General features: G+C 67.6%; 36 protein-coding genes, 1 tRNA gene and 2 pseudogenes. 23 read left to right on the top strand and 16 right to left on the bottom strand.

Annotated features, from left to right (window positions below; translation table 11 throughout):
• The first annotated feature begins 65 nt into the window (after window positions 1-65).
• The 7 genes from aceE to Q0O97_RS10575 all read left to right on the top strand — a co-directional run bounded on the left by aceE (window position 66) and on the right by Q0O97_RS10575 (window position 10499).
• Window positions 66-2720: a pyruvate dehydrogenase (acetyl-transferring), homodimeric type gene (aceE, locus tag Q0O97_RS10605; RefSeq protein ID WP_294928554.1), complete on the top strand. Its 2655-nt coding sequence runs from the start codon at window positions 66-68 to the stop codon at window positions 2718-2720.
• A 26-nt stretch (window positions 2721-2746) separates the two neighbouring features.
• Window positions 2747-3997 carry a dihydrolipoyllysine-residue acetyltransferase gene (aceF, locus tag Q0O97_RS10600; RefSeq protein ID WP_294928551.1) on the top strand — a complete coding sequence of 417 codons (1251 nt, stop codon included), beginning with the start codon at window positions 2747-2749 and terminating at the stop codon, window positions 3995-3997.
• Between the two features lie 15 nt (window positions 3998-4012).
• The gene (gene lpdA, locus Q0O97_RS10595; RefSeq protein ID WP_294928548.1) at window positions 4013-5716 is read left to right on the top strand and encodes a dihydrolipoyl dehydrogenase; all 1704 of its coding nucleotides are present in this window, start codon (window positions 4013-4015) and stop codon (window positions 5714-5716) included.
• A 191-nt stretch (window positions 5717-5907) separates the two neighbouring features.
• Window positions 5908-7674, top strand: coding sequence for an L-lactate permease (locus Q0O97_RS10590; protein WP_294928545.1), 1767 nt, complete (start codon window positions 5908-5910; stop codon window positions 7672-7674).
• Between the two features lie 7 nt (window positions 7675-7681).
• A complete protein-coding gene (locus Q0O97_RS10585; RefSeq protein ID WP_294928542.1) occupies window positions 7682-8449 on the top strand; it encodes a (Fe-S)-binding protein in 768 nt (255 codons plus the stop codon).
• A 2-nt stretch (window positions 8450-8451) separates the two neighbouring features.
• Window positions 8452-9870, top strand: coding sequence for a lactate utilization protein B (locus Q0O97_RS10580; protein ID WP_294928539.1), 1419 nt, complete (start codon window positions 8452-8454; stop codon window positions 9868-9870).
• Window positions 9867-10499, top strand: coding sequence for an LUD domain-containing protein (locus Q0O97_RS10575; protein ID WP_294928536.1), 633 nt, complete (start codon window positions 9867-9869; stop codon window positions 10497-10499). The genes Q0O97_RS10580 and Q0O97_RS10575 overlap by 4 nt, the downstream gene beginning before the upstream one ends.
• Here the strand turns inward: Q0O97_RS10575 and Q0O97_RS10570 are convergent.
• The 7 genes from Q0O97_RS10570 to Q0O97_RS10540 all read right to left on the bottom strand — a co-directional run bounded on the left by Q0O97_RS10570 (window position 10496) and on the right by Q0O97_RS10540 (window position 19352).
• Window positions 10496-12658, bottom strand: a complete 2163-nt coding sequence (locus tag Q0O97_RS10570) for a phosphotransferase (protein ID WP_294928533.1) — start codon at window positions 12656-12658, stop codon at window positions 10496-10498. The two genes, Q0O97_RS10575 and Q0O97_RS10570, sit on opposite strands and share 4 nt — an antisense overlap.
• Window positions 12645-14387, bottom strand: a complete 1743-nt coding sequence (locus Q0O97_RS10565; RefSeq protein WP_294928531.1) for an ABC transporter ATP-binding protein — start codon at window positions 14385-14387, stop codon at window positions 12645-12647. Before Q0O97_RS10565 ends, Q0O97_RS10570 begins: the two co-directional genes overlap by 14 nt.
• On the bottom strand, window positions 14387-15502 hold the full coding sequence (locus Q0O97_RS10560) for a glycosyltransferase family 4 protein (RefSeq protein ID WP_294928528.1): 1116 nt from the start codon (window positions 15500-15502) through the stop codon (window positions 14387-14389). Before Q0O97_RS10560 ends, Q0O97_RS10565 begins: the two co-directional genes overlap by 1 nt.
• A complete protein-coding gene (locus Q0O97_RS10555) occupies window positions 15502-16722 on the bottom strand; it encodes a glycosyltransferase (protein WP_294928525.1) in 1221 nt (406 codons plus the stop codon). The genes Q0O97_RS10560 and Q0O97_RS10555 overlap by 1 nt, the downstream gene beginning before the upstream one ends.
• Window positions 16719-17951 carry a glycosyltransferase gene (locus Q0O97_RS10550; RefSeq protein ID WP_294928522.1) on the bottom strand — a complete coding sequence of 411 codons (1233 nt, stop codon included), beginning with the start codon at window positions 17949-17951 and terminating at the stop codon, window positions 16719-16721. Before Q0O97_RS10550 ends, Q0O97_RS10555 begins: the two co-directional genes overlap by 4 nt.
• A gap of 169 nt (window positions 17952-18120) precedes the next feature.
• Window positions 18121-18852: a zf-HC2 domain-containing protein gene (locus Q0O97_RS10545; RefSeq protein ID WP_294928519.1), complete on the bottom strand. Its 732-nt coding sequence runs from the start codon at window positions 18850-18852 to the stop codon at window positions 18121-18123.
• Entirely contained in the window at window positions 18849-19352 is a 504-nt protein-coding gene (locus tag Q0O97_RS10540) for an RNA polymerase sigma factor (RefSeq protein WP_294928517.1), read from the bottom strand. The genes Q0O97_RS10545 and Q0O97_RS10540 overlap by 4 nt, the downstream gene beginning before the upstream one ends.
• A gap of 125 nt (window positions 19353-19477) precedes the next feature.
• Between Q0O97_RS10540 and Q0O97_RS10535 the strand changes: the two genes are divergently transcribed.
• From Q0O97_RS10535 to selD, 10 genes are all read left to right on the top strand, one after another.
• Window positions 19478-20848 (top strand): S8 family serine peptidase, encoded by a 1371-nt coding sequence (locus Q0O97_RS10535; protein WP_294928514.1) that lies wholly within the window; start codon window positions 19478-19480, stop codon window positions 20846-20848.
• Window positions 20849-20875: 27 nt separating this feature from the next.
• Window positions 20876-22099 carry an alginate export family protein gene (locus tag Q0O97_RS10530; RefSeq protein ID WP_294928511.1) on the top strand — a complete coding sequence of 408 codons (1224 nt, stop codon included), beginning with the start codon at window positions 20876-20878 and terminating at the stop codon, window positions 22097-22099.
• Between the two features lie 143 nt (window positions 22100-22242).
• Window positions 22243-22920 (top strand): RraA family protein, encoded by a 678-nt coding sequence (locus tag Q0O97_RS10525; protein WP_294928509.1) that lies wholly within the window; start codon window positions 22243-22245, stop codon window positions 22918-22920.
• Window positions 22917-24122 (top strand): aminotransferase class I/II-fold pyridoxal phosphate-dependent enzyme, encoded by a 1206-nt coding sequence (locus Q0O97_RS10520; RefSeq protein WP_294928506.1) that lies wholly within the window; start codon window positions 22917-22919, stop codon window positions 24120-24122. Before Q0O97_RS10525 ends, Q0O97_RS10520 begins: the two co-directional genes overlap by 4 nt.
• Window positions 24123-24160: 38 nt before the next feature.
• Window positions 24161-24982, top strand: a complete 822-nt coding sequence (locus Q0O97_RS10515; protein WP_294928505.1) for an ABC transporter substrate-binding protein — start codon at window positions 24161-24163, stop codon at window positions 24980-24982.
• A 94-nt stretch (window positions 24983-25076) separates the two neighbouring features.
• The gene (locus tag Q0O97_RS10510) at window positions 25077-25745 is read left to right on the top strand and encodes an amino acid ABC transporter permease (protein WP_294928501.1); all 669 of its coding nucleotides are present in this window, start codon (window positions 25077-25079) and stop codon (window positions 25743-25745) included.
• Window positions 25738-26427: an amino acid ABC transporter permease gene (locus Q0O97_RS10505; RefSeq protein ID WP_294928498.1), complete on the top strand. Its 690-nt coding sequence runs from the start codon at window positions 25738-25740 to the stop codon at window positions 26425-26427. The genes Q0O97_RS10510 and Q0O97_RS10505 overlap by 8 nt, the downstream gene beginning before the upstream one ends.
• An 11-nt stretch (window positions 26428-26438) precedes the next feature.
• Entirely contained in the window at window positions 26439-27170 is a 732-nt protein-coding gene (locus tag Q0O97_RS10500) for an amino acid ABC transporter ATP-binding protein (RefSeq protein ID WP_366125254.1), read from the top strand.
• 24 nt (window positions 27171-27194) lie between these two features.
• On the top strand, window positions 27195-28085 hold the full coding sequence (locus Q0O97_RS10495) for a LysR family transcriptional regulator (RefSeq protein WP_294928493.1): 891 nt from the start codon (window positions 27195-27197) through the stop codon (window positions 28083-28085).
• Window positions 28086-28163: 78 nt separating this feature from the next.
• The gene (gene selD, locus Q0O97_RS10490; RefSeq protein ID WP_294928490.1) at window positions 28164-29207 is read left to right on the top strand and encodes a selenide, water dikinase SelD; all 1044 of its coding nucleotides are present in this window, start codon (window positions 28164-28166) and stop codon (window positions 29205-29207) included.
• 2 nt (window positions 29208-29209) lie between these two features.
• On the opposite strand, the gene Q0O97_RS10485 is transcribed toward selD, so the two are convergent.
• The 7 genes from Q0O97_RS10485 to fdnG all read right to left on the bottom strand — a co-directional run bounded on the left by Q0O97_RS10485 (window position 29210) and on the right by fdnG (window position 38362).
• Window positions 29210-29305 (bottom strand) — tRNA-Sec (locus tag Q0O97_RS10485).
• A gap of 11 nt (window positions 29306-29316) precedes the next feature.
• Entirely contained in the window at window positions 29317-31221 is a 1905-nt protein-coding gene (gene selB / locus Q0O97_RS10480) for a selenocysteine-specific translation elongation factor (RefSeq protein ID WP_294928487.1), read from the bottom strand.
• Window positions 31218-32594 carry an L-seryl-tRNA(Sec) selenium transferase gene (gene selA, locus Q0O97_RS10475; RefSeq protein WP_294928484.1) on the bottom strand — a complete coding sequence of 459 codons (1377 nt, stop codon included), beginning with the start codon at window positions 32592-32594 and terminating at the stop codon, window positions 31218-31220. Before selA ends, selB begins: the two co-directional genes overlap by 4 nt.
• On the bottom strand, window positions 32594-33505 hold the full coding sequence (fdhE, locus tag Q0O97_RS10470) for a formate dehydrogenase accessory protein FdhE (RefSeq protein ID WP_294928481.1): 912 nt from the start codon (window positions 33503-33505) through the stop codon (window positions 32594-32596). The genes selA and fdhE overlap by 1 nt, the downstream gene beginning before the upstream one ends.
• Window positions 33506-33603: 98 nt before the next feature.
• Entirely contained in the window at window positions 33604-34296 is a 693-nt protein-coding gene (locus Q0O97_RS10465; protein ID WP_294928478.1) for a formate dehydrogenase subunit gamma, read from the bottom strand.
• Window positions 34296-35282, bottom strand: coding sequence for a formate dehydrogenase subunit beta (fdxH, locus tag Q0O97_RS10460; protein WP_294928475.1), 987 nt, complete (start codon window positions 35280-35282; stop codon window positions 34296-34298). The genes Q0O97_RS10465 and fdxH overlap by 1 nt, the downstream gene beginning before the upstream one ends.
• Window positions 35279-38362, bottom strand: coding sequence for a formate dehydrogenase-N subunit alpha (fdnG, locus tag Q0O97_RS10455; protein WP_294928472.1), 3084 nt, complete (start codon window positions 38360-38362; stop codon window positions 35279-35281). Before fdnG ends, fdxH begins: the two co-directional genes overlap by 4 nt.
• Window positions 38363-38684: 322 nt before the next feature.
• Here fdnG and Q0O97_RS10450 point away from each other — a divergent pair, with 322 nt between their 5' ends.
• Genes Q0O97_RS10450 through Q0O97_RS10425 form a run of 6 tightly spaced genes read left to right on the top strand, consistent with a single transcriptional unit; the run spans window position 38685 to window position 43523 of the window.
• Window positions 38685-39041: a c-type cytochrome gene (locus Q0O97_RS10450; RefSeq protein WP_294928468.1), complete on the top strand. Its 357-nt coding sequence runs from the start codon at window positions 38685-38687 to the stop codon at window positions 39039-39041.
• Window positions 39038-40342: an NAD(P)/FAD-dependent oxidoreductase gene (locus Q0O97_RS10445; protein ID WP_294928465.1), complete on the top strand. Its 1305-nt coding sequence runs from the start codon at window positions 39038-39040 to the stop codon at window positions 40340-40342. Before Q0O97_RS10450 ends, Q0O97_RS10445 begins: the two co-directional genes overlap by 4 nt.
• Window positions 40339-41352 (top strand): YeeE/YedE family protein, encoded by a 1014-nt coding sequence (locus Q0O97_RS10440; RefSeq protein ID WP_294928462.1) that lies wholly within the window; start codon window positions 40339-40341, stop codon window positions 41350-41352. Before Q0O97_RS10445 ends, Q0O97_RS10440 begins: the two co-directional genes overlap by 4 nt.
• 12 nt (window positions 41353-41364) lie before the next feature.
• A complete protein-coding gene (locus tag Q0O97_RS10435) occupies window positions 41365-42699 on the top strand; it encodes an FAD/NAD(P)-binding oxidoreductase (protein WP_294928459.1) in 1335 nt (444 codons plus the stop codon).
• Window positions 42683-43183 (top strand): thiosulfate oxidation carrier protein SoxY, encoded by a 501-nt coding sequence (locus Q0O97_RS10430; RefSeq protein ID WP_294928454.1) that lies wholly within the window; start codon window positions 42683-42685, stop codon window positions 43181-43183. Before Q0O97_RS10435 ends, Q0O97_RS10430 begins: the two co-directional genes overlap by 17 nt.
• A 10-nt stretch (window positions 43184-43193) precedes the next feature.
• The gene (locus Q0O97_RS10425; protein ID WP_294928451.1) at window positions 43194-43523 is read left to right on the top strand and encodes a thiosulfate oxidation carrier complex protein SoxZ; all 330 of its coding nucleotides are present in this window, start codon (window positions 43194-43196) and stop codon (window positions 43521-43523) included.
• 26 nt (window positions 43524-43549) lie between these two features.
• Here the strand turns inward: Q0O97_RS10425 and Q0O97_RS10420 are convergent.
• Window positions 43550-44315: pseudogene (locus Q0O97_RS10420) on the bottom strand (ABC transporter permease).
• Window positions 44312-44661: pseudogene (locus tag Q0O97_RS10415) on the bottom strand (ABC transporter ATP-binding protein); the annotation flags it as partial. The pseudogenes Q0O97_RS10415 and Q0O97_RS10420, both read right to left, overlap by 4 nt.

The following is a 44661-nucleotide window of genomic DNA, read 5'->3' as shown; positions in this document are numbered from 1 at the left end:
GGATTCATCACAGGTTCCACAATCTCCGCCAATGGCGGGCAGTTCTTCGCGTAAGGGAGATGGCAATGAATGATCTCGGATCGGATATCGACCCGATTGAATCGCGCGAATGGCAGGACGCCATCGCCGACGTGATCGAGCGCGACGGCGCGGGACGGGCGCATTACCTGCTGGACAGGGCCGTTCAGCAGGCCCGCGCGGCGGGGGCGAACCTGCCGTTTTCCGCCACGACGCCCTATCAGAACACCATTCCCGTGGACGACCAGCACGAATTCCCCGGCGATCTGGACATGGAATGGCGCATCCGCACCATCAACCGCTGGAACGCGATGGCGACCGTCGTGCGGCGCAACAAGGAATCCAGCGAATACGGCGGCCATATCGCGTCGTTTGCATCGTCCGCGGTGATGTATGACGTCGGGCTGAACCATTTCTGGCGCGCGCGCTCGGCGATCCACGGGGGCGACCTGGTGTTCTTCCAGGGCCATGTGATCCCCGGCATCTACGCGCGTTCCTTCATGGAAGGCCGGATCAGCGAGGACCAGTTGGTCAACTTCCGGTCCGAAGTGGCGGGCAAGGGGCTGTCGTCCTATCCGCACCCGTGGCTGATGCCGGATTACTGGCAGTTCCCGACCGTTTCGATGGGGCTTGGCCCGCTGATGGCGATCTACCAGGCGCGGTTCATGAAATACATGCACCACCGCGGCCATATCGACATGGCCGACCGCAAGGTCTGGTGCTTCCTTGGCGACGGCGAGATGGACGAGCCGGAAAGCCGCGGCGCCATCGACCTCGCCTCGCGCGAGAAGCTGGACAACCTGATCTTCGTCATCAACTGCAACCTGCAACGGCTGGACGGGCCGGTGCGCGGCAATGGCAAGATCGTGCAGGAACTGGAAGGCGACTTCCGCGGCGCGGGCTGGAACGTCATCAAGCTGCTTTGGGGCAAGGGCTGGGACGAGTTGCTGGAAAACGACGTCACCGGGCGGCTGCGCCAGTTGATGGACGAGACCGTGGACGGCGACTATCAGACCTTCAAGTCCAAGGACGGCGCCTATATCCGCAAGCATTTCTTCGGCAAATACCCGGAAACGGCGGCGTTGGTCGAGGACTGGACCGACGACCAGATCTGGGGCCTCAGCCGTGGCGGCCACGACCCCGAAAAGGTCTATACCGCCTTCCGCAAGGCCACCGAGACGAAGGGCACGCCCACCTGCCTTCTGATCAAGACGGTCAAGGGCTATGGCATGGGCACGGCGGGCGAAGGCCAGAACACCACCCACCAGCAGAAGAAACTGGCCGAGGACCAGCTTCGCGCCTTCCGCGACCGCTTCAAGATCCCGGTTTCGGACGAGGACCTGCCGAACGCGCCCTTCGTCGCGCTGAACAATGCGCAGAAGGCCTATCTGGCCGACCGGCGCAGCGCCTTGGGCGGCGATTTCCCGCAGCGCAACACGGTCGCGGCCAAGCTGGCGATCCCGCCGCTGGAAACCTTCAAGGCACAGCTTCAGACCACGGGCGAACGCGAGATCTCGACCACGATGGCCTTCGTGCGCATCCTGACGACGCTGCTGCGCGACAAGGAAATCGGCAAGAACGTCGTGCCCATCGTGCCCGACGAAAGCCGCACCTTCGGGATGGAGGGGCTGTTCAGATCCATCGGGATCTACAATCCCGAGGGGCAGAATTACACCCCCGAGGACCGCGAGCAGATGTCCTACTATCGCGAATCCACCGACGGGCAGGTGCTGCAGGAAGGCATCAACGAAGCCGGGGCGATGGCCGACTGGATCGCGGCGGCGACCGCCTATTCCAACCACGGCGTGCCGATGATCCCGTTCTTCATCTACTACTCGATGTTCGGGTTCCAGCGGATCGGCGATCTTGCCTGGGCGGCGGGCGACAGCCGGGCGCGCGGCTTCATGCTGGGCGGCACCGCCGGGCGCACGACGCTGAACGGCGAGGGCTTGCAGCACGAGGACGGCCACAGCCATATCCTGGCCGGAACCATCCCGAACTGCATCACCTACGACCCGACCTTCCAGCACGAGGTCGCCGTGATCGTCCATCACGGGCTGAAGCGGATGTATGAGGATCAGGAGGATGTCTATTTCTACATCACCCTGATGAATGAAAACTACGCCCACCCCGACATGCCCGCAGGCAGCGAGGAAGGCATCATCCGCGGTCTTTATCGCCTGAAAGAGGTCAGGAAGCCCGGCGGCAAGCATGTCAACCTGCTGGGATCGGGCACGATCCTGGTGCAGGCGATGAAGGCGGCCGAGATGCTCGAGGCCGATTTCGGCGTCAGTGCCGACATCTGGTCGGCGACAAGCCTCAATGAGTTGGCCCGCGACGGCCAGGACGCGGCGCGCTGGAACCGCCTGAACCCGCTGGCCGAGCAGCGCGTGCCTTACGTCACGCAGCAGCTTTCCAAGGCCAAGGGGCCGGTGATCGCCGCCACCGACTACATGAAGAACTATGCCGAGCAGATCCGCGCCTTCGTGCCGGGCCGCTTCACGGTGCTGGGGACGGACGGCTTCGGGCGTTCCGACAGCCGGGTGAACCTGCGCCGGTTCTTCGAGGTGGACGCAAACCACATCGCGGCGGCGGCGATGGTCGATCTGTTCCGCGAAGGGGCCGTCGACGAGGCCACGCTGAAATCCGCATTGAGCAAATACGAAATCGACGGCGAAAAGCCGAACCCCCGGCTGGTCTGAGTCGGAACGAGGGGAGAACCTGACATATGTCTATCGAAGTAAAAGTTCCCGATATCGGCGATTTCAGCGACGTGCCGGTGATCAGCATCCTTGTGTCCGTGGGCGACACGGTCGCGGCGGAAGACCCGCTGATCGAGCTGGAATCCGACAAGGCGACGATGGAGGTGCCCAGCCCCGCAGCGGGCAAGGTCGCCGCGATCTCGGTCAAGGAAGGCGACCGGGTGTCCGAAGGCTCGGTCATCCTGACGCTTGAGGCGGACGGTGCGGGCGACGCGCCCGCAAGCGCTGCCCCTGCCCCGGCGGCGGCCCCCGCCGCAGCGGCACCGGCACCTGCGGCGGCCCCCGCCCCGGTGACGGATGCGGGTTTCGGCAAGGCCCATGCCTCGCCCTCGGTCCGCGCATTCGCGCGCCAGTTGGGCATCGACCTGTCCAAGGTCAACGGCACCGGCCGCAAGGGCCGCATCCTGCGCGAGGACCTGGTCAACAGCTTCAAGTCCGGCGCGGCCCCGGCTGCCTCGGGCGGGGCGGTTCAGGGCGGCATGGGCATTCCGCCGATCCCGGTCATCGACTTTTCCAAGTTCGGCCCGGTCGAAGATGTCGAGATGGCGCGCATCAAGAAGCTGTCCGGCCCGGCGCTGCACCGTTCCTGGCTGAACGTGCCCCATGTGACCCATAACGAAGAAGCCGACATCACCGAAATCGACAAGTATCGCAAGGAGTTGGACGAGGCCGCCAAAAAGGACGGCTACCGGGTGACGCTCTTGTCCTTCGTCATCAAGGCCAGCGTCTCGGCTCTGAAATCGCATTGGGAGTTCAATTCCTCGATCCATCCCGACGGCGACAAGCTGATCCGCAAGGGCTATTACAATATCGGCTTTGCCGCCGACACGCCCAACGGGCTGGTGGTGCCGGTCATCAAGGATGCCGACCGCAAGGGGATCATCGAGATTTCCAGGGAACTGGGCGAACTGTCGGCCAAGGCCCGCGCGGGCGAGCTGAAATCGGCGGACATGCAGGGCGCCACCTTCACCATCTCGTCGCTTGGCGGCATCGGGGGGACTTCCTTCACCCCCATCGTCAACGCGCCCGAAGTGGCGATCCTGGGCCTGACGCGCTCGAAACTGGCGCCCGTGTGGGACGGCGAGCAATTCGTGCCGCGCAACATGCTGCCGATGTCGCTCAGCTACGACCACCGCGCCATCGACGGGGCGCTGGCCGCGCGCTTTGCCGCGACCCTGAAACATCTGCTCGGCGACGTGCGCCGGATCATGCTCTGAGAGGGAGGCAGGATCATGGAAGTCAAAGTCCCCGATATCGGTGATTTCAAGGACGTCCCCGTCATCAGCCTGCTGGTGGCGGTGGGCGACGAGGTGACCGAGGAACAGCCCCTGATCGAGCTGGAATCCGACAAGGCGACGATGGAGGTGCCTTCCCCGGCGGCGGGCAAGGTGGCGTCCATCGCGGTCGCGGTCGGCGACAAGGTGGCCGAGGGATCGCTGATCCTGGTGCTGGAAGGCGCTGGCGCAGGCGCGGCCCCGGCGGCCCCGGCGGCGGCCCCTGCCCCGGCGGCAGGCGGCGGCGATGTCCATGCCGAGGTGGTCGTGCTGGGTTCCGGTCCCGGCGGCTATACGGCGGCCTTCCGCGCCGCCGACCTGGGCAAGAAAGTCGTGCTGATCGAGAAGGACCCCTCGCTCGGCGGCGTCTGCCTGAACGTGGGCTGCATTCCGTCCAAGGCGCTGCTGCACGCCGCCAAGGTCATCACTGAGGCCGAGGAGATGGCGCATCACGGCGTCACCTTCGCCGCCCCGCAGGTCGATCTGGACGGCTTGCGCGGCTGGAAGGATTCGGTCATCAAGCAGTTGACCGGCGGGCTTGCGGGTCTTGCCAAGGGCCGCAAGGTGACGGTGGTGAACGGCTATGGCCGCTTCACCGGCCCGAACATGATCGAGGTGGACGATGACGGCGCGAAATCCACCGTCAGCTTCGATCAATGCATCATCGCGGCGGGGTCCGAGCCCGTCACCCTGCCCTTCATCCCGCATGACGACCCGCGCGTGATCGACTCGACCGGGGCGCTGGAACTGGCCGATGTGCCGGGCCGGCTGCTGGTTCTGGGCGGCGGCATCATCGGGCTGGAAATGGCCTGCGTCTATGATGCGCTGGGATCGAAGGTGACGGTGGTCGAACTGATGGACCAGATCATCCCCGGCGCCGACAAGGACATCGTGAAGCCCCTGCACAAACGCATCGAGGGCCGCTACGAAAAGATCCTGCTGAAAACCAAGGTAACGGCGGTATCCGCGGACGAAAGCGGCCTGACCGTGACCTTCGAGGACGACAAGGGCGCGACCAGCACCGACACCTTCGACCGCCTTCTGGTCGCCGTGGGCCGCAAGCCCAACGGCAAGCTGATCGGCGCCGAGGCGGCGGGTGTCGCGGTGGATGAACGCGGCTTCATCGCGGTGGACAACCAGCAGCGCACCAACGTCGCCCATATCTTCGCCATCGGCGACGTGGTGGGCCAGCCGATGCTGGCGCACAAGGCCGTCCACGAAGGCAAGGTCGCCGCCGAGGTCTGCGCGGGCCACAAGCGTTTCTTCGACGCCCGCGTGATCCCCTCGGTCGCCTATACCGACCCGGAAGTGGCATGGGTCGGCCTGACCGAGACGCAGGCCAAGGCCGAGGGGCGCAAGGTGGGCAAGGGGGTCTTCCCCTGGGCGGCCTCGGGCCGGTCGCTGTCGTTGGGGCGGTCCGAAGGCATCACCAAGCTGGTCTTCGACGAGGCCGACGACCGCGTGATCGGCGCGGCCATCGTCGGCCCCAATGCGGGCGACCTGATCGCCGAGGTGGCGCTGGCCATCGAGATGGGGGCCGATGCCGTCGACCTGGGCCACACCATCCACCCGCACCCGACCCTGAGCGAAACCGTGAACTTCGCCGCCGAGATGTTCGAGGGCACCATCACCGACCTGATCCCGCCGAAAAAGCGGAACTGACGACAAGATCCGCCCTGCCCGCTTGCGGTGGGGCGGATCATCCGGCACCCTCACAAATGCGAGAGGCCGTCCCGCCCGCCACCCAGCCGGCGCAAGGCGCCTGCGCCCGGACAAGGCGGCCCCTGCCATGCCGGCGGCTCGCCCGGACGGAAAACTGAAGCGGGCGTTCCCCGCATCCTCGGAGGAAAAAGATGGGATTCATCACTTTCATTCTGGCCTTGCTGCCCATCGCCACGGTGTTCCTGCTGCTGGTGGTGCTGGCGAAGTCGGCCAAGTTCTCGATGTTCATAGCCTATGTCGTGACGGTCGTGACCGCGCTCGTGGTCTGGGGGACCGAGTTGAACAAGATCATGGGTGCGACCGTCCACGGCGCCGTGACCGCGCTTGGCCTGCTCTACATCGTCTTCGGCGCGATCCTGATGCTTTACACGCTTGAGGAAAGCGGCGGCATCCGGTCGATCCGCAACGGTTTCACCTCGATCTCGCCCGACCGGCGGGTGCAGGCGATCATCATCGCATGGCTGTTCGGTTCGCTGATCGAGGGGGCCTCGGGTTTCGGCACACCTGCCGCCGTTGCCGCGCCGCTGCTGGTCGCGGTGGGTTTTCCCGCGATGGCCGCCGTCATGGTGACGCTGATCATCCAATCCACGCCCGTATCCTTCGGCGCGGTCGGCACGCCGATGCTGGTGGGCGTCAACACCGGCCTTTCGGGGCAGGAAATCGTCGAGGCGACCATCGCGCCGACGCCCTTCTTCCCCGATTACCTGTTCGCGATCGCGGCCAAGACCGCCACCATCCACGGGCTGGTCGGTTTCCTGATCCCGGTGATCCTGGTGGGGATGCTGACGCGCTTCTTCGGCGCGAACCGTTCCTTTGCCGAAGGGTTCCGCATCTGGAAATTCGCGCTGTTCGCGGGCCTAGCCTTCACCGTGCCCTATTGGATCATCGCGCAGATCCTGGGACCCGAGTTCCCCTCGCTGCTGGGTGGGATCATCGGTTTGCTGATCGTGGTTCCGGCGGCGCAACGCGGTTTCCTGATCCCGAAGGAAACCTTCGACTTCCCCGCCCGCGAACAATGGGAAGCCGATTGGGCCGGCAAGCTGAACGACATCGAGCATCACGACAACGGCAAGCCCATCATGCCGCTGGTCAAGGCATGGGCGCCCTATGTCGTCGTCGTGGCTCTGCTGATCCTGACGCGCACCGTGACGCCGGTGCAAGCCTGGCTGACCTCGCCCGCGATGACCCTGGCCTTTGACGACCTGTTCGGCTCGGGCATCAACTCGCGCACGCAGGTGCTTTACATGCCGGGCACGATCCTGATCCTGGCCTCGGTCTTTACCTTCTTCTACCACGGGATGAAGGTCGGCGATTACGGGCGGGCGCTGAAATCCTCGGGCACGACCATGATCGCCGCCGCGCCCGCGCTGCTGCTGGCGGTGCCGATGGTGCAGGTCTTCCTGAACTCGGCCTCGGACACGCTGGCATCCATGCCCATCGTGCTGGCCGAGGGGGTCTCAAGCGTCGTCGGCAATGCATGGCCGTTCTTCGCGCCGTGGATCGGGGCGATGGGGGCCTTCGTCGCCGGGTCGAACACGGTCAGCAACATGATGTTCTCGCTGTTCCAGTTCTCGACCGCCGAACAGATCGGTCTGGGCGCGGCCGGCGCGGGCACGGTGGTGGCGCTGCAAGCCATCGGCGGTGCGGCGGGCAACATGATCTGCGTCCACAACGTCGTCGCGGCGTCCGCCACCGTGGGCCTGACCGACCGCGAGGGCGCGGTCATCCGCAAGACGCTGGTGCCGATGGCCTATTACTGCATCCAGGGCGGGCTTGTCGGCCTTGGGCTGCTGTCGGGCAATGTCATCTGGTGGGTCGGTGCCGTGATCTGGGCTGCCGTGGTGCTGTTTGCCATGTCGCGCAATCGCGGGCAGGCGCCCACCACCGTCAAGCTCTGAGGTCGCCATGCCGGGAAAGCCAAATCCTCGGGTCGGTCTGTTCGTGACCTGCCTCGTCGATGCCATCCGCCCGCAAATCGGTTTCGCCGCCATCCAGCTTCTGGAAGAAGCCGGATGCACGGTCGAGGTGCCGCAGGCGCAGACCTGCTGCGGCCAGCCCGCCTTCAACAGCGGCGACGACCGCGACACGGTGCGGCTGGCCTGCCAGACCATCGCCACCTTCGAGGGGTTCGATTATGTCGTCCTGCCCTCGGGGTCCTGCGCGGCGACGATGGTGCATGGCTACCCGGAACTGCTGGCGGGCGACCCGGAATGGGCCGCCCGCGCGCGCGCAATGGCCGCGAAAACCCATGAGATCACCAGCTTTCTGGCCGATGTCATGGGCTACGCGCCAAGCGGCAGGCGGCTTGCCGCCTCCGCCACCTATCACGACAGTTGCTCGGGCCTGCGGGAACTGGGCATCGCCGCACAGCCCCGCGCGCTTCTGTCCCATGTCGAGGGGCTGGAGATGCGCGGCCTGCCCGGCAACGACGTCTGTTGCGGCTTCGGCGGCACCTTCTGCGTGAAATATTCCGACATCTCGAACGCCATCGTCACGGAAAAGGCCGAGGCGGTCGAGGGCACCGGGGCCGATCTGCTGCTGGCGGGCGATCTGGGCTGCCTGATGAACATGGCGGGCAAGCTGCACCGGCGCGGGGCGAAAACCCGCTGTTTCCACACCATCGAGGTGCTGGCCGGACAAGCCGACGGCCCCGCCATCGGAGAGGAGGGATAGCCATGCACACCGCCACCAAGGCGCCGTTCAAGGACCGCGCCAAGGCCGCCCTCGCCGACCGCACGCTGAAGCTGGCCATCGACCGCACCACGGGCACCGCCGAGACGAAACGCGCCGCCGCCGTCGCCAATTTCCCCGAATTTCAGGCCGCCCGCGACCGTGGCCGCGCGATCAAGGACCATGTGATCGCCAATCTGGGCCATTACCTGGAAATGTTCGAGAAAAACGCGACCGCCAGCGGCGCGCAGGTCCACTGGGCCGTGGACGATGCCGAGGCCCGCGCCATCGTCACCCGCATCTGCCTTGACGCCGGGGCGAAGATCGTCACGCGCTCCAAGTCGATGCTGGGCGAAGAGATCGGCCTGCCACACGCCCTTGCCGATGCCGGGATCGAGCGCGTGGAAACCGATCTGGCCGAACATATCATCCAGCTTGCGGGCGAGCCGCCCTCGCATATCATCTGGCCCGCCATGCACCGCACGCGCGAGCAGGTGGCCGACCTCTTCCGCGAAGGCCACAACCCGCCGCCCGAGGCCGAGGATCCCGCGACGATGGTGCAAAGCGCCCGCCGCATCCTGCGCGAGAAATTCCTGGGCGCGGATGTCGGCATTTCCGGCGCGAATTTCCTTGTGGCCGATACCGGCGCGACCTGCACCGTCACCAACGAGGGCAATGCCGAACTGACCACCACTCCGCCGCGCGTCCATATCGTGACGGCAGGGGTGGAAAAGATCGTGCCCTCGACCGCCCATGCCTTCGCGCTGCTGCGGCTGCTGGTCAGGTCCGCAACGGGCGGCGAGATGACGCAATACACCACCTTCCATTGCGGCCCGAAACGGGCGGGCGACGCGGACGGCCCCGAGGAGATGCACATCGTGCTGGTCGACAACGGCCGCACCCGGATGCTGGCCGACGAATTCCGCGAGATGCTGCGCTGCATCCGCTGCGGCGCCTGCATGAACCATTGCGTCGTCTATCGCCAGATCGGCGGCCACGCCTATGGCGGGACATATCCCGGCCCGATGGGATCCGTGCTGACGCCGGTGCTGGACGGGCTGGCGGCCTCGCGCGACCTGCCCAATGCCTGCACCATGAACGGCCGCTGCGCCGAAGTCTGCCCGGTCGAGATCCCCATCCCCACGCTGCTGCGCGCATGGCGCACCCGAAGCTGGCGCGAACGGCTGGAGCCGGGCAGCCTGCGCGGGGGCCTCGGCCTTTGGGCATGGGCGGCGCGGCGGCCCGCGATCTACCGCCTCGGCAGCCGGATCGGCGTGCGGGTGCTGCGGCTCTTCGGCAAGGGCGGCTGGATCTCGCACATGCCGCTGGCCGGGGGATGGACGGGGCATCGCGACCTGCCCCGCCCGCCCGGCCGCACCTTCATGGAGGAATATCGCGCCCGGCAGAAAGGGACCCGCAAATGAGCGCCCGCGACACCATCCTTGCCGCCATCCGCGCCGCCAGCCCCGCCAACGATTCCGGGGCCATCGCCGCAGAAGCCGCCGCCCTGCTGAGGGATCCCGTCCGCCCCGCGCTGGCCGCACCGGCCCTGCCCAAGGCGTTCGAGGTCAAGGCAAGCGCGCTTGGCACCACCTTCGACCATGTGGCGGATATGGGCGCGGTGCCACAGGCCGTGCGCCGCTATCTGGACGGCCACGGGCTGCCGCCCTCGCTGGCGCTGCAACCCGCACCCGCGCTGGCCGCGCTGGACTGGACCGGCATCGACACCCATCCCGCGCTGGCGCCCAACGAACCCGCCGCCCTTGGGCTGGCGCTGTGGGGCATCGCGGAAAGCGGTTCGCTGGTGATCCATTCGGGACCCGAGACGCCGATCCTGCTGTCCTTCCTGCCGCTGCACCATATCGTCGTGCTGCATCGGGACAACCTGCTGGCGTGGCTGGAGGATTACGCGGGCAAACTGGCCGCGCAGGCCATTCCGCGCAACGCCATCCTGATCACAGGTCCCAGCGGCACCACGGATATCGAGGGCAGCTATGTCCGCGGCGCCCACGGTCCGGGCTTCGTCCATGTCATCATGATCGACGGGGGTTAAGACCGCCGCCCCGCACCCTGCCCGGCATGCGCCGTTTCCCGCGCCAGCAGCGAGATCACCTTTTCCACCACATGCCCGCGCCCCGCGACACGCTGCGCGATCCAGACATGGCGGGCCAGCGACACCCTTGCCAGCACGTCCAGCCGCCCGGCATCGGGCAGCGGCGCGATCTGCGCATAGCCCGACAGAAACGCATCCTCATGCGTATCAGGGGGCGCTGCGTCGCGCCGCAGCGCGTATTCGCGCAGATGGGCGATGAAATTGGCGATGTCGATGGCCGGGTCGCCCAGGGAAAACAGGTCCAGATCCAGCAGCCAGACCTTGCCCGGCGCGACGATCACCTGGTCGGGATAGAAGTCGCGATGAATGCCCCGGCAGGGCGCGGGCGGCAGGGCCTCGGTCCTCGCGACCAGTTCCGCCCCAAGCGCGGCAAGCGCCGGGCGCAGGCCGGGCCGGGCGGCGGCGGCCCTGTCCAGCGCATCGCGCATGACGGCAAGTTCGTCGCGCATGGCCCATTCGGGGGCATCGCCGATCCGGCCGGGGTCCAGGCCATGCAGCCGCGCCAGCGCCCGGCCCGCGGCCCGCACCGGCGCGGTGTCGGGCGCGTCCAGCAACTCGGTCAGCAGCCGCCCCCGGACCCGTTGCTGCAACCAGACGCCCACCTCGGGCAGCAGGCCAAGCGCCTCGGGCACGCCCACCTCGCCGTCGAAGCCCGCCTTTGTCAGCCGCCGGTGCAGGCTGGGGGTGCGGCGGTCCAGCCCCTTGGCGCGCAGCTTGCCATAGACCTCGAAGGGGCCATCCGGCGTGCGCCCGCGATAGGCGATCAGCGCCCGCCGCCCCGGCCTGTCGCGCAGCGGCTCGGGCGGGTCCAGCCGCAGGGGGGCGCCAAGTGCTGCGGCGATCCCCGGCGCGATCCGCGCATGGTCCAGCGCGCGGGCAAGCGCGCCCCATCGGCCCGCGTGATCCGCCGCCTTGCGCAGCAGCGCTTGCGCCTTGCCGGGCCAGTCGGGCGCGCGGCTGCGGAACGGCTCGCACACCAGCGCGGCCAGTGCCGCCGCGCGCCACGGCGCAATCTCCGGCGCGGGACCGTAGCCTTGCAGGAAGGCCCGCCCCAGACGGGCGGCACGGGCCGGGGGCAACCCGTCCAGCTCCACATCCGCATCGAGACGGGCAAGGAAGCTGCCCGGATCGGCCAGCGCCGGTCCGGGGGCGGCGCGGTCCCAGTCGATGAAACGCACCCCCTGCCCGCTCAGGATCACCTGATCCGCGCTGAAATCGCCATGACAGGGCGCGTCGCCCCCTGCCCGGGCCAGGGCGGGTCCCAGCCAACCCGCCAATGCATGGCATTGCGGCGCCAGGGCGGGCAGAAGCCCGGCCAGGGCGGCCAGCGCCTCGGTGCAGGGATGATCCGCGCGACCCGGCGGGGCATTTGTAAAGGCATGATCCGGGGTCCCATTCCGGACAGCCACGCCCTCGCCGCCCTGCCGGTGCAGCCGGGCCAGCGCCTTGCCGATCCGGGCGAAATCCTGCGGACCGGCGCGATGGGGGTCGGCGGTCCGCCCCTCGATCCAGGCCTGCACGGTGATGCCGCGCCTTGGGTCCCCGGCCAGGACCGGCGCGCCCGTCCGCGTCTCGGCCAGCCGGGCCGAGGCCAGCAGCGCATCGTAATCGCGCGGGGGCACGGCCTTGAGCAGCGCGAAGGGCCGCCCGTCGCGGTCGATCCGCGCGACCAGCCGCCGCCCCGGCTTGTGTTTCAGGATCACCAGCCGGTCATTCCCCGCACCGATCAGCGCGGCCAGCAGGGCGGCGGCCCTGTCGGGGTCCAGCAGGTGCCTTGCCGCCTTGATTGCCCGGTCCAGCGTGCCGGGCAGGACCACGGCGCGAAACTCATCGAGGAAGCGCACCTCGGGCCGCCGCCATTCCTCGCGCGCGCGATAGGTCGCATAACGCCCGGCCGTCACCGCCCGCAGGGTCACCCCCGCGCCGCCATCGTCGAAATGCGCCGTGCAGGTCTCGCCGGGCTTGTAGCGCAGATAGCGCGGCACCAGCGGCCCCGTCCCCAGCCGGGCGCGCAAGGCGTTCCCGTCCAGCGCCAGCCGCAATCCGGGCAGCGCCGGATCGCGGGCGATCAGGTCGAGATCGGCGTCATTCAGCGGCATGGGTCAGCACCTTTTCGGGCGGGCCGTCCACTGCTACGCGGCCAGCCGACAGCACCAGCACCCGGCCGGCCCGCGCGGCGAAGCGCAGATCATGGGTGATCATCAGCACCGTCCGTCCCCGCGCCAGCCGAAGGATCGCCTGCTGCACGGCGGCCTCGGACGCGGCATCCAGCCCCACGGTCGGCTCGTCCAGCAGCAGGATCGGCGCGGGCCGCAGCGCGGCGCGGGCGATGGCCAGCCGCTGTCGCTGCCCCGCCGAGAAATTGCCGCCGCGTTCCTCGACCAGCGTGTCGTAGCCCTCGGGCCGGGCCATGATGAAGTCATGGGCGTTCGCCAGCCGCGCGGCGGCCTCGATTTCCGCCTGCGAGACATCGCCCTCCGCGCCCATGGCGATATTTTCCGCGATGGTGGTGCGGAACAGCAGCGGTTCCTGCGGGACATAGCTGATCTGGCGGCGCAATGAGGCGCGGGTGAAATCGCGCAAATCCCGCCCGTCCAGCGTCAGCGCGCCGTGATCGGGGTCGGCCAGCCGCAGGATCAGGCTGGCCAGCGTCGATTTGCCGGTGCCCGAGGGGCCGGTGATCGCCACGAACTGCCCGGCGGGAATGTCGAAATCGACCCCGTTCAGCACCGCCCGCCCCGGATGGCCGAAGCGCAGGCCCTGCGCGCTGATCGCGCCGGTCAGGTCTTGCGCGGTCACGCTGCCGTCGGGCAGGCCGGGGTCCATGTCCAGCAGCTCGATCACCCTTTCGCCCGCCGCCGAGGCCTTGGCCAGCCGGGCGGAATATTTCGCATAGTCGCGCACCGGGCGGAAGGTGTTCTTCATATAGGTGATGAAGACCAGCAGGTCGCCCGGCGTCAGCCGCCCGTCCATCACCGCCAGCGCGCCGACCCACAGCACCAGCGCGGTGGCCCCGCCCACCAGCAGATCGACGCCACGCTCCAGCCCCGCCGACAGGCGCGTGCCCTTCACGCCCTCGCGCAGGCTTTTGGCGTTGGCCGCGCCGAAACGCGCCCCGACGCGATCCTCAAGCCCAAGCGCCTGAATGGTGCGCATCCCGGCGAAGGCCTCGGCTGCGGTGGCGGCCATCGCCCCCTCGCGCTTGCGCTGGTCGCGGCTGACAAGGCGGATCCTGCGCCCCATCCGCGCCGTCAGCAGCGCCAGCAGCGGCAGGGGCAGAAGTGCTGTCAGCGCCAGCCAGGGGTCCAGCCACAGCATCACCCCGATCATCCCCGCCAGCACCAGCAGGCTGGCAAGGATCGGCATCGCCGCCGTCACCGCCGTTTCACGCAGCATGCCCACATCGCCGATCAGCCGCAGCGTCATGTCGCCGGTGCGCGCGCCGGTATGGAAGGACAGCGGCAGCCGTTGCAGATGCGCGAACAGGTCGGCGCGCACATCGGTCAGCAGCCGGTTGCCCGCCAAGGCGAAGGAAAGCGTCGCCAGATAGTCGAACAGCGCCCGCAGCGCCGTCGCGGCCACCAGCCCAAGCGCGCAGAGCGCCAGCAGTTGCATCGTGGTCAGCGTGGTGTTTGCGTCGGGAACCAGCACCCGGTCGATGACGAATTTCAGCGGCCATGGCTCGGCCAGCTTCATCAGCGTGGCGGCGATCAGCGAGATGCCGCCGCCCAGCATCAGCCCGCGATAGGGCCGCATATAGGGCGCAAGCCGGCGCAGCACGCGGCCAAGGCCAGGCAGCGCCTGCTGCAATGTCTCGGGGCGCGCCATCAGGCCGGCACCCCGGCAAGGCGCAGCACCCGTTCGGCCACGCCGGCCCATGTGTGGTCGCGCAGCACGATCTGCCGCCCCGCCTGCCCCATGCGCCGCGCAACTGCCGGATCGCGCGCCAGTTCCGCCAGCGCGGCGGCCAAAGCGGCGGGATCGTCGGGCGGGCAGATCAGCCCGGTTTCGCCATGCCGCACCACCGCGCGCAGGTCGCCCACATCGCTGGCCACGACCGGCAGGCCCGCCGCCATGTATTCGTAGATCTTCAGCGGCGAGAAATAAAACGGCTGGTCCCCGGCATAGGGCGCGACCGCAATATCCATCCGCGCCAGCCAGCCCGGCACCGCCTCGGGCCGCACCGCGCCGGGCAGTTCCGCGCCAAGGGCGGCCAGTTCAGGGGCAAGCCGTTCGCGTTCCGGCCCGTCGCCGACGATCAGCAGATGCGCCTGCGGGAAAGTTGCGCGCAGGGGCGTCATGGCGCGGGTCAGTGTTTCCACGTCATGCCAAGGCCGCAACGTGCCGAGGAAGCCCACGGTCAGCCGCCCCTCGGGGCGCTGGACGGGCGGGAAGCGGGCGGGGTTGACGGCGTTGGGGATCACCTCGACCGCGCGGGCGCCGTGGTGGCGGGCGTAATCCCCCACCGCGCCGCTGACCGTGACGGCCAGACGGGCGGCACGCATGGCACGGACGGTGCTGATGCGGGCCTGCACCGGAAGGGGAAGGCTGCGGTGGCGGGCGCTTTCCTCGATCAGCGGAGCGTTGACCTCGAGGACGCCGGGGATGGATTGGCGCGCGGCTTCCTCCATCGCGGCATGGGCGAAAAGCGCGTGGCGCTCATAGACCAGATCGAAGGCGTCAGTGCGCAGGGCATCAGTCAAGGCATCGTTCAGCGCAAGCTGCGCGCTGGCGCGGGCATCGGCTTCGCCGCGCGGCAGGGGCAAGGGGACCAGCCGCAGGCCCTCATATCCGGGGGAGGGCGTGCCGATGCGAGGCGAGATCAGCGTCACCTCGTCGCCGCGCGCCAGGAAGGCCGCCAGCATTTCCTGGGCGTGGATCGAGGCGCCCTTGGTGCCGAAGACCTCGATCCCCGGATCAGTGCAGACATAGGCGATGCGCATCAGGCGGCCCCCCTTTTCGCTTCGCCCACCGCGCAGGCATCGAAGATCGCGCCAAGCCGGGGGACGTTGCGGCGGATGTCGTAGTCGCGCTCGATCGCGGCGCGGGCGGCGGTGGAGAGGTGCGCGCGCAGCGCCGGGTCGTCCAGCAGCCGGGCGATCTGGCGGGCAAGGGCGGGGGCGTCGCCCTCGGGGGCGATCAGGCCGGTTTCGCTGTCCTTTATCAGTTCGGGAATGCCGGTCACGTCCGAGCCGATGCAGGGCAGGCCAAGCGCCATCGCCTCAAGCAGCACGGTCGGCATCCCGTCGCGGTTGCCGTCCTCGCCCACCACGCAAGGGCAGGCCAGCATCGCAGCCTTCCGCATCGCCGCCTTGATCGCCTCTTGCGGCATCGGGCCGTCCAGCGTGACGCCGTCGAGGCCGCAGGCGGCGATCTGGGCGCGCAGGTCGGCTTCCTCCTCGCCCGCGCCGACGATGCGGCAGCGGATGGGGCGGCCCTGGGCGGCAAGGATGCGCAAGGCCTCGATCAGGATATGGAAGCCCTTCTTCTCCACCAGCCGGCCCACGGCGAGGATCTCATCGGCATCAGGCGCGGGCGGCTGCCAGCGGAAACGGTCGAGGTCGATGCCGTTATAGATGCGCACCGCCCGCGTGCCCGGCCATGTCCGCGCCAGATGCGCGGCGTTGTAGTCCGAGACCGTCACCACCGCCGAGGCATCCCGCAGCTTCAGCCCAAGGTGCTGGTTTTCCTCATACTGGCAATAGATGTCCTTCGCATGCAGCGTTACCGACCAACCGACCCCTGCCAGCGCGGCGGCGATACGGGCGACGGTGGCGGCGATGGTGCCGAAATGCGCATGCAGGTGGTCGATGCCGCGTTCGCGAACGGCCAGCGCGATGACCAGCGCCTGCGCGATATCGCGGCCTTGCGCCTCGGGGAAGCGGGCGGCAAGCTCGGGCAGGCCGGGCAGCCCCTGCCCCGCCAGCATCAGTTGCCACAGCTCGTCCGGGCCGCGAAAGCGGTCGGGCACGCGGGTCACGGCGGCGCGGACGCGCGACAGGATATCCTGGAAATGGCTTTCCTCGACCGCGCGCAGGGCGAAGATGTCGATCTGCCGCCCGGCTTCCTCATGGGCGAGGATCTCGTTCACGATGAAGGTTTCGGAAAAGCGGGGGTAACGCTTGACGACATAGCCGACGCGAACGTGATGGGGGGCGGTCATGCGCAGATCCTCCGGGCATCGAGGCAAAGCAGGGCACGGGCGCGGGCGCGCACCGCATCGAGGCCGGAGATGTCCAGCAATTCGCGGGCGCGTTCCACGCGCGGCGGCGGGGCGGACAGCCAGGTGGACAGGTTTTCCGGCGTCAGCGCGTCGGGGTCGATCATACCGGCCAGGTCCAGCGCGGCCAGGCGCTCGGCCCGCAGGATCTGTTCGCGGCGCGGGCGGGTGCGCGGCAGGATCAGGGCGGGGACGCCGAAAGACAGCAGTTCCGTCACCGTGTTGTAGCCGCCCATCGCCACCACCCGCGCGGCGCCTGCGATCAGGGGCAAAGGCTCGGGGGTGAAATCCAGCATCTCCATGTCGCCGCGCGCGTCGATGCGGGCCCGCAGGGCGGCGCGGTCGGGGGCGGGCATCTGGCTGCCGGTGATCAGGATGCCGCGATGCCCGGCGGGCAGGCGCGCCTGCGCGAAGATATCGCAGATCCGCGCCCCGTCGCGCCCGCCGCCCACCGTGCAAAGCACATAGGGCGTGGCCTGAGGGGCGGGCAAGGCGGCATCCACCAGCCGTTCGCGCTGGTCCAGATAGCCCATGAAGCGGGCGCGGGCGGCGAATTCGGGGCCGAAGCCGTATTCCGCCACCAGGTCGTAGAAATCCGGGTCGCCATAGATCCAGACCTCGTCGAACCAGCGGCGCAGGGCCGGGTGGTTGCGCTGGCGCAGCCATTGGCCGCGCACGGCGGCGGCGGTGTCGATCACGTCGCGCAGGCCCAGCACGATCCGCGCGCGGCCCCGCGCCCGCAGTGCCACCAGCGCCGGGACCATCTCGCCCTGCGCGCCGCGCGGCACGTTGTCCACGATCAGCAGGTCGGGGTCGTAGCTTTCCAGCGCCGCGCAGATCGAGGCCGCGCGCAGCGCCGACAGTTCCGACAGCGCCAGCCCCAGGTCGCGGGCGCGGTAATCGCCCGCGCTGTCCTTGCCATAGGCGGGAAGGGTCAGGGTATCGACGCCCTCGGGCAGTTCGAAAGCCCCGGCCTCGTGCATCCCGGCGATCATCAGCACCTGCGGCGCAGGGTCCAGCCGCCGCAGCGCGCCTGCCAGCAACAGGTTGCGCCGCCAATGACCGAAACCCAGCGTGTCGTGGGAATAAAGCGCGATCCGGGCAGGGCCGCCTTCGGGGCGCAGGGGCAAGGGGGGAAGTGTCTCGCGGTCGTATGAAATGATCTGCCGCATCGTTCTCAATTCCTGTGAAACCATGAAATCTATCTATCCATGACAACGCGCGGCGCGGCGAAACCTTCCATCGCCGCGAAGGACCCGCCGCCGGATCGGCGAATTGCCGCCCGCCGGAACGCAAACGGCCCGCCGCAAGGGGCGGGCCGAGCAGTCGGGACCGTGGCCTTCAGCGCCAGCCTGCGCCGCGCGCCTGCGCTTCCTGCAAGGGGGTCAGCGCCAGCCCGGCGCCGCGCGCGTCCAGTTGCGCGCCGATGGGGTCGTCGTTGTCGCCACCGGCGGGAACATAGCCCGAGGCGGGCGCGGAAACCTGCGCCCCCTGCCGCGCCGCGACATGCCAGCCATCGGGCGCGCTGCACGCCAGCGCGGCCTGATCCGGCCCGGTATCGTGGCGCAGGGCGAATTCGCGGCAATAGCCGCCCTCGACCGCGAAACTGGCGACGATGCCCAGTTCGGTCTTGCGCGCGACCAGCCGCGACTGGCCCGAGGCAAGCTGATCCAGCGCCTCGGACATCGGACTGCGCGGCTCGACCGGGCCAAGCGCCAGCGCCGGGCCATCCGCACGGGGCAGCACCACCACGGCCAACGCAAGCGCGGCGGCAAGCGCCCCGGTCCCCACGGCCCAACGCGCCCATTTGCGGGTTCCGGGCGGCGAAACAGCCACCGGGGGACCAAAGATCGCCGCGCGGATGGCGGGGGGGACGGGTTCGTGCAGCGGGGCCTCGCAGGTGCGGGCCAGAAGCGCGTTCATCGCCATGATCTGCTGGACCGCCTGCTGATCGGCGGGACAATCGGCCAGGTGCATGACGATGCGGGCGGCTTCCTCGGGTTCCAGCTCACCATCGGCGAAGGCGTGAAGGGTCGCGGGGTCGAGACTTTCCATCTTGTCCTTCCTGCTCATTGCAGCCCGCCTTTCGGGGCAAGCCCGACTGCCAGGGCCTCGCGCGCGCGGACCAGCCTGCTGGTGACGGTGCCGATGGGAATGTCCAGCACCTCGGCCACTTCGCGGTAACTCAGCCCTTCGACGGCGATCAGCGTCAGGACGGCGCGCTGGCCTTCGGGCAGGCGGTCCATCTCGCCGAAGACGCGGGAAAGCTGCATCCGGTCCTCGGCCCCGCGGGCGGCAAGGCCGCCATCGTGCAGCCCCGCATCGGCGGGATCGACCACGGTGCCGCGCACGCGCAGGCGTCGGCGGCTGTCCAGCCAGAGGTTCTGGATGATGCGATACATCCAGCTATCCATCCGGCTGCCCTGGGCGAAGGTCCCGGCATTGGCCAGCGCGCGTTCGCATGCGGCCTGCACCAGGTCGTCGGCATCCGCGCCATTGCCGCAAAGGCCAAGCGCAAACCGCCTGAGCCGGGGCACGAGGCGCACCAGTTCATTGGCGAATTCCGGTCTCATCCGCGCCCTCCGCGCTGCTTCATGCCGAAACTACGCATGGGCAGGCGGATTTCATCCCATGCGCCGCGAATAATCTTTCGTGCCGGAAGAAACCCGTCTTTGCTGCGTTGTCAGTGAAACAGCCAATGACCGAGTGCCCGATGTTCCCCTTCCTGCGCCGTCTTGCCGTCCTGGCCCTGCCCCTGCTGGTGCTGACGGGGCCGCCGATTCCGGGACCCTGGCCCGTTGTTGGGGCGGCATGGGCGGATGACGACGACAATGGCGCAGGCCCAGGCAACGACAGCGACGACGATGGCGGGGGCCGGGGCGGGGGCGGCAGATCGGACGACAGCGACGACGACGGGGGCCGCCGCGGTTCGGACGACGATGACGATGACGATGACGGGGGCGGGGACCGGACGGACGATGACGACGACGATGGCACGCGCATGCCGTCGGGGCTGCGCTCGCTTGGCAGCGGGGGCGAGGGGCGGTCCCTGATCCGGCCAGATGAGATCTCGGCGGCGCGCTTGCAGGCAGCCGACATCCGGGCGCTGGAGCAGAGCGGCTTTCGCGTGATCCGCAGCCACGCCACAAGTTCGGGCATCGTCGCGCGCCTTGCGCCGCCGCGCGGGATGGCCAATCGTGCCGCGCTGGGGCTGGCCGCCGCCGCCGCGCCGGGGGCGGTGTTCGACCTGTCGCATGTCTATTCGCCGGACGGGACCCGTTACGCCCGCAGCGTGGTCGGGATGCCGGTCAGGGGCAGTTGCCTGTCGGGCGCGCGGATCGGCATCATCGACACCGCCATCGCCGACCATCCCGCGCTGCAAGGCACCCGCATCCGGCGCGAGGTCTTTTCGGCCTCGGCCCGGCCCGCCGCGCATGGAACCGCCGTGGCCAGCATCATCGCCGGACAGACGCCGGCGGGCGGGCAACTGGTCGCGCGGGCCGAGATCTATTCCGCCGCCGTCTTCGACGGGCGCGGCGGCCTGATCGCGGATGCGATCGACCTGGTGGCCGCGCTGGACTGGATGGCCGACAACCGCGTGCCGGTGGTGAACCTGTCCATCGCGGGACCGCCCAATGCGCTCTTGGCCGATTCCGTCTCGCGCAGCGCGGGGCGGGGCATGATCCTTGTCGCCGCCGCCGGAAACGGCGGGCCGCGCGGCGGACCGCGCTATCCCGCCGCCTACCCCCAGGTGATCGCGGTGACCGCGACCGACCGGCACGGGCGGATCTACCGGGGGGCCTCGACCGGAAGCTATGTCGATATCGCCGCGCCGGGGGTCGAGGTCTGGGGCGCGGACCTGTCCTCGGCCCAGGGCGCGCGCTGGACCGGCACCAGCTTCGCCGCCCCCTTCGTCACCGTCGAACTGGCCGCCGCGCTTGCGGCCGGACAGGTCCGCGACACGGATTCAGCAAGGGCCTGGCTGGCGCGCGGGGCGGTCGATCTTGGCCCGCGCGGGCGCGACCGGACCTATGGCATCGGGCTGATGCAGGCGCAGGCGTGCCGCTAGAGCCACCATTATTTCAAGGAGTTCTTCATGTTCAGGCTTTTCCCCCTTCTACTGATCCCACAGGTGGCATTCGCGCAGGAAACGGAGTTGCGCTTTCAGTCCGGCTGGGAAAGCGAATATCGGCGGAACTTCGATCTGAAGGGTGGCGAACGCGGTAACACCACCGCGCACGAGCTGAGCTTTCGCGCCACGGTCGAGGCACAGCCCGCCGACCGCATCCGCGCCTATCTTGAAGCCGAGGCCGTCTTTGACCGCGAACGCCGGCAGGGCGAGACGCGCGAAACCGCCGAAAGCCTCAGGATCAACCAGGCTTACCTGGCCTTCGACCTGGACGGATCAGAACTGACCCTTGGCCGCTTCCTGATGCGCGACGACCGCGAATGGCTGGTCGATGAGAACCTGGACGGGCTGCGCCTGCGCCATGAAGGCGAAAGGGCCAGGTTCGACCTCTCGGTCTCGCGGGTCGACATGTGGCACCGCGATCTGCTGGATTCGCATTCGACGGGGGATTCGGTCAACAATTTCATTGCGCTGGCGGATTTCCAGATTGGCGAAGCCATCTGGCTGGGCGGCTATGCGGTGCTGCGCGACGATCATTCGGGGCAGGACGGGCGGCCCGTTCATTTCGGGCTGCGCAGCCACGGCGAACTGGCCGAGGGGCTGAGCTATTGGGCCGATCTGGGCGCGGTGCGCGACAATGACGGCGAAATGCCCCTGCGCGGCCATGCCGTGACGGCGGGCGCGACCTACAGGCTGGCCAGCCTGCCCGCCGCCCCGCGCCTGACGCTGGGTTACGCCTGGGCCAGCGGCGACGACGATCCCGGCGACAACCGCAACACCGCCTTCCGCCAGACCGGGCTGCAATCGAACGAGGGCCGCCTGGGCGATGGCGGCAAGCTGCACTATTACGGCGAGGCTTTTGATCCCGAACTGAGCAATATGGCGATCCTGACCGCCGCCATCGGCGCGAACCCGACCGAGGCGCTGTCGCTCGATCTGGTCTACAACCACTTCCGCCAGGTCGAGGCGGCGGACAGCCTGCGCGACGCCGCCCTGGACGCCGATCCCGATGGAAACAGCCGCGAGCTAGGGCAGGAACTGGATCTGGTCCTGACATACGAGCCGGAAGATGACTGGGAAATCCAGGCCGCGCTTGGCTGGTTCCGCCCCGGAAACGCCTTCCGCCATGCCGATGAGCGACGGGCCGACGGCGCCCTCCACGCCCGGCTTGAACTGGAATATCGCTTTTAGATCAGCCGGTTTGCGGTCAAGCGGCCGGGTGCCGCCATCCCCCATTTGTCACGAAAATTATTCGCGGAAGTTGCCGAATATAAGTCGTTTGCAACTTGGGCTGGAAGTTTGTTCCTATCGCCCTCATGCAGAATGAGGGCATCATGGATAAGATCGGTTTCAGGACACTTCCCCGCAACACCCAACCCGTGGGGGCGGATGTCCTTGAAGCGTTCCGCCGGATCGGCGTGGCGCAGGTCAGCGACTGCATGGGGCGGCTTTACGGATCGAAAGGGCTGCGGCCCATACATGGCGCACAGCGGCTGGCCGGGGTCGCGCTGACCGTCAAGACCCGCGACGGCGACAACCTGCTGATCCACCGCGCCATCGAACTGGCCCAGCCCGGCGACGTGATCGTCGTCGACGGCAGCGGCGGCACCACCAATGCGCTGGTGGGCGAACTGATGATGCGCCAGTCGCAGAAACGCGGCGTCCTGGGTTTCGTCATCGACGGTGCGGTGCGCGACGGCGATGCCTTCGGGGCCGCCGGTTTTCCCTGTTTCGCGCGCGGGCTGTCGCATCGTGGTCCCTACAAGGACGGGCCGGGCGAAATCAACGTCCCCGTCAGCATCGGCGGGCTGGTCATGCAGCCGGGCGACCTGATCCTTGGCGACGGCGACGGGCTGCTGGCGATCCCGCCCGCCCATGTCGCGGATGTCCTGAAGATGGCGCAGGCCAAGGAAGAGGCCGAGGCCCGCGGCATGGCCCGGATCGAGGCCGGCACCTACGAAAAACCCTGGCTGGCCCCGGCGCTGGCGCGGTTGGAGAAAGACTACAAATGAGCATCGTTTCCGCCCGGATGCGGCAGGTCAAGCTGTCGCCCAGCGTCGCCGCCCGCATCATCCTGAACCAGTTGCGCGAGGAAGGCCGCCGCATCATCGACCTGACCATCGGCGAGCCGGACTTCATCACCCCCCCGCATATCCGCAAGGCCGCCTGCGAGGCGATCGAGCGGGGCGAGACGAAATATCCCCTTTCGCAGGGCACGATGGCGCTGCGCCGCGCGGCGGCCGAACGCATCCGGCTGGACACGGGCATCGACTATCCGCTGGACCGGATCATCGTCAGCACCGGCGCGAAACAGGTGCTGTATAACGCGCTGACGGCCACGCTCGAGGCAGGCGACGAAGTCATCATCCCCGCGCCCTATTGGGTGTCCTATCCCGACATGGTCGAACTTGCTGGCGGCCAGCCCGTCACGCTGCGGACCGAGGCCGCCTCACGCTACAAGATCACGCCCGACGCGCTGCGGGCCGCGATCACGCCGCGCACCAAATGGCTGATGCTGAACGCGCCCGGCAACCCTTCGGGGGTCGTCTACGACGCGGCGGAACTTTCGGCGCTGGCCGGGGTTTTGCGCGATCATCCCCATGTCTGGACCATGACCGACGACATCTATGCGCGGCTGACCTTCGAGGGCGGCCCGGCCCCTCATATCCTGCAAGCGGCCCCCGACCTGGCGGATCGGGTGCTGGCGGTGAACGGCGTGTCGAAATGCTACGCCATGACCGGCTGGCGGATCGGTTACGGCGCGGGTCCCAAGGACCTGATCAAGGCGATGGCGGTGGTGCAGTCGCAAAGCACCTCGGGCGCCTGTTCGATCAGCCAGGCGGCGGCGCTGGCGGCGCTGACCGGGCCGCAGGATTGCGTGGCCGAATTCGCGCGTTCCTTCCGCGAGCGCCGCGACCTGGCCATGTCGATCCTGACGCGGGCGCCGGGGCTGAACGCGGTTTCGCCCGACGGGGCCTTCTATATCTTCCCCGATTGCTCGGCCCTTCTGGGCAGGACCGCGCCCGACGGCACCGTGATCGCGACGGATGCCGATCTGGTCCAATACATCCTGCGCCGCACCGGGGTCGCGCTGCTGGACGGCGGATCCTACGGCGTGCCCGGAACCTTCCGCCTTTCCTTCGCCTCTGCCAGCGAAGAGGTGCGCGAGGGATGCGAGGCCATCCGCGCCATCTGCGAGGAACTGGCGGCCTGACCGCCCTGGAAACAGCTTTACCAACAGGAGATGACCAAATGAAAATCAAGAATATTTTCTGCGCGGCGATGCTTGCCCTGCCGCTTGGCGCCGGGGCGGTCCATGCCGATGCGCTGGACGATATCAAGGCACGCGGCACGCTGATCTGCGGCACGCTGGGGACCTCGGAACCCTTCAGCTTCCAGGACGCGGCGACGCGCACGCTGGTCGGCTATGACGTCGATATCTGCAAGCTGGTCGCGGACAGCCTTGGCGTGGATGTCGAATACAAGCTGCTGGCCGTGGCCGCACGCATTCCCGAACTGGACAGCGGGCGCATCGACATCCTGGCCGCCAACCTCGGCTGGACGCCCGAGCGGGCCGAACAGATCGCCTTCAGCCATCAATATTACGTCACGCCGCAAAAGCTGCTGGTGCGCGCCGACAGCGACATCCAGACCATCGACGATCTGGTCGGCAAGCGCGTCGGCGCGACCAAGGGGTCCAGCTCGGAACAGTTGATCCAGCAGCGCCTGCCGGAATCGCGCGTGATCGGCTATGCCGACAGCCCCGCCACCTTCCTGTCGCTGCAACAGCGCAAGGTGGATGCGCAATTCGCATCCGAACTGGTGCTGGTGCGGCTGGTGAACCAAAGCCCGGAAAGCGCGCCGACCCGCATCCTCGAACAGTCGGTCGTGGACGAACCCTGGGGCCTTGGCCTGCGCAAGGGCGAGGACGCCCTGCTGGCCGAGGTGAATACCGCGCTGGAAGAGGCCGAAGCCTCGGGCGAGGCTGCCGCGCTCTTTGACAAATGGTTCGGCGAAGACACCGCCTATGGCCTGACCCGTTCGTTCCAGATCCAGCCGATCGCGGCGGACTGATCCCGCATCCGACGGGCCGCGCGGGTTCCTGCGCCCGCGCGGCCCCCCTTTTCATGGGAAGGCCAGCATGGATTTTCTTCTTCCGGCGGATCAGATGGCCATGCTCCTTTGGGGTTTGCGCACGACGGTCCTGCTTTTCACCGTCGCATGGGTCGGGGCCTTTGCGCTTGCCGTGATCCTCGTCACCGTCCGGGCAACCGAATACCGGCCCTGCCGCTGGATCGTCGATGCCTTCGTGGCCTATCACCGCAACGTGCCGCTGCTGGTGCAGGTGATGTTCTGGTATTTCGGCATGCCCGAGATCCTGCCCGAGGGCATCCGCTTCTGGCTTTACGACCACAATGCCGAATTCTCGCTTGCCGCCATCGCGCTGGCGCTTGGCAGTTCCGCCTATCAGGCCGAGGATATCCGCAGCGGGCTGCGCGCCATTCCCGCGACCCAGTTCGAGGCCGCGCGTGCCCTTGGCTGCAACTACCTTCAGACGATGCGCTTCATCGTCGTGCCGCAGGCGCTGCGCATCTCGCTGCCGCCGCTGGTGGGCCGGGCGCTGCTTCTGTTCAAGAACACCTCGGTCGCGATGGCCATCGGCGTGGCCGAACTGACCTATCGCACGCGCGAGATCGAGAATATGACCTTCAAGACCTTCACCGTCTTCGGCATCGCGACCGTGCTTTACCTGCTGGGCACCTTCGCGCTGATGGGCCTTGGCGCATGGCTGGAACGCCGCACCACCCCCGGCCGGAAGGAGCGTCGCCATGCTTGAGATCATCTCCAACTACTGGCTGACCTTCCTGATCGGGCAATACCCGAACGGTCCCCTCGGCGGGCTTGCGATGACGATGATCGTCGCGGTCCTCAGCATCCTGATGTCCTTCCCCATCGCCATCGGCATCGCGATGGCGCGGCTTTCGGCCTGGGGCTGGCTGCGCATGGCCAGCGCGGCGCTGTCCAGCTTCGTGCGGGGCATTCCGCTCTTGATGCTGATCTTCTGGTGCTATTTCGTGATCCCGATCATGACCGGCTATGCAGTCAGCGGCTTCTGGACGCTGGTCGCCGCGCTGACGATCTACGAGGCCGCCTACCTGTCCGAGGTGATCCGTGCCGGCATGGCCGCCGTCCCCAAGGGCCAGACCGAGGCCGCGCGGTCCCTTGGCGGGGGCTACTTCCTGACCCTGCGCAGCGTGGTCCTGCCGCAGGCGCTGTTCAACGTGCTGCCGGGGATTACCAGCCAGTTCATTTCCACCATCAAGGAAACCTCGCTGGGTTACGTGATCGCGGTGAACGAACTGACCTTTGCCGCCAACCAGGTCAACAACCAGCTTCTGACGCAGCCGCTTCAGGTCTTTACCATCCTGGCCGCGATCTACTTCCTGCTGTGCTTCCTGCTCTCGCGCGGGCTGTCCGCGCTTGAATTCTCCATCCGCAGAAAGAGAGGTCTGATATGACCGCGCCCGTCATCGTCCGCTTCGATCAGGTCAACAAATGGTATGGCCAGAACCATGTCCTGCAAGACGTCTCGCTTGAGGTCGCAAAGGGCGAGGTGGTCGTGGTCTGCGGCCCCTCGGGGTCCGGCAAGTCGACGCTGATCCGCACCATCAACGCGCTGGAACCGATCCAGAAGGGCAGCGTCACGCTGAACGGCACGGCGGTCCACGGCAAGGGCACCGACCTGAACAAGCTGCGCCAGAGCGTGGGCTTCGTCTTTCAGCAGTTCAATCTTTTTCCGCATATGAGCGTGCTGGACAACGTGACCTTCGCGCCCATCCGCATCCAGAAGCGTCCCCGCGCTGAAGCCGAGGCGCTGGCCCGCGAATTGCTGGCCCGCGTCGGCCTGGCCGAGAAAGAGGGCAGCTTTCCCGGCTTCCTGTCGGGCGGCCAGCAGCAGCGCGTCGCCATCGCCCGCGCCCTGGCGCTGCGCCCGCCGGTGATCCTGTTCGACGAACCGACCAGCGCGCTGGACCCCGAAATGGTGGGCGAGGTGCTGCAAGTGATGAAATCGCTGGCCCGCGACGGCATGACCATGATCTGCGTCACGCATGAGATGGGCTTCGCGCGTGAAGTCGGCGACCGCGTGATCTTCATGGATCAGGGACGCATCGTCGTTGATACGACGCCCGAATTGTTCTTTGATGCCCCCGACCACCCGCGGGTCCGGCGCTTCCTGTCCGACGTCAGGGGCGAGCACTGACCCGCCCCCGCCGGAAGGGCCGCGATGTTCACGCTCAAGCAGTTACAGGCGTTTTGCGCCAGCGCGAGGCTGGGCAGCTTCACCGATGCCTCGCGCCAGTTGCTGATGACGCAATCCACGGTGGCCAAGCGCATCGCCGAGCTTGAGACCGCCATCGGCGAGCCGCTGTTCATCCGCAACGGCAAGACCCTGCGCCTGACCCGCGCGGGCGAGCGCCTGCTGCCCGAGGCGCAGGCCATGATGCGCCAGCACGAACGCATCGTGCAGACGATGACCCCGGCCTCGCATATGGAAGGCCATATCCGCATCGGCGCGACCGATCTGGTCGGGCTGACATGGCTGCCCGCCCTGATCCAGGAGGTCCGCCTGCGCTATCCCAAGATCCGCGTCATGCCCGAGATCGACGGCGGCGTCCGCCTCTATGAACGGCTCGAGCGCAATGAACTGGACATCGTCATCATCCCCGGCCCCTTCGCCAGCCCGGCGATGAATGTCGCAGCCCTTGGCCGGATCAGGAATGCGTGGATGGCCAGCCCGGACCTTGAACTGCCCGACGGCATTCTGACGCCGCAGCAGATTTCCGCCCTGCCGATCATCGGCCAGCCCGACAATTCGGCGCTGACGATCCTTTATCGGTCGTGGTTCACGGAAAACGGCTTCGATCTGAACAACGTGCTGTCGTGCAACAGCCTTGGCATGGTGGCCAAGCTGACGACCTACGGGCTTGGCGTCAGCTACCTGCCGGTGGATTACTTCGCCCCCCTGATCGACGAGGGCCAGCTACGCATCGTCGAGGCGACCCCCGACCTGCCGCCGGTCACCTATTTCGCGATCACGCGCCGCCTGCCCTCGCCCCTGATCGACAGCATCCTTGCGGTGATCCACGAGGTTCAGGATTTCGGCCCCCTGCCCTGAAGCACCCGCCTTTCCCTTCCCGCCGATATCGGCCAGAATGCGCGCTGATTTCGCCCATCCAAGCCGGAGCCTGCCCGCATGACCGAGACGACCGAACCGCGCCTGACCTCGCTGTCCCACGGAGGCGGCTGCGGCTGCAAGATCGCCCCCGGCGTGCTCGAAGGCATCCTGCGCAGCGCGCCCGCCCTGCCCGTCCCGCCCGAACTGCTGGTCGGGACCGAGACCTCGGACGATGCCGCCGTCTACCGGATCAACGACCGCCAAGCCGTGGTCGCGACCACCGATTTCTTCATGCCCATCGTCGACGATCCCACCGATTTCGGGCGCATCGCCGCGACCAATGCGATCAGCGACGTCTATGCGATGGGGGCCACGCCGATCTTCGCACTGGCGCTGGTGGGGATGCCGGTCAACCGCCTTTCCACCGCCACCATCGGCGCGATCCTTGCCGGGGGTGCGGCGGCCTGTCAGGCGGCGGGGATCGTGGTCGCGGGCGGCCATACCATCGACTCGGTCGAGCCGATCTATGGGCTGGTCGCCATCGGCCTGGTCGATCCCGCGCATCTCAAGCGCAATGCCGATGCGCGGGCGGGCGACGTGCTGATCCTGGGCAAGCCTTTGGGCGTCGGCATCTGCTCGGCGGCGCTGAAGAAAGGCGCGCTGGACGGCGCGGGCTATGCGCGCATGGTGGCGACGACGACGCGGCTGAACACGCCCGGCCCCGACCTGGCGCGGCTGGAGGGCGTCCACGCGATGACCGACGTGACCGGCTTCGGCCTTGCCGGCCATGCGCTGGAAATGGCGCGCGGCGCGGGCTGCGCGGTGCGGCTGGACCCGACCCGGCTGCCGGTGCTGGAAGGCACGCGCGATCTGATCGCGGCGGGCCATGTCACCGGCGCATCTGCGCGCAACTGGGACAGCTACGGCGCCCGCGTCAGGGCGCCCGGCCTGCCCAATGCGGATCGCGCGCTGATCACCGATCCCCAGACCAGCGGCGGGCTGCTGGTCGCCTGCGCCGCGGACAGCGTGGATCAGGTGCTGGCCTGCTTCGCCCGCCACGGCTTTGCCGAAGCCGCCGTCATCGGCGGGATCACGCAGGGCGAGGGGCTGCATATCGGCTGAATTGGCGGAAGGAAGTGGGAGTCGAACCCACCCGGGACAGGCTCGCTGCCCCAACCGGTTTTGAAGACCAGCCGCCCCACCGGGGACGATTTCCTTCCGTGATCGCCGCCTAGCCGGAAAACAGGTCGGCGCGATGCGGGTTTATGCGACGTAAATCGCCACGGCGCAAGGTCAGGCCGAGGCGGTCGAAGAAATCGAGGATCTCGATCGCGACCTTGCGCCCGTTCTGCACCCGGTCGCGAAAGGCCGGGGCGGTGAACCAGCCGTCCTCGGCCTCGCGCGCGACGTCGTGAATGATCGCCACCATTTCCACCGTGACCTCGCGCGCGAAGAAATGGTCCCGCGCGATCTGGTCGGTGCGGCCAAGACGTTGGGTCAGCTTCATCACGCGGCGCACCTCGCGTTCGTCCATTCCGAATTCGGTTGCGAAATCGCGCACGCGCGGCGGGCGGAAGCGCCCCTCGCCCAGAAGCAGGGGCAGGATGCGCTGGAAAAGCGCCTCGTCCTCGGGGGCAAGCGTGACCTCGTGGCCCGGCAGCCGCAGGAAGGCGCCGTCCAGCACGATGCGGCGCGCGCCGGCCTCTTGCCGCAGGAAGGTCAGGAATTCCTCCTTGGGCAGGCGCGGGGTCAGGGTCATCCGCAGCTTCTCGCGCCCCAGCCCGGCCAGATCGGGGTTTTCCGCGTGGAAATCGCCCAGCACCCGGATCAGGTCGGCGCGCAGGACTTGCAGGCTGTCGCGCGACAGGGCCAGCGGGCCGATGGTCTCGGCCCCGGCCTTGGCGATCAGGTCGGACAGGGTCTCGGGGGCAAGGCCCCGGTCGCGCATGAAGCCGGGCATATCCACCGGCGCCAGCGCCAGCGTGGCCGCCAGCGCGCGGGCGGGATCGGTCTCGCGCGCGGCGTCCAGCAGCGCCAGCCGCTGGGGCGTGCCGCGCTTGCGGGCGGGGGGGCGCAGGTCCAGGAAGCGCCCGCCGCCGATGGTGCGGCTGGCCGAGGTGTCGCGCAGGATGAAACGGTCGCCCGCCAGCGCGGCGATGGGACGGTCCAGCACAAGCTGGACCAGCCCGCTTTCGCCCGGCGCAATCGGCCCGGCCAGCGGCACGATCCGCGCGCCGAGTTCAACGGAATGGCTGTGCAGGTGGACCGGGAACCACGTGCCGATGGCGCGTGGCTCGCCCGCCAGCACCGACAGCCGGGCGTCGATGCGCTGCGTGGGGGCGTGCAGCGCGGGGGTCAGCACCATGTCGCCGCGATGCAGCGCGTCCTTGGAAATGCCCTCGCCCGCGAGGTTCAGCGCGCATCGCTGCCCGGCCAGCCCCTCGGCGGATTTGCGGTTCTGCGCATGGATGCCACGCACCCGCGCCACTTGGCCCGAGGGGCTGACGGTGACGATGTCATCCACCGCGACGCGCCCCGACAGCACCGTGCCCGTGACCACCGTGCCCGCGCCGGACAGGGTAAAGCTGCGGTCCACCGCCAGCCGGAAGGGACCGGCGGCGCGGCGCTGCCCCGTTTCCGCCTCGGCCACGATCAGCGCATCGCGCAGGGTGGCGATCCCCTCGCCCGTGACCGAGGACACCGCCATCACCGGCGCGCCGCGCAGGCCGGTCCCGGCCAGTGCATCACGAATCTGCGCCGTCACCGCCTGACGCCGCGCGGCGTCGGCAAGGTCGGCCTTGGTCAGCGCGACGATGCCGCGGGTGATGCCCAGAAGCCCCAGAATTGCCAGATGCTCGCGCGTCTGCGGCATGATCCCGTCATCGGCGGCAACGGCCAGCAGCGCCATGTCGATGCCGCCCGCACCGGCCAGCATGGTGTGGATCAGCCGCTCATGCCCCGGCACATCGACGAAGCCGGTGACCCTGCCGCCGCCCAGATCGGCATAGGCGAAGCCTAGGTCGATGGTGATGCCGCGCGCCTTTTCCTCGGCCAGCCGGTCGGCATCGGTGCCGGTCAGCGCATGGACCAGCGCGGTCTTGCCGTGGTCGATATGGCCCGCGGTGCCTACGATCATAGCGCCGCCAAGGCGTCCAGCAGCGCCGCGTCGTCATGCAGGCAGCGCAGGTCCAGCACCAGCGCGCCGTCGCGGATATGGCCGATCACCGGCACCGGCAGCGCCCGCAGCCGGGCCGACAGCCGGTCGGGCGCATCGCCCCCCTTGCCGGTCAGGCGCAGCCCCGCGCTAGGGATCGTGTCGGTGGGCAGCGCGCCCGAGCCGATCTGGCTGGCGCAATCGCAGGGCGCGGCGTGGAAGCCGAGCGGGGCCAAGGCCGCCGCCACCTGCGGGGCAAGCCCCGCGGCTTGTGCTGCGATCTGCGCCTGCGGGCGGGCAAGGTCGCGCAGGGTGGGCAGGCGCTCGGCCAGCCGGTCGGGGTCGCGGTAGAGGCGCAGCGTGGCCTCGAGCGCCGCGATGCGGATCTTGTCCAGCCGCAGGGCGCGTTTCAGCGGGTTGCGGTTGATCTGCGCGATCAGCTCGCGCCGCCCGACGATGAAGCCCGCCTGCGGCCCGCCCAGCAGTTTGTCGCCCGAGAAGGTGACGATATCCGCACCCTCGGCCACGGCTTCGGCCACGGTCGGCTCGCGCCGCAGCCCGTAAGCCGACAGATCGACCAGCGAGCCGGAACCCAGGTCGTTCACCAGCGCCGCCCCCGCCGCTTGCGCGATGGGGGCCAGCGCGCTGGCGGGCACCTCGGCGGTGAAGCCCTCGATGCGGTAATTCGAGGGATGGACCTTCAGGATCACCCCGGTTTCCGGCGTGATCGCGGATTGGTAGTCGCGGGGATGGGTGCGATTGGTGGTGCCGACCTCGACCAGCTTCGCGCCGGCGCGGGCCATGATGTCGGGCATGCGGAAGGCACCGCCGATCTCGATCAGTTCCCCGCGCGAGACCACGGCCTCGCGCCCCTCGGCCAGCGTGTTCAGCGCGATCAGCACGGCGGCGGCGTTGTTGTTGACGATGGTGGCGTCCTCGGCCCCGGTCAATTCGCGCAAGAGCCCGCGCAGGTGGTCGTCGCGCTGGCCGCGCCCGCCGCCGTCAAGGTCGAACTCCAGCGCCAGCGGGTTGGCCATCGCGGCGCGGGCCGCCTTGATCGCGGCTTCGGCCAGCAAAGCGCGGCCCAGATTGGTGTGCAAAACCGTCCCGGTCAGGTTCAGCACCGGACGCAGGCCGGAGGTCGCCGACCGCGCCAGATCCTCGGCCAGAGCGGCCTTGATGCCCTGCGCCAGCGCCGCCCCATCAGCCCCTTCGTGGATCGCCTGACGCGCAGCGTCCAGCCGCGCCCGCAGCCCTGCGATCACCGCCGCGCGGCCATGCCGGGCCACCAGCGCCTGGCCCGCCTGCCCTTGCAGGAACTGATCGACGGAAGGGAGCGCGCGGAAATCCTGCATCAATAGCCTATCAGATAGGGGTTGAACCCGCCCCGCCTGTAATCGGTCTTTCCCATCAGCATGTCCAGCCCGACCGAGCCGATGTCGTCGGCCACCGGGTCAAGGCTGGGGTTCTTCGCAAGGTAGAAGATCTTGACCCATGACTTGCACTCGCGGCAGATCTCGGCCTTCACCGTGGCATCAGTGGTTTCGACCGAGCGATAGCCGATCCCCTTGGTCGAGCCGCAGCAGAGGCATTTCACCCGCACCTCGTTCCATTGCGTGGCGCAGCAGGCGCAGGTGGCGTAGCGGATGTTCTCGATCCCCTGCCGGGCCATGACCGAGGATGTGACCGGCTTGCCGCCGCAGGACGGGCAAACCCCGGTGCCGACCGGGACCAGCGCATCCGCGTCCAGCGTGGCGGACAGCCGCGCCAGATGGACCTGCACGGCGGCGGCGGCAAACAGATGCGGGGCGGTGCTGTCCTCGGGGACGTGATCGGAAAGGATATTCGTCAGCAGCCAATGGCGGTCGCTTTCGCTGGCGGCGCGCACGGCGTCCAGCGCCAGCCGCGCGGGGGCGGGCATTTCCAGATCAGTCGCGCCCTCGCACAGCGCATCCAGCACCTGCGCCAAGGCCGGATCGGTGACCAGCGACAGCCGGTCGATGGGGGGCATTTCCCCTTGCGCGGCCTGCTTTTGCCGCGCGGCTGACACGGGCTGGACGGCGGGCAAGGTCACGCAAAGCCGCGCCTGCAAGCGGGCCAGATCGGCCAGGAAGCGCAGATAGGGCGCCAATTCGCTGGTTTCGGCCAGAAAGGCCAGCCGCTTGGCGCGGGTCTGGAACAGCGCCACCGGGTCGGGCAGGAAGGCGAAGGGCGGGGTCGGCACTCCGCCGATCATCGAGGGGTCGGGTTGCACATCCTGCGACATGGACGCTCCGCATATTGTAAGACCCGCTGCGCAGGCCGTTGAAAGGAAAAGGCCCCCCGCGCGGGCGAAGGGCCGGTTTTCGGACCGCTTTCAGGGCGTCATTCTGCCTTGCGGCCGTCCTCGCGTCCAGCCAGTTCCCGCAGCCATTTGCGATGGTGGCGGAAGGCCCAGCCCCCGGTCACGGTGCCGCGCGTCATGGCACGCAGGGTGCCGCGCGTCCAGAAGGCCGCGTAGACATGCAGGATCAGGATCAGGACCGAGCCGACGGCGGCCAGCGCATGGATCACCACCGCCACCCGGCGGGCAGGGATCGAGACGAGGCCGGGGAAATATTCCTCCCAGATCATGACGCCGGTGACGGCCATGGTGACGATCAGGACCGTCATGCCCCAGAAGACCAGCTTCTGCCCGGCATTGTATTTGCCAAGTTCGGGCAGGTTTTCCTCGTTGCCTTTCAGGACGTCGCCGATGTTGCGGCTCCACTCGACATCCTCGCGGCGGGGCAGGTTCAGCTTCCACATCTGCAAGAACAGCCCAAGGAAGCTGACCGCCAGCACCACGCCGACGATGGGATGCAGCCAGCGCGTTGTCTGGCCCCCGCCGAACAGTCCGGTCAGCCCGTAAAGCGCGGGGTGGAAGAAGGCGAAACCCGACAGGATCAGCACGACCATGCAACCCGCCGTCAGCCAGTGATTGGCGCGGGTGAAGCCGCGATAGCGGTTGACCACCACGGGCTTTTTCGCCTCGATCACATCGCCGCGGGCGGAATAGACAAGCTTATCCTTCGACATCACGCCTGCCCTCCATCGTTATCCCGACCGCCCTGATCGACCAGCACCTCGGCCTCTTGCTCTTCATGCTCGGACACCTCGTTGGGTCGGGCAAGCAACCCGTGCAGCACCGCGCCCGCAGCCGCCAGACCAGCGACCGCCATCCCTGCCGTCTTGGCCGGGCCTTTCCAGCCCTGAACCAGCGGCGAGATCTGCGGATCGTCCGGCAGCCCCGCGTAAAGCGAGGGCTGGTCGGCATGGTGCAGCACATACATCACATGCGTGCCGCCGACGCCTTGCGGATCGTAAAGCCCGGCATTGTCGTAGCCGCGCGATTTCAGATCCTCGATCCGGCCCTCGGCCTTGGCGATCATGTCCTCTTTCGTGCCGAAAGAGATGCATTCGGTCGGGCAGGCCTTGGCGCAGGCCGGGCCTTGCCCCACCGCCACGCGGTCGGAACAGAGCGTGCATTTCTTCGACACATGCGCGGTCTTGTGGATGCGCGGGATGTCGAAGGGGCAGCCCTGCACGCAATAGCCGCAGCCGATGCAGTTGTCGCTGATAAAATCGACGATCCCGTTCGAATATTGCACGATGGCGCCGGGGGCCGGGCAGGCCTTCAGGCAGCCCGGATCCTCGCAATGCATGCAACCGTCCTTGCGGATCAGCCATTCGAAGTCGCCCGTCTGCGGGTTCTCGTATTCGGTGAACCGCATCAGGGTGAACATCTCGGGCGTCAGGTCGTGGGGGTTGTCGTAAACCCCCACGTTTTCCTCAAGCGCCGGATGGGTGTCGTTCCATTCCACGCAGGCGGCCTGACAGGCCTTGCAGCCGATGCATTTGCTGACGTCGATCAGCTTGGCGACCTTGGTCAACTGCCGTTCGGGCTGCGGCACGTTCGACGTCGCCGAAACCCGCACCACATCCGAGGGCAGAAGGTTCGACTCCATCGGCTGAACCGGGGGGTTCGCCTGCGCCGTGGTCGGTTCGGGAGCTAGATCCTTCATGCGATCGCGCCTCCTTCCGCGGGTTCGATGTTCACAAGGAAGGCCTTGAACTCGGGCGTGCTGATATTGGCGTCGCCCACGACAGGCCCCAGCGTGTTCGGGCCGAAGCCCTTGCGCGCCGCGCCCTTGAAGCCCCAGTGGATCGGGATGCCGACGACATGGATGGTCTTACCATCGCAAACCATCGGCCTGATCCGCCTGGTGACCACGGCCTTCGCCCAGACCTGACCGCGATTGGACCACACCCGGACCCTGCCGCCCTTCTGGATGCCTTTTTCGGCGGCCAGTTCCTCGCTGATTTCGACGAAGAATTCGGGCTGCGTCACGGCATTGGTGACGTTGTGCTTGGTCCAGTAGTGGAAATGCTCGGTCAGGCGATACGAGGTCGCGACCAGCGGAAACTCGTCGCTGGTTCCCAGGTCGGCCAGGTCACGCTCGAATATCCGCGCGACGGGGTTGCCCCGCATCGAGGGGTTGAGCGGGTTGGCCACAGGGCTTTCGAACGGCTCCATATGGGTCGGGAAAGGCCCGTCCCGCATCAGCCTGCGGCTGAAGAACCGGCTGGTGCCCTCGGGGTTCATGATGAACGGGCCGACCTCGCGCGGGTTGGCCGTGACGGCGATGTCGGGGACATCGGGACCGACCCAACGCTCGCCGTTCCATTCGATCAGCACCCGTTCGGGATCCCACGGCCTGCCGTCCAGGTCGCAGGACGCCCGGTTATACAGGATGCGCCGGTTGGCGGGCCAGGCAAAGGACCAGTTCTGGTGAACGCCCATGCCGCTGGGGTCGCTGTTGTCGCGGCGGCCCATCATGTTGCCGTCCTCGGTCCAGCAGCCGGCATAGATCCAGCAGGCGCCGGCGGTGGTGCCGTCGTCGCGCAGCTCGCCAAAGCCCGAAATCTGCTGGCCCGCCGGGCGCAGCACGGTTTCGGGATCGGCCGGATCGGTCAGGTCCGCAAGGGCCTTGCCGTTCAGCTCCTTCGCCAGTTCCTCGGCGGTGGGATGCAGCGGATCGGCGTAATCCCAGGCGACGTTCAGGACCGGCTCGGGAACCTTGCCGCCCTCTTCCTCGTAAAGCTTGCGCACACGCTGGTAGATGTTGGCCATGATCTCGTTGTCGGTCTTGGCCGTGCCGGGCTGGGTCGCCCCCTTCCAGTGCCATTGCAGCCACCGGCCCGAGTTCACCGTGGCACCTTCGTCCTCGGCGAAACAGGTGGTCGGCAGTTCCAGCACCTCGGTCTGGATCGAGGCGGAGTCCACGTCGTTATAGGCGCCGTGGTTTTCCCAGAAGGCGGCCGTTTCCGTCTCCAGAGGGTCCATGACCACCAGAAGCTTCAGCCTGGAAAACGCCTCGGTCAGCTTGCCCCGGTTGGGGAAGGACAGGATCGGGTTGAAGCCCTGGCAGAAATAGACGTTGACCTCGCCCTTCGACATCATGTCGAACATGCGCATCCCGTCGTATTCCGCCACGTCCAGCTTGGGCAGCCAGTCATAGCCCCAGCCGTTTTGCGCCGTGGCATTGTCGCCCCACATGGACTTCATGAAGCTGACCATGAACTTGCGGTAATTCTGCCAGTAGCTCATCTGGTTGGGCCGCAAGGGCGCGTTGGCGCGCGTGGACATGTAGGTCTCGAAGTCGGGTTCCGAATCCTTCGGCATCGCCAGATAGCCGGGGATCAGGTTCGACATCAGCCCCACATCGGTCAGGCCCTGGATGTTGGAATGGCCGCGAAGCGCGTTCATGCCCCCACCCGGAACGCCGATATTGCCCAGCAGAAGCTGCAACATCGCCATGCCGCGGATGTTCTGCGCGCCCTTGGAATGCTGGGTCCAGCCAAGCGCATACATCGAAGTCATGGTCTTGTCCGGCGTCGAGCATTCGCCGATCATCTCGCAGATCTTCAGGAAACGCTCTTTCGGCGTCCCGCAGACCTTTTCCACGAATTCGGGCGTATAGACATCGACATGGGCCTTGAGCAGGTTCCACACGCAGCGCGGATTCTGCAAGGTCTCGTCGGTCAGGACATAGCCGTCCTCGCCGATCTGGTATTCCCAGCTTTCCTGGTCGTAATTGCGCGTTTCCTCGTCATAGCCGGTGAACATGCCGTCCTGCCAGCCGAAGTCCTCGCGCACCAGATAGGACATGTTGGTGAAGTTGCGGACATAGTCCCACTGCACCTTGTCGTTCTCGATACACCAGCGGATCACCCCCATCAGGAAGGCGATGTCCGAACCCGGACGGATCGGCGCGTAGTAATCCGCGACCGAAGCCGAGCGGTTGAATCGCGGATCGACCACGATCAGCTTGGCGCCGCGGTTGTGCTTGGCCTCGGTCACCCATTTGAAGCCGCAGGGATGCGCCTCGGCAGCATTCCCGCCCATGATGATCACGAGGTCGGTATTCTTGATGTCGGTCCAGGAGTTCGTCATCGCTCCACGGCCAAAAGTCGGGCCCAAACTGGACACCGTGGGGCCGTGTCAGACGCGCGCCTGGTTGTCGAATCCTACGATCCCCATCGAGCGGACCACTTTCCAGGTCGCCCATGCGGTTTCGTTGGTGGTCGCCGAGGCGGCGAGGAACCCGGTCGTCGTCAGGCGGTTGACCGGAACGCCCTGCTCGTTTCTCTCGATCAGGTTGGCGTCGCGGTCGTCCTTGAGCGCGCGGGCGATCTTGTCGAAGGCCTCGTCCCAGGAAACTTCCTGCCAGCGGTCCGAACCCGGTGCGCGATAGCGCGGATGGGTCAGGCGGGTTTCCGACTTGACGAAGGATTTCAGCGCCGCGCCCTTGGGGCACAGCGTGCCGCGGTTGGTCGGGTGGTCGGCGTCGCCTTCGACGTGGATCAGCTCGGCGGTTTCACCGGCAGCGATGTCGCCTTTCGAATAAAGGATGATGCCGCAGGCGACCGAGCAATAGGTGCAGATGTTGCGCGTCTCGGTGGTGGTGGCCAGCTTGAAGTCGCGGACATGGGCCTGAACGGCGGCTTCCGCTGCGCCGAAGCCCATGGCCCCAAGTGTCGTCGCCGCCGCACCTGCCCCCGCCAGCCTTAGAAAGCCGCGTCGGGAAAGGTCGATATTCATGGGACCTCCTGTTACCTGTCGAATGGATGGGTATGTCTGGACCTATTCTCGGCCCTTTGCGCGGCGGGGTCAAGCGCCCCGGCTGCCCGTGGCCCAAAATCTGGGGTTGAAGAAACCGACAGAAATACAAGGAAATCGGGCACAGGCATGCACCGCCCCGGCGTCCGGGGGCAATCCGGTGGGCACGGGCCGCCCGCGTGAATGGCGCAGGGAAATCCATGATATGCTTGCGGCTTTTCCGGCGACCTGCGACAAGATTACCCGGCGGGTCCGCATGGGTGCGCCCGCCCATCATGCCAGCACAGCCAGAGAAAGGATTCTCATGCCAGCCCACCATCCAGTTCTGACGCGGCGCGTCGTGGCGATGGTCCTTGCCCTTCCGCTTGCCTCTGCCGCCCTGGCGGGCGACGAGGACTGGGCGGATACCTGGGTCCTTGCCGGGCCTTGCGCCAATTGCCACGGGCTGACCGGGAACTCGCCCGGCGCGATCCCTTCGCTGGACGGGTTGTCCGAGGATGAGCTTGTGGCCCGCATGACCGCATTCCGCGAAGGCACCGCCGATGCGACGGTGATGACCCGGCTGATGAAGGGTTATGACGACGAACAGATCGCGGCGCTGGCCGGCTGGTTCGTCATGATGTCCGAAACGAACTGGTTCGAAGTTGGGGTGGCGCAATGACGACAGGGCAAACGGCGGGCAAGACGACACGGCGCAATGTCCTTGCGGGGATCGGGGCGGCAGGCATGGGCGCACTGGCCATGCCCGCGCTGGTCCGCGCGCGGGCGGGCATGGCGCATGTGGTCGTGATCGGCGGCGGCTTTGGCGGCGCGACTGCGGCGAATTACCTGCGCCGGCTGGACAGTTCGGTCTGGATCACCGTGATCGAACCGAACGCGAATTTCACGACCTGCCCCTTCTCGAACCTTTATCTGGGCGGGCTGCGGGACTGGGACAGCATCACCCACGGCTACCACGGGTTGCGCGGGGCGGCGATCCGGGTGCTTGAAACCACAGCACAGGATGTCGATTCCGTCGCGCGGCGGGTCACGCTGGCCGATGGAACGGTGCTGGATTACGACAAGCTGATCCTGTCGCCCGGCATCGACATCCGCTGGAACGCGCTGGAGGGCTATGACGAGGCCGCCGCCGAAATCGCGCTGCACGCATGGAAAGCCGGGCCGCAGACCCAGGCGCTGAAGGCCCGGCTTGAGGCGATGGAGGACGGCGGCACCTTCGTCATGTCGATCACCGACGGCGCCTTTCGCTGCCCGCCGGGGCCGTATGAACGTGCCTCTATGGTCGCGCATTACTTCAAGACGCACAAACCGGCATCCAAGATCCTGCTCTTGGACAGCAAGGAAAGCTTCTCGAAACAGGGGCTGTTCCAGCAGGGCTGGCAGGCGCTTTACGGCGACATGATCGAATGGGTCGGCCAGACCGACGACGGCCAGGTGCTGCGCGTCGATGCGCAGGCGGGCGAGGTCGAGACCGCCTTCGGCACCACCCACCGCGCCGATGTGCTGAACGTGGTGCCACCGCAAAAGGCGGGCTGGATCGCCGACCGCGCCGGGGTGACGGATGCGACCGGCTGGGTGCCCGTCAGGGGCAGCACCTTCGAATCGACGCTGGTTCCGGGGATCCATGTCGTCGGCGACGCCACCATCGCCGCGCCGATGCCGAAATCGGCCTTTTGCGCCAATGCGCAGGGCAAGGTGGTGGCGGCGGTCATCGCGGCGGAACTGGCGGGACGCGAGCCGCCGGCCGCCAGCTTCGCCAATACCTGCTACAGCCTTGTCGGCCCGGACTGGGGCATCTCGGTCGCCGGGGTCTATCGCGCCGAGGGCGATACCATCGTCGAGGTCCCGGATTCGGGCGGCGTCAGCCCCATCGACGCCGATGCCGCCTTCCGCCGGGCCGAGGCCGAATATGGCGCGAGTTGGTATGCCGCGATCACCGCCGACACCTGGGACGCGGCATGAATGCGGTGCTGCTTGGGCTGATCCTGGGCGGCATCTTCGGCGCCGCCGCGCGGGCCGGGCGGTTCTGCCTGCTGCGCGGCATGAAGGGCGCGATGGGGCAAGGCGATCTTGCCCCGCTGCGCGCCTTCGCCCTGGCGCTGGCCGTGGCGATCTGCGCCACGCAGGCGCTGGCGTGGCAGGGGTTGACCGACCTGTCGGCCACCCTGCCCATGCGCGGCGCGGCGTCATGGCCGGGAATGTTCGCGGGCGGCGCGATCTTTGGCCTGGGGATGGTGCTGGCCAATGCCTGCGGGGCGCGCTCGGTCGTGCTGGCGGCGGGGGGGAACATGCGCTCGGTCCTGGTGCTGATGGCCTTGGGGCTGAGCGCGCAGGCCAGCATGACGGGGGTGCTGGCACCCCTGCGCGGCTGGTTCCAGTCGCTGGGGCAGGCCCGGCCCGCCACCACCCTGCCCGACCTGCTGGCCGGAATGGGGCAAGGCCCGGCACTGGCCCTGTCGGTCGGCCTGCCCGCCCTGCTGCTGGCCGCATTCGCCCTGCCCCTGCTGCGGCAAAACCGCCTCGACGCCGCTTGCGCCGCCGTGATCGGGCTGGTGGTCGCCGCCGGCTGGTGGGCGACCTTCGCGACCGACGACCCTTTCGATCCGCGCATCCTGACCTCGATCAGCTTCGTCGGGCCGGTGGGCGACGGGCTCTTGTGGCTGATGCTTTCGACCGGGCGCGCGCTGAGCTTCGGCATCGCGGTGGTCGCGGGAACGGCGCTTGGCGCGCTGGCGGCGGCGCTTCTGATGCGCGACCTGCGGCTGGAAGGCTTCGGCTCGGGGGCGCAGATGCAGCGCGCGCTGGCGGGCGGCGTGCTGATGGGCTTTGGCGGGGTGCTTGCCTTGGGCTGTTCGATCGGGCAAGGTCTGAGCGGTGTATCAACTTTGTCGCTGGCCAGTCTGGTCGCGTTTTCGGGTATCCTTGCCGGAATTGCGGTTGCGCTGGTCCTCTTTCGCAACCGAACCTCGTAAGGAACCGATCCGATGATCCGACGCCGCAGTCTCCTGGCAGGAGCGCCGACGCTTGCCCTTGGCATGGGGCTTTTGGGCAGGTCCGCCCTTGCCGCCCCCGTCGCCCTGACGTCTGAAACCACGCTGATGCCGCGCAGCGGGTCGGGTCCGCGCATCGTCGTCTGCGGCGGTGGCTGGGGCGGGCTGACCGCCGCGCGCTACCTGCGCGAGGAAATCCCCGGCGCCGAGGTCATCGTGCTGGAGCGTAACCCGATCTTCTGGTCCTGTCCCATGTCGAACAAATGGCTGATCGACGTGGTGGATACGACCTATCTGACCCATGACATGCTGGCCCCCGCCAACCGCCACGGCTATCATCTGGTGCAATGCGAGATCACCGGGATCGAGCGCGACAGGAAGCTGGTGCGCACATCCAAGGGCAATGTCGATTACGATTTCCTGATCCTGGCAGGCGGCATCCGCAACGCCTATGATGCGTGGTTCGGCGACGACCGCGCGGCGGCGGAATATACGCGCACGCATTTCCCCTCGGCCTATATCCCCAATGCCGAGCATCTGGCGCTGAAGAACAAGATCCGCGATTTCAAGGGCGGCACCATCGTCATGACCCTGCCGCCGCCGCCCCATCGCTGCCCGCCCTCGCCCTATGAGCGCGCCTGCGTCATGGCCTGGCATTTCAAGACGAACAATATCCCGGCGAAGATCCTGATCCTGGACCCCAAGCCGGGCATCGCCCCCATCGGCGGCGGCTATCGCGCGGCGTTCGAGGAACTTTATCCCGACATCATCACCCATGTTCCCAATGCCGGGGTGCGCGAACTGGACCCCTGGAACAAGCGCATCATGACCGAGGCGGGCGATTTCGATTTCGACGAGGCGGTGCTGATGCCGCCGCACCAGGCATCCGACATGGTGTTCCATGCCGGGCTGATCGGCACCGATGCCGAGGGCAGATCGACCGGATGGGCCGACATGGACCCGCGTTATTTCCATGCCAACAGCGACGACAGCGTCTATATCGTCGGCGACAGCATGGGCGCGATCTCGCCCCATTTCGGCCATTACCCGAAAAGCGGCCATGTCGCGAATTACATCGCCAAGATCGTCGCCCGCAACATCGGCCAGCGCGTGCGCGATCAGGAAGTGGTGGCGGAACTGCCGGACAACCTGTGCTATATGCTGGTCAACGGCGACCCGCGCGAGGCGATCTCGGTCGAGTTCCTTTATGACGTCGGCGCGGACGGGCTGGTTCACCAGACCCAGATCGACATCGACGTGCGCACACCCGACCTGCTGGAGGAAGACTTCGTATGGGCACAAGGGATGTTCGATGACTTCCTTCGCTGAGATCGACCGCCGGAAACTGCTGCTGACGGGGACCGCGCTTGGCGCGGGCCTCGCCTCGGGCCTGTGGCCCGGCCTTGGCTCCGCGCAGCAGCCCGAAAGCAGCGCCGCGCCGCAGCCCGACGATGCCGAAGCCGACCGCATCGCCGCCGAATTCCTGGGCGGCGCCACCCCTGCGGCCCAGGGTCTGGTGCTGGACCTGCCCGCGCTTGGCGACAACCCCGCCGCCGTGCCGGTGCGGGTGCATCTGACGGACCCCCTGACCGACACGGTTTTCTGCGAAGAGCTGATCGTCCTGGCCCAACGCAATCCCCGGCCGCTGGCCTGCCGCTTTCGCTTTACGCCCCTGACGGGTTCCGTCGATGTCGCGATGCGGTTGCGGCTGATGGAAAGCATGGGCCTGCGCGCGCTTGCCCGGATGAGCGATGGCCGCTTCCTTGAAGCCCGCGGCGAGATCACCGTCGCCGCCGGCGGCTGCGGCATGTAAGGAGCAAGCGATGAGCAGACCCCCCCGCATCTGGATCAGCAACGAAACCCCCGCACCGGGCGAGATCGTCCGCATCCGCGCACAGGTCGTCCACCCGATGGAAACCGGCTTTCGCTTCGGTCCCGACGGCCAGCCCTTGCCGGAAAACATCGTCACCCGTTTTCAGGCGATGCTGGACGGTGAATTGCTGATGGAATGGCAACCCGAAACCGCCGTCTCGCAGAACCCTTATATCGAATTCACCTTCGCCGCCCTGCGCGGCGGCCTGCTGCGCATGGTCTGGACCGATGACAGCGGCGATATCGCCGAGGCCGAGCAAGAGATCGTGCTGGCCGGATAGGCCCCGCCGCAAGCGCGCCTTGCGGCCTAATGCGCGGCGCGTTCGGCCCAACCGGCGAAGATGCGTTCCAGCGCGACGACGGCGTAATAGAGAACGATCCCCAGAAACGCCAGCGCGATCAGCACCGCGAACATCAGCGGGTAATTGCTGTTGATCTGCCCCGACAGGAACAGCGCCCCCAGCCCCTTGCCGTGGCGAGACGATCTCGACCAGGTTGGTGCCGATGAAGGCCAGCGTGACCGAGACCTTCAGCGCACCGAAGAACTCGGGCAGGGTCTTGGGCAGCGCGATCTTGCGGAAGATGGTCAGCTTCGAGGCCCCAAGCGCGGCGAGGATGTCGTTATATTCCGGCTCCAGCGTGGACAGGCCGATGCCCACCGACACCGCGATGGGAAAGAACGAGATCATGAAAGCCATCAACACCGTGTTCAGGTCGTGCTGGCCGATGAAGATCAGCGCGATCACCGGAACCAGCGTCGCCTTGGGAATGGCGTTGAAGCCGACCAGCAGCGGGTAAAGCCCCTCTCGCGCGATGCGGGAAAAGCCCATGACCATGCCCAGAAGCGTGCCGAAGACGACCGCCAGCCCAAGCCCGACCACGGTGCGCCACAGCGTTTGCCAGCCCATTTCCACGAACATGGTGCGATATTGCCAGAAGGCGGCCGGAAGGTCCGAGGGCGCCGCCATCTTGTAGGTCGGCCAGCCGTTGGCCCAGACGACCAGTTCCCACAGCAGCAGAAAACCGATGATGGCGGCCAGCGGGATGAGTATCTTCTGCGTCCAGTCCCTCATGGCGCCACCTCGTCGCGGCGTTGTGCGATTCGGATCTGGTCGCGCAGGACATGCAGCATATCCGTGGCCTCGGGCGTATAGAGAATGTCGATGTTGCGGTCACCGGGCAGATCGACCGGCAGGACGTATTGCGTCCGTGCCGGGCGGCCCGACAGGACCACCACCTGATCGCCCAGAAAGACGCTTTCGCGCAGGTCATGGGTAATCAGGACGCCGGTGAACGGCTCGGCCGCGCGCAGGTCGCGCATGGTCTGCCAAAGGTCTTCGCGGGTGAAGTTGTCCAGCGCGCCAAAGGGTTCGTCCATGATCAGCACGCTGGGCTTGTGGACGATGGCGCGGCACAGGC

The sequence above is a fragment of the uncultured Paracoccus sp. genome (genome assembly GCF_945915435.1).
Taxonomy (GTDB): domain Bacteria; phylum Pseudomonadota; class Alphaproteobacteria; order Rhodobacterales; family Rhodobacteraceae; genus Paracoccus.
This window is presented reverse-complemented; position numbering and strand designations above follow the sequence as displayed.

Bases quoted from the DNA above. Each gene is read 5' to 3' on its own strand.
- aceE (WP_294928554.1), top strand. From the start codon at position 66: ATGAATGATCTCGGATCGGATATCGACCCGATTGAATCGCGCGAATGG.
- aceF (WP_294928551.1), top strand. From the start codon at position 2,747: ATGTCTATCGAAGTAAAAGTTCCCGATATCGGCGATTTCAGCGACGTG.
- lpdA (WP_294928548.1), top strand. From the start codon at position 4,013: ATGGAAGTCAAAGTCCCCGATATCGGTGATTTCAAGGACGTCCCCGTC.
- Q0O97_RS10590 (WP_294928545.1), top strand. From the start codon at position 5,908: ATGGGATTCATCACTTTCATTCTGGCCTTGCTGCCCATCGCCACGGTG.
- Q0O97_RS10585 (WP_294928542.1), top strand. From the start codon at position 7,682: ATGCCGGGAAAGCCAAATCCTCGGGTCGGTCTGTTCGTGACCTGCCTC.
- Q0O97_RS10580 (WP_294928539.1), top strand. From the start codon at position 8,452: ATGCACACCGCCACCAAGGCGCCGTTCAAGGACCGCGCCAAGGCCGCC.
- Q0O97_RS10575 (WP_294928536.1), top strand. From the start codon at position 9,867: ATGAGCGCCCGCGACACCATCCTTGCCGCCATCCGCGCCGCCAGCCCC.
- Q0O97_RS10570 (WP_294928533.1), bottom strand. From the start codon at position 12,658: ATGCCGCTGAATGACGCCGATCTCGACCTGATCGCCCGCGATCCGGCG.
- Q0O97_RS10565 (WP_294928531.1), bottom strand. From the start codon at position 14,387: ATGGCGCGCCCCGAGACATTGCAGCAGGCGCTGCCTGGCCTTGGCCGC.
- Q0O97_RS10560 (WP_294928528.1), bottom strand. From the start codon at position 15,502: ATGCGCATCGCCTATGTCTGCACTGATCCGGGGATCGAGGTCTTCGGC.
- Q0O97_RS10555 (WP_294928525.1), bottom strand. From the start codon at position 16,722: ATGACCGCCCCCCATCACGTTCGCGTCGGCTATGTCGTCAAGCGTTAC.
- Q0O97_RS10550 (WP_294928522.1), bottom strand. From the start codon at position 17,951: ATGCGGCAGATCATTTCATACGACCGCGAGACACTTCCCCCCTTGCCC.
- Q0O97_RS10545 (WP_294928519.1), bottom strand. From the start codon at position 18,852: ATGAGCAGGAAGGACAAGATGGAAAGTCTCGACCCCGCGACCCTTCAC.
- Q0O97_RS10540 (WP_294928517.1), bottom strand. From the start codon at position 19,352: ATGAGACCGGAATTCGCCAATGAACTGGTGCGCCTCGTGCCCCGGCTC.
- Q0O97_RS10535 (WP_294928514.1), top strand. From the start codon at position 19,478: ATGACCGAGTGCCCGATGTTCCCCTTCCTGCGCCGTCTTGCCGTCCTG.
- Q0O97_RS10530 (WP_294928511.1), top strand. From the start codon at position 20,876: ATGTTCAGGCTTTTCCCCCTTCTACTGATCCCACAGGTGGCATTCGCG.
- Q0O97_RS10525 (WP_294928509.1), top strand. From the start codon at position 22,243: ATGGATAAGATCGGTTTCAGGACACTTCCCCGCAACACCCAACCCGTG.
- Q0O97_RS10520 (WP_294928506.1), top strand. From the start codon at position 22,917: ATGAGCATCGTTTCCGCCCGGATGCGGCAGGTCAAGCTGTCGCCCAGC.
- Q0O97_RS10515 (WP_294928505.1), top strand. From the start codon at position 24,161: ATGAAAATCAAGAATATTTTCTGCGCGGCGATGCTTGCCCTGCCGCTT.
- Q0O97_RS10510 (WP_294928501.1), top strand. From the start codon at position 25,077: ATGGCCATGCTCCTTTGGGGTTTGCGCACGACGGTCCTGCTTTTCACC.
- Q0O97_RS10505 (WP_294928498.1), top strand. From the start codon at position 25,738: ATGCTTGAGATCATCTCCAACTACTGGCTGACCTTCCTGATCGGGCAA.
- Q0O97_RS10495 (WP_294928493.1), top strand. From the start codon at position 27,195: ATGTTCACGCTCAAGCAGTTACAGGCGTTTTGCGCCAGCGCGAGGCTG.
- selD (WP_294928490.1), top strand. From the start codon at position 28,164: ATGACCGAGACGACCGAACCGCGCCTGACCTCGCTGTCCCACGGAGGC.
- selB (WP_294928487.1), bottom strand. From the start codon at position 31,221: ATGATCGTAGGCACCGCGGGCCATATCGACCACGGCAAGACCGCGCTG.
- selA (WP_294928484.1), bottom strand. From the start codon at position 32,594: ATGCAGGATTTCCGCGCGCTCCCTTCCGTCGATCAGTTCCTGCAAGGG.
- fdhE (WP_294928481.1), bottom strand. From the start codon at position 33,505: ATGTCGCAGGATGTGCAACCCGACCCCTCGATGATCGGCGGAGTGCCG.
- Q0O97_RS10465 (WP_294928478.1), bottom strand. From the start codon at position 34,296: ATGTCGAAGGATAAGCTTGTCTATTCCGCCCGCGGCGATGTGATCGAG.
- fdxH (WP_294928475.1), bottom strand. From the start codon at position 35,282: ATGAAGGATCTAGCTCCCGAACCGACCACGGCGCAGGCGAACCCCCCG.
- Q0O97_RS10450 (WP_294928468.1), top strand. From the start codon at position 38,685: ATGCCAGCCCACCATCCAGTTCTGACGCGGCGCGTCGTGGCGATGGTC.
- Q0O97_RS10445 (WP_294928465.1), top strand. From the start codon at position 39,038: ATGACGACAGGGCAAACGGCGGGCAAGACGACACGGCGCAATGTCCTT.
- Q0O97_RS10440 (WP_294928462.1), top strand. From the start codon at position 40,339: ATGAATGCGGTGCTGCTTGGGCTGATCCTGGGCGGCATCTTCGGCGCC.
- Q0O97_RS10435 (WP_294928459.1), top strand. From the start codon at position 41,365: ATGATCCGACGCCGCAGTCTCCTGGCAGGAGCGCCGACGCTTGCCCTT.
- Q0O97_RS10430 (WP_294928454.1), top strand. From the start codon at position 42,683: ATGACTTCCTTCGCTGAGATCGACCGCCGGAAACTGCTGCTGACGGGG.
- Q0O97_RS10425 (WP_294928451.1), top strand. From the start codon at position 43,194: ATGAGCAGACCCCCCCGCATCTGGATCAGCAACGAAACCCCCGCACCG.